62 protein-coding genes, 1 rRNA gene and 1 pseudogene (2 of these 64 cut by a window edge) are annotated in these 57475 nt (G+C 41.3%); 44 read left to right on the top strand and 20 right to left on the bottom strand.

Going from position 1 to position 57475, the window contains the following annotated elements; genetic code table 11:
- From NST57_RS04325 to NST57_RS04340, 4 genes are all read left to right on the top strand, one after another.
- Positions 1 to 4268: the 3' portion of a SpaA isopeptide-forming pilin-related protein gene (locus NST57_RS04325; protein WP_341298130.1), read on the top strand. The gene continues 1885 nt to the left of window position 1, outside the view; only the last 4268 of its 6153 coding nucleotides appear in the window; its start codon lies beyond the left edge, outside the window; the stop codon is at positions 4266 to 4268.
- Positions 4269 to 4289: 21 nt separating this feature from the next.
- Complete coding sequence (locus NST57_RS04330; protein ID WP_142154460.1) at positions 4290 to 4892, top strand: sortase; 603 nt, start codon at positions 4290 to 4292, stop codon at positions 4890 to 4892.
- Positions 4885 to 5211, top strand: coding sequence for a hypothetical protein (locus NST57_RS04335; RefSeq protein WP_341298131.1), 327 nt, complete (start codon positions 4885 to 4887; stop codon positions 5209 to 5211). Before NST57_RS04330 ends, NST57_RS04335 begins: the two co-directional genes overlap by 8 nt.
- Positions 5212 to 5625: 414 nt before the next feature.
- Complete coding sequence (locus NST57_RS04340; protein ID WP_341298132.1) at positions 5626 to 6438, top strand: leucine-rich repeat domain-containing protein; 813 nt, start codon at positions 5626 to 5628, stop codon at positions 6436 to 6438.
- A gap of 40 nt (positions 6439 to 6478) precedes the next feature.
- Here the strand turns inward: NST57_RS04340 and NST57_RS04345 are convergent, their stop codons facing one another.
- The 3 genes from NST57_RS04345 to NST57_RS04355 all read right to left on the bottom strand — a co-directional run bounded on the left by NST57_RS04345 (position 6479) and on the right by NST57_RS04355 (position 7797).
- Positions 6479 to 6793, bottom strand: a complete 315-nt coding sequence (locus tag NST57_RS04345; RefSeq protein WP_142154466.1) for an SMR family transporter — start codon at positions 6791 to 6793, stop codon at positions 6479 to 6481.
- The gene (locus tag NST57_RS04350) at positions 6794 to 7138 is read right to left on the bottom strand and encodes a DMT family transporter (protein ID WP_003217798.1); all 345 of its coding nucleotides are present in this window, start codon (positions 7136 to 7138) and stop codon (positions 6794 to 6796) included.
- Positions 7139 to 7218: 80 nt separating this feature from the next.
- A complete protein-coding gene (locus NST57_RS04355) occupies positions 7219 to 7797 on the bottom strand; it encodes a TetR family transcriptional regulator (RefSeq protein WP_142154468.1) in 579 nt (192 codons plus the stop codon).
- 164 nt (positions 7798 to 7961) lie between these two features.
- Between NST57_RS04355 and NST57_RS04360 the strand changes: the two genes are divergently transcribed.
- From NST57_RS04360 to NST57_RS04390, 7 genes are all read left to right on the top strand, one after another.
- Positions 7962 to 8510, top strand: a complete 549-nt coding sequence (locus NST57_RS04360; protein WP_142154470.1) for a VanZ family protein — start codon at positions 7962 to 7964, stop codon at positions 8508 to 8510.
- Positions 8507 to 8992 (top strand): DUF6884 domain-containing protein, encoded by a 486-nt coding sequence (locus NST57_RS04365; RefSeq protein WP_142154472.1) that lies wholly within the window; start codon positions 8507 to 8509, stop codon positions 8990 to 8992. The genes NST57_RS04360 and NST57_RS04365 overlap by 4 nt, the downstream gene beginning before the upstream one ends.
- 129 nt (positions 8993 to 9121) lie before the next feature.
- Positions 9122 to 9751, top strand: coding sequence for a rhamnogalacturonan acetylesterase (locus tag NST57_RS04370; protein ID WP_008341695.1), 630 nt, complete (start codon positions 9122 to 9124; stop codon positions 9749 to 9751).
- Between the two features lie 318 nt (positions 9752 to 10069).
- Positions 10070 to 11110 (top strand): NAD(P)/FAD-dependent oxidoreductase, encoded by a 1041-nt coding sequence (locus NST57_RS04375; protein ID WP_341298133.1) that lies wholly within the window; start codon positions 10070 to 10072, stop codon positions 11108 to 11110.
- A 78-nt stretch (positions 11111 to 11188) separates the two neighbouring features.
- Positions 11189 to 12793 carry an AraC family transcriptional regulator gene (locus NST57_RS04380; protein WP_341298134.1) on the top strand — a complete coding sequence of 535 codons (1605 nt, stop codon included), beginning with the start codon at positions 11189 to 11191 and terminating at the stop codon, positions 12791 to 12793.
- Between the two features lie 111 nt (positions 12794 to 12904).
- Positions 12905 to 13831, top strand: coding sequence for an ABC transporter substrate-binding protein (locus NST57_RS04385; RefSeq protein WP_341298135.1), 927 nt, complete (start codon positions 12905 to 12907; stop codon positions 13829 to 13831).
- A gap of 12 nt (positions 13832 to 13843) precedes the next feature.
- Entirely contained in the window at positions 13844 to 15559 is a 1716-nt protein-coding gene (locus tag NST57_RS04390; RefSeq protein ID WP_341298136.1) for an ABC transporter ATP-binding protein, read from the top strand.
- A 55-nt stretch (positions 15560 to 15614) separates the two neighbouring features.
- Here NST57_RS04390 and NST57_RS04395 read toward each other — a convergent pair whose 3' ends face one another.
- Positions 15615 to 15941: a YnfA family protein gene (locus NST57_RS04395; protein WP_142154484.1), complete on the bottom strand. Its 327-nt coding sequence runs from the start codon at positions 15939 to 15941 to the stop codon at positions 15615 to 15617.
- Between the two features lie 354 nt (positions 15942 to 16295).
- On the opposite strand from NST57_RS04395, the gene NST57_RS04400 reads away from it, so the two are divergent.
- The 6 genes from NST57_RS04400 (at position 16296) to NST57_RS04425 (ending at position 20154) form a co-directional block, all read left to right on the top strand.
- Positions 16296 to 16865, top strand: coding sequence for an RNA polymerase sigma factor (locus NST57_RS04400; protein WP_046527471.1), 570 nt, complete (start codon positions 16296 to 16298; stop codon positions 16863 to 16865).
- Positions 16862 to 17617, top strand: coding sequence for an anti-sigma factor (locus NST57_RS04405; protein WP_142154486.1), 756 nt, complete (start codon positions 16862 to 16864; stop codon positions 17615 to 17617). Before NST57_RS04400 ends, NST57_RS04405 begins: the two co-directional genes overlap by 4 nt.
- Positions 17618 to 17716: 99 nt before the next feature.
- Entirely contained in the window at positions 17717 to 18214 is a 498-nt protein-coding gene (locus NST57_RS04410) for a hypothetical protein (RefSeq protein ID WP_142154488.1), read from the top strand.
- An 89-nt stretch (positions 18215 to 18303) separates the two neighbouring features.
- Entirely contained in the window at positions 18304 to 19311 is a 1008-nt protein-coding gene (locus NST57_RS04415) for a zinc-binding alcohol dehydrogenase family protein (protein ID WP_142154491.1), read from the top strand.
- Between the two features lie 13 nt (positions 19312 to 19324).
- Positions 19325 to 19855, top strand: a complete 531-nt coding sequence (locus NST57_RS04420) for a YfiT family bacillithiol transferase (protein WP_142154493.1) — start codon at positions 19325 to 19327, stop codon at positions 19853 to 19855.
- 86 nt (positions 19856 to 19941) lie between these two features.
- The gene (locus tag NST57_RS04425) at positions 19942 to 20154 is read left to right on the top strand and encodes a hypothetical protein (protein WP_341298137.1); all 213 of its coding nucleotides are present in this window, start codon (positions 19942 to 19944) and stop codon (positions 20152 to 20154) included.
- A 17-nt stretch (positions 20155 to 20171) separates the two neighbouring features.
- Here the strand turns inward: NST57_RS04425 and NST57_RS04430 are convergent, their stop codons facing one another.
- Entirely contained in the window at positions 20172 to 20651 is a 480-nt protein-coding gene (locus NST57_RS04430) for a MarR family transcriptional regulator (protein WP_142154494.1), read from the bottom strand.
- A gap of 168 nt (positions 20652 to 20819) precedes the next feature.
- Here NST57_RS04430 and mprF point away from each other — a divergent pair, with 168 nt between their 5' ends.
- The 3 genes from mprF to NST57_RS04445 all read left to right on the top strand — a co-directional run bounded on the left by mprF (position 20820) and on the right by NST57_RS04445 (position 24838).
- Positions 20820 to 23390 (top strand): bifunctional lysylphosphatidylglycerol flippase/synthetase MprF, encoded by a 2571-nt coding sequence (mprF, locus tag NST57_RS04435; protein ID WP_142154496.1) that lies wholly within the window; start codon positions 20820 to 20822, stop codon positions 23388 to 23390.
- Between the two features lie 93 nt (positions 23391 to 23483).
- Positions 23484 to 24032 (top strand): thioredoxin family protein, encoded by a 549-nt coding sequence (locus NST57_RS04440; RefSeq protein ID WP_142154498.1) that lies wholly within the window; start codon positions 23484 to 23486, stop codon positions 24030 to 24032.
- Positions 24033 to 24370: 338 nt separating this feature from the next.
- Positions 24371 to 24838, top strand: coding sequence for a thiol-disulfide oxidoreductase DCC family protein (locus tag NST57_RS04445; RefSeq protein ID WP_007496690.1), 468 nt, complete (start codon positions 24371 to 24373; stop codon positions 24836 to 24838).
- Between the two features lie 35 nt (positions 24839 to 24873).
- Here NST57_RS04445 and NST57_RS04450 read toward each other — a convergent pair whose 3' ends face one another.
- Positions 24874 to 26130: a helix-turn-helix domain-containing protein gene (locus NST57_RS04450; RefSeq protein WP_142154500.1), complete on the bottom strand. Its 1257-nt coding sequence runs from the start codon at positions 26128 to 26130 to the stop codon at positions 24874 to 24876.
- Positions 26131 to 26400: 270 nt separating this feature from the next.
- Here NST57_RS04450 and NST57_RS04455 point away from each other — a divergent pair, with 270 nt between their 5' ends.
- On the top strand, positions 26401 to 26988 hold the full coding sequence (locus tag NST57_RS04455; protein ID WP_341298138.1) for a nitroreductase family protein: 588 nt from the start codon (positions 26401 to 26403) through the stop codon (positions 26986 to 26988).
- Between the two features lie 234 nt (positions 26989 to 27222).
- On the opposite strand, the gene NST57_RS04460 is transcribed toward NST57_RS04455, so the two are convergent.
- From NST57_RS04460 to NST57_RS04470, 3 genes are all read right to left on the bottom strand, one after another.
- Positions 27223 to 27378 (bottom strand): YfhD family protein, encoded by a 156-nt coding sequence (locus NST57_RS04460; RefSeq protein WP_008341997.1) that lies wholly within the window; start codon positions 27376 to 27378, stop codon positions 27223 to 27225.
- Between the two features lie 61 nt (positions 27379 to 27439).
- Positions 27440 to 27550 carry a YfhE family protein gene (locus NST57_RS04465; RefSeq protein WP_017358836.1) on the bottom strand — a complete coding sequence of 37 codons (111 nt, stop codon included), beginning with the start codon at positions 27548 to 27550 and terminating at the stop codon, positions 27440 to 27442.
- 52 nt (positions 27551 to 27602) lie between these two features.
- Positions 27603 to 28499 carry a TIGR01777 family oxidoreductase gene (locus NST57_RS04470; RefSeq protein ID WP_341298139.1) on the bottom strand — a complete coding sequence of 299 codons (897 nt, stop codon included), beginning with the start codon at positions 28497 to 28499 and terminating at the stop codon, positions 27603 to 27605.
- Between the two features lie 95 nt (positions 28500 to 28594).
- Here NST57_RS04470 and recX point away from each other — a divergent pair, with 95 nt between their 5' ends.
- Positions 28595 to 29386: a recombination regulator RecX gene (recX, locus tag NST57_RS04475; protein ID WP_142154504.1), complete on the top strand. Its 792-nt coding sequence runs from the start codon at positions 28595 to 28597 to the stop codon at positions 29384 to 29386.
- Positions 29387 to 29389: 3 nt separating this feature from the next.
- Complete coding sequence (locus NST57_RS04480; protein ID WP_142154506.1) at positions 29390 to 29704, top strand: YfhH family protein; 315 nt, start codon at positions 29390 to 29392, stop codon at positions 29702 to 29704.
- A 226-nt stretch (positions 29705 to 29930) separates the two neighbouring features.
- On the opposite strand, the gene NST57_RS04485 is transcribed toward NST57_RS04480, so the two are convergent.
- Together NST57_RS04485 and NST57_RS04490 are read right to left on the bottom strand one after the other, a co-directional pair.
- Positions 29931 to 30104, bottom strand: a complete 174-nt coding sequence (locus NST57_RS04485; RefSeq protein WP_003217811.1) for a YpzG family protein — start codon at positions 30102 to 30104, stop codon at positions 29931 to 29933.
- A gap of 25 nt (positions 30105 to 30129) precedes the next feature.
- The gene (locus NST57_RS04490; protein ID WP_142154508.1) at positions 30130 to 30279 is read right to left on the bottom strand and encodes a small, acid-soluble spore protein K; all 150 of its coding nucleotides are present in this window, start codon (positions 30277 to 30279) and stop codon (positions 30130 to 30132) included.
- 116 nt (positions 30280 to 30395) lie between these two features.
- Between NST57_RS04490 and NST57_RS04495 the strand changes: the two genes are divergently transcribed.
- The 3 genes from NST57_RS04495 (at position 30396) to NST57_RS04505 (ending at position 34635) form a co-directional block, all read left to right on the top strand.
- Positions 30396 to 30668 carry a YfhJ family protein gene (locus NST57_RS04495; protein WP_017358840.1) on the top strand — a complete coding sequence of 91 codons (273 nt, stop codon included), beginning with the start codon at positions 30396 to 30398 and terminating at the stop codon, positions 30666 to 30668.
- A gap of 301 nt (positions 30669 to 30969) precedes the next feature.
- Entirely contained in the window at positions 30970 to 31953 is a 984-nt protein-coding gene (locus NST57_RS04500; protein ID WP_142154510.1) for a glycosyltransferase, read from the top strand.
- An 87-nt stretch (positions 31954 to 32040) separates the two neighbouring features.
- On the top strand, positions 32041 to 34635 hold the full coding sequence (locus tag NST57_RS04505) for a YfhO family protein (RefSeq protein WP_341298140.1): 2595 nt from the start codon (positions 32041 to 32043) through the stop codon (positions 34633 to 34635).
- A 23-nt stretch (positions 34636 to 34658) separates the two neighbouring features.
- Here the strand turns inward: NST57_RS04505 and NST57_RS04510 are convergent, their stop codons facing one another.
- Positions 34659 to 35792, bottom strand: coding sequence for an FAD-dependent oxidoreductase (locus tag NST57_RS04510; protein WP_341298141.1), 1134 nt, complete (start codon positions 35790 to 35792; stop codon positions 34659 to 34661).
- Between the two features lie 206 nt (positions 35793 to 35998).
- On the opposite strand from NST57_RS04510, the gene NST57_RS04515 reads away from it, so the two are divergent.
- A complete protein-coding gene (locus NST57_RS04515; protein WP_073415721.1) occupies positions 35999 to 36466 on the top strand; it encodes a DinB family protein in 468 nt (155 codons plus the stop codon).
- A gap of 4 nt (positions 36467 to 36470) precedes the next feature.
- Here the strand turns inward: NST57_RS04515 and NST57_RS04520 are convergent, their stop codons facing one another.
- The 3 genes from NST57_RS04520 to NST57_RS04530 form a co-directional block, all read right to left on the bottom strand.
- Positions 36471 to 36893 carry a regulatory YrvL family protein gene (locus NST57_RS04520; protein ID WP_341298142.1) on the bottom strand — a complete coding sequence of 141 codons (423 nt, stop codon included), beginning with the start codon at positions 36891 to 36893 and terminating at the stop codon, positions 36471 to 36473.
- Positions 36894 to 36960: 67 nt separating this feature from the next.
- The gene (locus NST57_RS04525) at positions 36961 to 38124 is read right to left on the bottom strand and encodes an oxalate decarboxylase family bicupin (protein WP_341298143.1); all 1164 of its coding nucleotides are present in this window, start codon (positions 38122 to 38124) and stop codon (positions 36961 to 36963) included.
- A gap of 94 nt (positions 38125 to 38218) precedes the next feature.
- Positions 38219 to 38383 carry a YvrJ family protein gene (locus NST57_RS04530; RefSeq protein WP_003217819.1) on the bottom strand — a complete coding sequence of 55 codons (165 nt, stop codon included), beginning with the start codon at positions 38381 to 38383 and terminating at the stop codon, positions 38219 to 38221.
- A gap of 166 nt (positions 38384 to 38549) precedes the next feature.
- Between NST57_RS04530 and NST57_RS04535 the strand changes: the two genes are divergently transcribed.
- Together NST57_RS04535 and rsoA are read left to right on the top strand one after the other, a co-directional pair.
- The gene (locus NST57_RS04535; RefSeq protein WP_341298144.1) at positions 38550 to 39152 is read left to right on the top strand and encodes a sigma-70 family RNA polymerase sigma factor; all 603 of its coding nucleotides are present in this window, start codon (positions 38550 to 38552) and stop codon (positions 39150 to 39152) included.
- Positions 39100 to 39321 carry a sigma-O factor regulator RsoA gene (gene rsoA, locus NST57_RS04540; RefSeq protein ID WP_341298145.1) on the top strand — a complete coding sequence of 74 codons (222 nt, stop codon included), beginning with the start codon at positions 39100 to 39102 and terminating at the stop codon, positions 39319 to 39321. Before NST57_RS04535 ends, rsoA begins: the two co-directional genes overlap by 53 nt.
- Before the next feature lie 27 nt (positions 39322 to 39348).
- Here rsoA and NST57_RS04545 read toward each other — a convergent pair whose 3' ends face one another.
- Complete coding sequence (locus NST57_RS04545; protein ID WP_061418435.1) at positions 39349 to 40329, bottom strand: metal-dependent hydrolase; 981 nt, start codon at positions 40327 to 40329, stop codon at positions 39349 to 39351.
- A gap of 191 nt (positions 40330 to 40520) precedes the next feature.
- Between NST57_RS04545 and mutY the strand changes: the two genes are divergently transcribed.
- Positions 40521 to 41621 (top strand): A/G-specific adenine glycosylase, encoded by a 1101-nt coding sequence (mutY, locus tag NST57_RS04550; RefSeq protein ID WP_039167932.1) that lies wholly within the window; start codon positions 40521 to 40523, stop codon positions 41619 to 41621.
- Here the strand turns inward: mutY and NST57_RS04555 are convergent.
- A complete protein-coding gene (locus NST57_RS04555) occupies positions 41608 to 41832 on the bottom strand; it encodes a hypothetical protein (RefSeq protein WP_008341962.1) in 225 nt (74 codons plus the stop codon). The two genes, mutY and NST57_RS04555, sit on opposite strands and share 14 nt — an antisense overlap.
- Before the next feature lie 81 nt (positions 41833 to 41913).
- Here NST57_RS04555 and fabL point away from each other — a divergent pair, with 81 nt between their 5' ends.
- From fabL to NST57_RS04605, 10 genes and pseudogenes are all read left to right on the top strand, one after another.
- On the top strand, positions 41914 to 42666 hold the full coding sequence (fabL, locus tag NST57_RS04560; RefSeq protein ID WP_007496726.1) for an enoyl-[acyl-carrier-protein] reductase FabL: 753 nt from the start codon (positions 41914 to 41916) through the stop codon (positions 42664 to 42666).
- Positions 42667 to 42741: 75 nt separating this feature from the next.
- Positions 42742 to 42891: pseudogene (locus NST57_RS04565) on the top strand (gamma-type small acid-soluble spore protein); the annotation flags it as partial.
- A 174-nt stretch (positions 42892 to 43065) separates the two neighbouring features.
- Positions 43066 to 43326, top strand: a complete 261-nt coding sequence (locus NST57_RS04570; RefSeq protein ID WP_017366881.1) for a YgaB family protein — start codon at positions 43066 to 43068, stop codon at positions 43324 to 43326.
- Positions 43327 to 43473: 147 nt separating this feature from the next.
- Positions 43474 to 44004 (top strand): nucleoside tri-diphosphate phosphatase, encoded by a 531-nt coding sequence (gene ntdP / locus NST57_RS04575; RefSeq protein WP_008341956.1) that lies wholly within the window; start codon positions 43474 to 43476, stop codon positions 44002 to 44004.
- A 95-nt stretch (positions 44005 to 44099) separates the two neighbouring features.
- Positions 44100 to 45842, top strand: coding sequence for an ABC transporter ATP-binding protein (locus tag NST57_RS04580; RefSeq protein ID WP_341298146.1), 1743 nt, complete (start codon positions 44100 to 44102; stop codon positions 45840 to 45842).
- Positions 45843 to 45954: 112 nt separating this feature from the next.
- Positions 45955 to 46977, top strand: a complete 1023-nt coding sequence (locus NST57_RS04585; RefSeq protein ID WP_019743186.1) for an ABC transporter ATP-binding protein — start codon at positions 45955 to 45957, stop codon at positions 46975 to 46977.
- Positions 46946 to 47923, top strand: coding sequence for an ABC transporter ATP-binding protein (locus tag NST57_RS04590; RefSeq protein ID WP_341298147.1), 978 nt, complete (start codon positions 46946 to 46948; stop codon positions 47921 to 47923). The genes NST57_RS04585 and NST57_RS04590 overlap by 32 nt, the downstream gene beginning before the upstream one ends.
- Positions 47898 to 49484 (top strand): ABC transporter substrate-binding protein, encoded by a 1587-nt coding sequence (locus NST57_RS04595; protein ID WP_341298148.1) that lies wholly within the window; start codon positions 47898 to 47900, stop codon positions 49482 to 49484. Before NST57_RS04590 ends, NST57_RS04595 begins: the two co-directional genes overlap by 26 nt.
- Positions 49485 to 49545: 61 nt before the next feature.
- On the top strand, positions 49546 to 50547 hold the full coding sequence (locus NST57_RS04600; RefSeq protein ID WP_007496737.1) for an ABC transporter permease: 1002 nt from the start codon (positions 49546 to 49548) through the stop codon (positions 50545 to 50547).
- An 18-nt stretch (positions 50548 to 50565) separates the two neighbouring features.
- Positions 50566 to 51462, top strand: a complete 897-nt coding sequence (locus tag NST57_RS04605; protein WP_341298149.1) for an ABC transporter permease — start codon at positions 50566 to 50568, stop codon at positions 51460 to 51462.
- Between the two features lie 221 nt (positions 51463 to 51683).
- Here NST57_RS04605 and NST57_RS04610 read toward each other — a convergent pair whose 3' ends face one another.
- Complete coding sequence (locus NST57_RS04610) at positions 51684 to 52757, bottom strand: FUSC family protein (RefSeq protein ID WP_025206980.1); 1074 nt, start codon at positions 52755 to 52757, stop codon at positions 51684 to 51686.
- 247 nt (positions 52758 to 53004) lie between these two features.
- Positions 53005 to 54300 carry a glutamate-1-semialdehyde 2,1-aminomutase gene (locus NST57_RS04615; RefSeq protein WP_341298150.1) on the bottom strand — a complete coding sequence of 432 codons (1296 nt, stop codon included), beginning with the start codon at positions 54298 to 54300 and terminating at the stop codon, positions 53005 to 53007.
- Positions 54301 to 54429: 129 nt separating this feature from the next.
- On the opposite strand from NST57_RS04615, the gene bcp reads away from it, so the two are divergent.
- Both bcp and perR read left to right on the top strand, forming a co-directional pair.
- Positions 54430 to 54897 (top strand): thioredoxin-dependent thiol peroxidase, encoded by a 468-nt coding sequence (gene bcp / locus NST57_RS04620; protein WP_007496746.1) that lies wholly within the window; start codon positions 54430 to 54432, stop codon positions 54895 to 54897.
- Between the two features lie 159 nt (positions 54898 to 55056).
- Positions 55057 to 55494 carry a peroxide-responsive transcriptional repressor PerR gene (gene perR / locus NST57_RS04625; RefSeq protein ID WP_003217782.1) on the top strand — a complete coding sequence of 146 codons (438 nt, stop codon included), beginning with the start codon at positions 55057 to 55059 and terminating at the stop codon, positions 55492 to 55494.
- A gap of 35 nt (positions 55495 to 55529) precedes the next feature.
- Here perR and NST57_RS04630 read toward each other — a convergent pair whose 3' ends face one another.
- The gene (locus tag NST57_RS04630) at positions 55530 to 55877 is read right to left on the bottom strand and encodes a YgzB family protein (RefSeq protein WP_007496750.1); all 348 of its coding nucleotides are present in this window, start codon (positions 55875 to 55877) and stop codon (positions 55530 to 55532) included.
- Positions 55878 to 56066: 189 nt separating this feature from the next.
- Here NST57_RS04630 and NST57_RS04635 point away from each other — a divergent pair, with 189 nt between their 5' ends.
- Together NST57_RS04635 and NST57_RS04640 are read left to right on the top strand one after the other, a co-directional pair.
- Complete coding sequence (locus tag NST57_RS04635; protein WP_341298151.1) at positions 56067 to 56945, top strand: nucleotidyltransferase-like protein; 879 nt, start codon at positions 56067 to 56069, stop codon at positions 56943 to 56945.
- Between the two features lie 316 nt (positions 56946 to 57261).
- A 16S ribosomal RNA gene (locus tag NST57_RS04640) occupies positions 57262 to 57475 on the top strand; it runs 1335 nt beyond the window's last position.

The following is a 57475-nucleotide window of genomic DNA, read 5'->3' on the forward strand; positions in this document are numbered from 1 at the left end:
AGCAAATCCTAACGAAAAATCATGGAACACCGAATTATAAGAACAAGACCATTCCATGGCGTATCACCTTCAACAAAGATCAACAAACAATGAACAATCTACTATTAAAAGATACGTTCACAAACGAAGGATTGACGCTGCAAAAAGATAGTTTAAAAGTGACGACAGGTAATACAGTGCTTGAAGAAGGCGCAGATTATCAAATCGTTGAACATGCAAATGGATTTGATATTCAATTTACGAAAGAAATCAAGACCGAACATACCATCACATATACAACATCTTTTGATTATGAAAAAAGAGCAGATAAAGATCAAAAGAACCTGCGTAACCATGTAAAACTTGAATGGGTAAATGAAGATGGCGAGGATTTGACGAAGGAAAATCAATCTGTCTTCACGCCTGACACATACACGCAGTCAAATGGGTTCAAGAACGGAACATATGATGCAAAGAAAAAAGAGATCACATGGAATATCGGTGTGAACTATAATTTGAAACATCTAGAAGAGGCGAAAATCGAGGATTTCATTCAAGGAAATCAGCGTTTGCTTAAAGATTCAATTATCGTCTACTCGCTTGATTTACAAGGCGGGGAAAATGGTGCGGAAGAAAAAGAGGTATTAGCGAAAGAACATTATGACATCAAATTCCTTGAAAATGAAAAGGGAGAATCAGGCTTCGAAGTCATTTTCAAACATGCCATTGATTCCCCATACAAAATCACGTATCAAACAAGTGTTGAAGGAATGGATTTAGTACAGAAAACCTACGAAAATAAAGCGACCCTTTATGATGGAAAGACGAAAGAATCAGACGTGAATGCTGTGGTGTCCATTCCAAATGGAGGGAAATACACGAGCAAATCAGGAAATCAACAAGGGAAAGTCATTGATTGGAAACTGAATATCAACTTTGGTCAATCAACAGTCCAAGACGCGACGATTATAGACCATCCGAGCAGTAACCAAGCCATAATAGAAAACTCATTTCATCTCTATTCGACAACAATAGATGAAAAGGGACAGGTGACCAAAAAGGATGAGCTGGAAAAAGGGAAGGATTATGAGCTGGACCTTGAATTCGATCCAGACTCTTTTCAAATCAAATTTAAAGAAGAAATCACGAGACCCTATATTTTAGAATACCAATCTCTCATTTTAGATAAGGTGGGGAGTACACTTCAAAACGAAGTAACGTTTAGAGGTGAAAATGTCAAAGAAATCAAAAAGGAATCCGAAGCCTCAATTGTGGTCAAACGTACCGCTGGTATGGGAGATGGCACAGGATCGATTGGCGCTTTAACCATTCATAAGGTAGATGCGAGTAGTGGAAAAGCGCTAAAAGGAGCAAGCTTTTCTCTGACAGATGCTGCGAGCGGTATCGTCATTGGAACAAAGACAACAGATGAAGAAGGAGCTCTTCGATTTGATCGTCTTCTGTATGGTGACTATATCGTGACAGAAGAGAAAGCACCTGATGGTTATTTGAAAACGAAGGAACCGATCAATGTCACGATTGATGAGCCTTACGAATCAGGAGATCAAACGAAAACAGGAAATAGCATGACGGTGCAAAACCAAGAAATCCGCCAGCATGTGAAGCTCACGAAAAAAGACAAAGAGACGGGTACGGCATTAGAAAATGCAGAATTTGAACTGAAAAATGAATCTGGAGATACCGTCCAAACCCATTTGAAAACGGATGAAAAAGGAGAAATCCTTTTCAAACATCTTGAGCCAGGTTCTTATTACTTTGTTGAGACAAACGCACCGAAAGGCTATCAATTAAATCAGCAAAAATGGCCATTCACCATTAAAGAAAATCAAACAGAAACAACGACTGTAACTGCAGTAAATGACATCATCAAAGGCTCTGCTGAATTGAGCAAAATAGGTGAAGGCGGAGAGAGACTAGAAGGTGCACAGTTCAAGCTCTTAGATCAAGACGGGCATGAGCTAAATGGTGCGCTTGTCACAGGAGAAAATGGCAAGATTACGATAAACGAACTAAGACCGGGTACGTATCAGCTCATCGAAACAAAAGCACCCGATGGTTATGTATTAGATGAAACACCCATCACATTTGAAGTACCACTCGATCCAAAAGAACCAGTCATCATTTCACAAAAGAACCTCTATGAAACAAGTGCATTAGAAGTGATGAAAGAAGGGGAAGATGGTAAGAAGCTTCAAGGTGTTCGTTTTGAAGTGATAGATCAAAATGATGAAGTTGTGCGCAAAGATTTGACAACAGATGAAGATGGAAAGCTGTTGGTCGATGACCTCAAACCGGGCAAATATCAGCTTGTAGAGACAGAGAGTATTGATGGTTATCAAAAGAAAAATAAACCTTATCCGTTTACCATCGAAATCGCACAAAAAAAACCGGCAGAGATCAAAGTGATCAATGATCTCAAAACTGGAGCTGCCCAGCTCACGAAACTCGGTGAAAAGAATGATGTGCTTGAAGGAGCAGAATTCAAGCTTGTAGATGCAAATGGGAAAGAGATAAAAACAGGTCTTATCACAGATGAGAACGGGAAGATCATCGTCAACGATCTGAAACCTGGAACCTATCAGTTTGTTGAAACGAAGGCACCATTCGGTCATGAGCTTGACGAAACACCTGTCACTTTTGCTCTTCCATTTAACCCTGAGAAGCTGGTCAGTGTGACAAAAGAAAATAGCCGCACCACTGGCGGAGTGCTGTTACACAAAAAAGGTGAAGATGGGAAATCATTAGAAGGGGTTGTCTTTGATCTATCTGATGCCAAAGGAAAGATTGTGGCAGGAGGAGAAGGGATTACAACCAATCAGGATGGAAAGATTACCTTCACAGGTTTAAAACCTGGGGAATATCAATTTGTTGAAAGAAAGAGTCTTGAAGGCTATGAATTGAGTGCGAAACCACTTGTCTTTGAAGTTGAATTAGGTCAAAAAGAATTGATTCAAGTGGAGGCAATCAATCAGCTCAAGAAAGGTTCTGTAGAACTCACAAAAATAGGGGAAGAAAAAGAAAGATTGAAAGGCGCAGAATTTACACTTTTCAATGATGATGGTAAAGAATTGATGTCAGGTTTAACAACCAACGAAAAAGGCATCATCACTGTCAACGATTTGAAACCAGGCGCTTACCAATTGGTTGAAACGAAGGCTCCTTTTGGACATCAACTTGATGCAGAACCAGTAGACTTTCAGATTGATTTCAACCCAAATCAACTGGTGAAAGTGACAAAAGAAAATAGTCGGACGACAAGTGCTGTGAAGCTTGAGAAAAAAGGGGAGGATGGTCAGTTGCTCGCTGGCGTGACCTTTGACCTGATTGATGCGCACGATCAGCGTGTGAAGAAAGACTTGAAGACAGACAAAAACGGTCAACTAACAGTCGATCAACTGAAACCAGGCACCTATCGATTTGTCGAAACAGCAAGCATTGCCGGCTATGAATTGGATCAGACACCTGTCTCATTTACGATTCGTTTAGGTCAAGACAAACCAGCAAAAGTAGAAATGATCAACAAACTGACGCCGGGAGCAGTGGAACTGACCAAAGTGGATGCTGAAGGACACACGCTGGAAAACGCAGAGTTTGCTCTTCAGAGTAAAGACGGGAAAACGTTGAAGAAATCACTTGTAACCGACCAAAAAGGAAAGCTCCACATTAACGATCTAAAACCGGGAGAATATCAATTCGTTGAAACGAAAGCGCCTCACGGCTATGAATTAGATGATCAACCGATCCGGTTTACGATTGAGAAAAATCAGCAGAAGACGCTTCAATTAACAGCGAAGAATCACTTGATCTTAGGAAGTCTGCGAATCATAAAGGTAGACCAGCAGACAGATAGAACCTTAAAAGGTGCAGCCTTTGACATTCGTACAAAAGCTGGGAAAACGATAAAATCTGTGACAACAGGAAAAGACGGAGAAGCCATTGTCAAAGGGCTTAAACCTGGTGAATATACACTCACAGAGACGAAAGCTCCAAATGGTTATGTAGCTTTAAAGAAGCCGCTCGCTTTTACAATTCAAATGGGCGAAGTGGAGATCCAGACAATGATTGTGAAAAATGAACCAATGAAGAATGAAGTGGGGCACACGAATCCTCCAGCCTCAGATAAAGGGGATCAACATCCGCCTCATGACTCAAACGGTGAATTGCCAAAGACTGGGGAAGAATGGCTTCGTTATTTGATGTATGCAGGGATTTTACTAGTAGTGTCTGGAACTGTTCTTCTTGTAGTCAGAAGAAGAACCATTCAGTAAAAGGAAGGAACGAGTGTATTGATGAAAAAAAGAACCTTATTAGGCAGCTTTTTGGTGGTCGCGGGACTAATGCTCATCTCCGTTCCTTTTCTATATGAGTGGCGAACGTCTCAAGAGACAGCAGCCATGGAACAGGCATTGAAAATGATTGAAGAAAATGACAGTGATGCCCTTTCTTCTATTCCACATTTAACTGTGTCAGAAGAAGACCTGCGAGATACGATGGAGCTTGAGATCCCGTCAATTGATTTAAACGAAAAAGTGCTTCCTGTTACAACAAAAGAAAATTTAGGTATTGCACTGACTCAAATCAAATCTCATCAAATGCCAGGTGAAGGAAATTTCACGATTGCAGGCCATAGAGGGTATAGAGGCGACCGGCTTTTCCGGCAGCTGCCAGAGGTGCCTAAAGGAGAAAAAGTCGTCTTACATCATCAAGCAGAAACATACGAATACAAAATTGTCAGCTCTGCTACGATTGAACCGACAGATGTGGATGTACTAAAGGATCGCGGGAAAAATGAACTGACATTGATCACTTGTACTCTTGATGGCCAGAAACGCTTTGTCTTAAAAGGAATACGAATCAATGCTTCAAAGGGTGAGCAACCGTCGGATGTATAACACCAACATAATAGATGATGGGTTCGATGGAAAAGCAGCGTTCACGACCGACATGTTACACCAATTGTTATCAGAGCATTATCCCACTTTAAAAAACGAACGTTGGGATGTGGATATAGATACAATTCGGACTTCGCCTATTCTTCATCCTTTATTAAGAAGAAAGCTTCCGGTAGGTATTGAAAAATTCACATGTGTTTTGTTCACGCAGCAGACAGGGTCCTTTGGAGAGCCTTTGATTGTGTACTTTTTATTGGATGAGAAAGGCGAATCGATTTACGCAATGGATCTCTTGCTTGAGCAGCATGATCCACATTAAACGAGAAATAAAAAAGGAAGGGCTTTGATTAACGGGTTCGGTTTTAAGGTGGGAAAATTGTATTAGTCATATAATGAGGACTCTAATTCGTATATGAATTGGAGTTCTTTTATTTGTTTATATGAAAGAGTACGAGCTATCGTCAAGACCTGTGCAGAATATATGGAGTATAGTGAAAGCGAAGTCGTTGATATGTTGTTGCTCCATATTTTAGATGAAAAAGATTTTATAAAATGGATTGAAAACAGACGTAATAACTAGCGGATTGTGGTTAAACGGACAAAGAAGATCATCTAGTTTTTATCCCTTCCCCTATTTCTTCGGCAAAAATATCGGAAAGAATCATGTTTTGACTCCAAACTTCTGATAAAATTCATTTAGATATCCATCATTCGTAGGTGTGGAGGTAAAAGAATGTTAAAAGAAGACCCTGAATATATTTTTCGTCATGATGCACGACCAGAAGTTGTTCATGATGTAGCCGATGTAGATGAAAATTCCACAGAGTTGTTAATCACAGGAAAAACAAAAAATATTGAAAGGTTGAACTCTTTTTCTAACCTGACGAAATTGTGGATTTACAAAGTGGGCCAAAAGGAATTCAATACGATCTTGAGCTTAGTTAATCCCAAAATGCTCTATATGCGTGAACTGAGAGTAGAAGATTTATCAATCATCAGTTCTCTTCAAGATGTTGAGGTATTGGCACTTGAATGGAATACAAAGGCACAAAGTTTATGGGATCTATCAAAAAACACTTTTTTAAAATCTTTATCCTTAACAGATTTTTCAAAGTTGAATGACATAGCCCCTTTGCAAAAAAACACTGGTTTAGAATGGTTACAATTGTCAGGTGGGATTTGGAATACATTAAATTTAAATACTCTTCAACCTTTAAGATACCTTAAGAATTTAAAATATCTGTGCTTATCAAATATAAAAGTGAAGGACGAGTCTTTAGAGCCGATATCGGCATTAGAGGGACTCAAGGAACTTGACATTTCAAACCAATTCCCGACAGAAGAATATGCTAGATTATCCGTGACCCTTCCAAATACGAAGTGTGATCGTTTTGCACCATACATCTTTTTATCAAGTCCTATTGTAGATAAAGATGTGATGGTTATTGGAAAGCGAAAACCGAAATTAAATTCAAAAGTCGATGGGAAAAAGTTGCAAAAATATAAAGAACAATTTAAAGCGTACCAAGAAAAGTATATAAATTAACTTAAAAAGCAATGGGGAATCAATTCCATTGCTTTTTCTATTACGCAAACAACTTCAGCCCAACGACGCCAATCACAATCAGCAGCAAGCTGAGGATACGAATCATGTTTTTCGGCTCTTTAAATAGAATCATATGAAACAAGACAGAGCCCGCCGTTCCAAGTCCAATCCAAACCGTATAGGCAACAGAGACTTGAACGGAAGAGAACGAGGCGTACAAAAACAAAAAGGATAAGGCAAATCCGCCGACAAATAACATGCCTGTCGTGAGTTGCTTTTTCTTACTGAACATATTGAGGCCAATGGTTCCGCCAATTTCGCAGGCAGAGGCTAACAGTACAAAAAACCAGCCCATTTATACCGCTTCTCCTTTCTGCTCATGTGCATCTCCATCAGACACTTTCAGTCCAATAATTCCGAGAATTAAAATGCCCATAAATAAAAGCTTTTCTAATGAAAACGAACCGCCGAACAGCGCATAATCCATCAAAGACGTACCAATCGTTCCAACTCCGGCAAACACGGCGTACACGGTCCCTGTCGGCAGCTTCTCGCAGGCTTTCATTAAAAAATAAAAATCAACCGGGATCAGGCAGATAATGATCGCCCACTCCCACACAGCATCAGCTCTATTTAAACCAAACACCCAAAGTAATTCGAATAAACAAGTGAGTGCAACATACATCCAGCTTTTTTTCATCGTATTTCCTCCTAAACCTTAAAACTGACGATTCGTCATTTTGAAGCCAAAAAAGAGCGTACAGCAAGTGCTGTACTAAGTTAAGGTGTTTCTATGCCGAGTGCGTAAAGAAGGAATTGCTTGACCTCTCGCTTTTGAATCAGAACCTCTTCTGTATCTGTTTCTGTAAATAAGTACATTTGCTCAGCTGATGATTCAAGTAAACCGATAATGAATTTCGCAGCATATTGACAGTTCAAGTTCGCACGTACTCTTTTGTCCTGTTTTGCCTTTTCTAAAAAAGAAGCGACCCATTTGTAAATCGGTTCATAAATATCTTCCCATTCCTTTAGATGCTCGGTGGCAGCTAAACCTGAATACGTTAGGGCAAGAACATCACGGTATTGTCTTGTAAAAGAGAAAATAAATTCAACTAGCGCATCTGCTTGATCAAGTACATCCGCATGCTGAGTGAGTTCCTTTTCAATGGCAGGGACCATCTGTGCGATCAGATGTTCAGCGATGGCAGGCATGACAGACAGCTTTGAAGGAAAATATAAATAAAAAGTCCCTTGCGCAACACCTGCTGTTTTCACAATATCCGATATGGTCGTCTTTTCAATTCCCTTTTCTTTAAAGGCATTAATCGCAGCAAGCATAATTTTTTCTCGTTTTGACAAAGGATCACCGACCTTAAAATGACTGAATGTCAGTCAGTATACCGAGAAAATGACGATTTGTCAATATCGCATGGATTGTGAGAATAAGTGATGAATAGATACAGGAAAGCTTGAATAACCTGTAATATGGTCAAGCATGATGTGAGAAAGGGGCAGCTATTTGTATGACATCCAGTGCTATGTTTTCAATGGCTTATTTTCTTCTGCTCGTCCCGTTCTATCTAAATATGAGATATAGACTGGCAAAAAAACAGCAACGTTTTATCTATTTACGAACAGAAATGGTCCTTGCTTTTCTATTTGTATATACGAATGTTCTCTTTTATTTAACGGTCTTTCCGAATCGCTTTTCGGCACCAAAAGATCAAGTGAGCGTCAATCTGATTCCCTTCCACTCCATTCAACAAAACCTACACGCCTTTCAACACGGCTATCCCAACCTTGTCTTTTTAAATTTGGCAGGAAACATTCTCTTATTTGTGCCGCTTGGTTTTTTTCTATATCAAGCCTTTCGGACATGTCGCTTTCAAAAGGCAGTGCTGGCTGGATTGATCTTGTCAGCGATCATCGAAGTCCTTCAATGGATATTCTCACAATCTGGTATGATTACAAGAAGCAGCGATATAGATGATATGATCTTAAATACACTTGGAACGGCACTAGGCTGTATCGTCTATGTAACGTACCGGCGCAGAAAGGAGAATAAGAGATGAAGCGAATATGTATCATCCCGTGCGGCGCCAAGAAAATATGGGACGTGAATCCAGAGGCAGGAAGCCAGCCAGCGGATCTCGTCTACTTGAGTCCGCTGCATCAGCGAACGAAAATCTATGCTCAAACATTCTTTTCAGACTGGATGATTTTATCCGCAAAGCACGGATTCCTAAAGGCGGGGGACATGATTCATGAAAATTATGATGTGGCATTTGGCAAACCGCACAAGGAACAGGTGACACGAGATGAACTGAGTCATCAATTTGATGAAAAAAATCTCGCCGCATTTGATGAGTTAGTCATACTAGGCGGAAAGAAATATCGGAAAGTAATTGATCCTTTATTACAGCCGCACCAAAAGGCGAATTATCCGCTCGCTCCCTACCAAGGCATTGGCTATATGCTTCAGGCATTAAAGAGAGCGGCTGAGACAAAAATAGAACTTCCGCCGCATATTTCATACACTCATATCTCCTCGTAAGCAGGGTTTTCAGCACAAAAAAGAGAATCATTGAATAAGCGATGTGAATGGTTTCATATCTTTTCAGTAGCCACTAGCGTCTGCATCGCTCTTGAAGAGGTGGCTCAATGAAAAAGGAGGCGTATGAACATGACAACCATCTATTTAGCTGGTGATTCAACCGTTTCATCTTATCCAGATCGTCCTGTTCAAGGAGGATGGGGAGAGTTTTTACACCGTTATACAGCGCATGATGTCAAAGTCGAGAATCGGGCGATCGGTGGAAGAAGTTCAAAGACATTCATTGAAGAAGGACGCCTTGATCAGATATTGTCCGTCATTCAGCCGGGAGACTGGCTTTTCACACAAATGGGACACAATGATGCTTCTAAGGAGAAGCCAGAGCGTCATACAGAGCCTTTTACAACGTATAAAAGTTACTTGTCACAATATATTCATGGAGCAAGGGCAAAAGGGGCAACACCGCTTTTGTTAACCCCTGTCGGACGTTTTCATGAGAAAGACGGAGAATATATCAACGATTTTCCTGATTACTGTGCTGCGATGAAAGAACTAGCCGATGAAGAAGAAGTTCTTCTCGTTGATTTAAATACAGTTAGTCTCCAGTTTTATCAAATTTCCGGCATAGAGAAAACGACGTCTTTCTTCATGCTGTCGACAGGCATTGAGGATCGCACACATTTTACGAAAGAAGGGGCAGATGCGATTGCAAGGCTTGTCTCTCTTGAACTAAAGGACCTCGGTTTAACGATTGTGTAACGTTGACAAAGGGCTAAAATGAACTTGATTTTAGCCCTTTGTCTTCGTTTCAGCGTGATAGAAAATCTTTGCAGCCCTAGGAAGGACGAGTACTGGAGCGGAGCGAATTTGACATTCGTGAGCACCGGAACGCAGAACTGACAAAGAATGCGAGGGTTTGTCTACACGATGACAGGACGAGTAAATGCTCATCCTGTTCTTTTTTTATAGAAAGCTATTGATTCCCTTCGCTAGAGTAGACTACAATAGATACATATGATAATGAGAATCAATATCAATGATAAATAGATCATTCAATGAAAAAACGGAGGGACTCAAATGACAGATCAGCTTGAATTGTATGACGTCACCATTATTGGCGGCGGTCCAGCAGGAATGTACACCGCCTTTTATAGCGGGATGAGGGATTTAAAGACAAAGGTACTGGAGTATAACGAAAGTCTTGGCGGAAAAATCCTTCTATATCCTGAAAAAGTCATTTGGGATGTGGGCGGTTTGCCGCCAACAAGAGGTGAACAGCTGATTCAGCAGCTAGAAACGCAGGCGAAAACATTTGAACCAGAGATTGCGTTGAATCAAAAAATCACGCAATTCGAACGAGATGTGAATGGTCATATCCTGCTGACGGCTGAAAATGGCGACCGTCATTTGACAAAGACCCTCATCTTAGCCATGGGTCACGGAATTCCAGTTCAGCGAAAACTTGAAATCGAGCATGCAGACCGCTATGAGGTAACAAACCTTTATTACACCGTGCAGGAGTTAAAGACGTTTGCAGGGAAGCGGGTGGTCATCTCTGGAGGCGGAGACTCAGCTGTTGATTGGGCCAATGCCCTCGTTCCAATTGCTGAAAGTGTGACCGTTGTGCATCGTCGTGATATGTTTGGCGGACATGAAAAAAACGTCGCCAACATGAAAGTATCTAGTGCTCGCATTCTCACACCGCATGAACTCACAGAGCTTCATGGTCAAGGTGACAAAATTGAAGCCGTCACCATTCAGCACTTAGAGACAGGAGACATCGAACGAATCGAAACCGATGCAGTCATCGTCAATCATGGCATGAAAGGTGATTTAAGTGTTCTATCAGAATGGGGACTCAAGCAAGGTGAGTGGGGACTCATCGAGGTCAATGAAAAGATGGAAACCAATTTACCTGGCGTCTATGCAGTTGGCGACTTATGCAAACATAAAAGTAAAGTGCGTTTAATTGCCGGTACGTTTGTGGATGGAGTCAATGCACTAAATAGCGCAAAGCTATACATCGAACCAGAAGCAGAAAAAGTAGCGTACGTGTCTTCACATAATGAACGCTTTAAAGAGAAAAACAAAGAATTACAAACGGCTGGAGCGCGATAATCACCATTCAGTCAGCCATTGAAGTGCTAAAATGAAGTTTATTTTAGCACTTTTTTTATATGGAAGGAGAAAGAGAAAATGACCGCCTATACTCATACAATTCTTCGCATGAAAGAAAGCAGTAAACGATCTCTTTCTGTGAAACAGACGGACTCATGGCAAACATCTTCACTGATGTTCTTAACAACGGACGGTGCGGTGAGAATTGACATGGAAGGAATTCAATATGAACTAAACGCCAAAGACAGTGTATTGATCCGCTCAGGAATAGATGTCATGGTTCAATCTTTATCCAGCGAGCAAGTGGTGATCTATACCGTCACATTTGACCAATTCACTCTGGCACATGATGCACAAAATGAATTGGTCTATAAGGTGAATCACGATAATCTCCCTGATAACGGGGAAGTGGTGAAAGGCTCTGCCGTCCTTTTTTCTTACATCAAACAAATACAGACGAGCCAAATCATACAAGAACAGGCGAAATGGCTGGAAGAAATCATGTTCATTTTCCGCAAACAATCCAAGCCATACAACGAAAAAGTGCATTATTCGATCAACATGATCTTGCAGTATATGACGGCGCATTATGATCAAAAACTAACAAGAAAAGACTTAGCTCATAAGATGGGATTTCATGAGAGTTACTTTTCTACCTTTTTCAAACAAAGTATGGGGATGAGTGTGACAGAATACATTGCACAAATTCGGATAGACGAAGCCAAAAAACGACTTCTGCAAACAGACGATCAAATTCAAATCATAGCACGGCAAGTCGGGTATGCAGACAGTTTATATTTCAGCAGGAAGTTCCGTCAAAAAACAGGAAGAACGCCCAGTCAGTTTCGAATGAACCGAAGACCAGAGCGGATTGCTGCTTTTCAATTTGTCGGATCATTGGTCGCAATAGGCATTGAGCCTGTTTGTATTGACGAAGAAACCTATCTCCATTCAGACATACTCAAAGAACAACTGGCCGGTTCGCTCGTCATAAATGAACATACGCCTGATGACGTCTTCAAATCACTTCAATTAGATGTCATCATCGTCCCTAACTATTATTATTCAAAACCTGCATTGATCAAGCGGTTGGAGCGGATCGCACCTGTTCTTGTTCTGCCATATGGCGGTCATCATGCTGTACAAGAGGTGCTGTCTATCGGACGCCTTTTAGGAAGAGAAAACGAGGCAAACGATTGGGTGAAACGATTTGAACAGCTTAGTCAAAAGGCAAGAAACACCCTGTCTTCCTTTAGAGAAAAAGGCGAGACCGTTGCGATCTATGAAATGAGAGGACATGACAAAGTGTATATGTGGTCCTATGAGGCAAGAGGGGCATTCTATCTTTACGAAACGCTTGGCTTAAAACCTCCCAAAGCCATTTTAGAAGAAGTTCTTCTTCCTAATCAACATACAGTCATTCCTTTAGAGAGACTTGGAGAATACGAGGCGGATCATATGTTTTTTATTGTCTCTGACCAATATGGATGGTATAAGCAAATGGACATGCGAATGGAAGAAAGTGATGTTCTTCGTCAATTATCGGCTGTGAAAAACGGTACCTTTTATCCAGTAAAACTGGAGGAGTTTCGATTTGATGAAGGAGAGCGTGCACTTCTTTTGATGGACCGGTTTGTCTCTCAATTGACACAGCCAGCCTATCCAACAATTGTCCATATGTAAGTTGCGAGAATCCTCCATAGACCACTACGGGTGAGGTTGATAGAATACATGAGACTAGTAATTGATAACTATTCTCATTTGTAGTGGTAAAAATGAAGGAGGAATATGGAGATGAAAAAGACGTATTGGATATGTGCTGTCATTCTTCTGATGATATTGACGGCCTGCGGTAATAAAGAACAAGCCAAAACATCAGAATCAAAGCAAGAAACGAAAACGGTTGAAACAGTGAAAGGAAAGATAGAGATTCCAGCTGAACCAAAACGAATTCTCGTAGATGGATATTTAGGGAGTGTGATTGCACTTGACGTTCAGCCTGTGGGATCGACCACGCAGGATTTAAAGAACGTACACTTAAAGGACAAGATAAAAGGAATAGAGGACATCAGTGACGAGCGTTCAGCTGAAAAAGCACTTAGCTTAAAGCCTGATCTGATTATCACAGCAGTACAGGATGAAAAAGTCTATGATGTGTACAAAAAAATAGCGCCTACCATCGTGTATCCTTACGGCTCTTTCAAAGATGCACATGAAGAATTGACGACGCTGGCAAAAGTTTTAAATAAAGAAGAGGAAGGAAAAGCATTCCTTACCGCCTTCGATCAACGAATCGAGGCTGCTAGGAAAAAAGTGAAGTCTGCTTTAAAAGAGAATGAAACAGTCTCGATCATGGGCGCTTTTAAAAATGATGTCTATGTATATGGTAACGGAATTTACCGAGGCGGGCAGGCATTATATGAGCAACTACAGGTAAACCCGCCAAAACAGGTCAGAGATACGATTTTAAAAAGTAAGACAGGGTATGAAGTCATTTCTTATGAAACCCTCCCTGAATATGCAGGAGATTACATTTTCATTGATGAAAGCAACGGCGGAACATTTGATAAAAACAATTCTATTTGGAAGAGTCTAGAATCTGTCAAAAAAGAGCAGACCTATCAAATGGATACAGAGTTCTTCTGGCCTTACGATCCGATTGCAGTAGCAAATCAAGCGGAAGAGTTTGCTGACATATTGACAGAAATGTCTGATCGGTAGGAGGTCTGTCAATTGTTAAAGCGTTTCTTCTCATACTACAAACCATATATGGGGCTGTTTATATTAGATTTTTCCTGTGCAGTACTGGCAGCCTTACTCGAATTATCCTTTCCCCTTGCCATCAGTAAAGTGATGGACGATTTGCTGCCAAATGGTGATTGGGATGCCATTTGGTTTTGGGGCATTCTGCTCCTCGGTTTATACGTGATCAGCTCTACGATGCATTATGTCGTCACCTATTTTGGGCACAAATTAGGAATTAATATTGAAACGGATATGAGGAATCAGCTATTTTCTCATGTACAAAGAATGTCCTTTCGCTTCTTTGACAAAAAGAAAACGGGAAAACTCGTGTCCCGAATGACAAATGATTTAATGGATATTGGTGAAATTGCGCATCATGGCCCGGAGGATTTATTTATCGCGATCATGACACTCACGGGTGCCTTTGGCTTGATGCTGTCGATTAATTGGCAGCTGGCAGTTCTCACATTTATTGTCGTTCCATTCTTGATCGGGTTATCCGTCTACTTTACGAAAAAAATGTCTGCTGCTTTTGATAAAATGTTCTCGAGTATTGGTCAATTCCATTCACGTGTGGAAAACAATATTAGTGGCATACGGGTTGTGAAAGCATTCGGAAATGAATCACATGAAATGGACCGATTTATTGAACATAACGAGCAATTTAGAAAGACAAAGCTAACCACATATCAAATGATGGCTGTGCATACCGCTGTCAGTCATTTTCTTATTAAGAGTGTGACAGTGTTTGGCCTTGTATGCGGCGCATGGTTTGTGCTGCAAAAAAATATGACGTATGGGGAATTTGTGTCATTTGTACTGTTAACAGGCATCTTCTTAGGACCCATTCAACAAATCAATGCAGTCATTGAAATGTATCCAAAAGGTGCAGCGGGCTTTAAACGATTTGCATCACTCATCGATCAATCGCCAGATGAAAAGGATGCGGATGATGCCATTGAAGTTGATCAGTTAAAAGGGGATATCGTTTTTGAGCACGTGTCTTTTCAATATGAATCAGACAAACCAGTTCTTCATGACATCAATCTTGAGGTGAAACAAGGAGAGACCATTGCGGTCGTAGGTCCCTCTGGTGCTGGGAAATCGACGCTTTGCAGTTTGCTGCCACGTTTTTACGAATGGCAGGAGGGTACCATTACAATTGATGGCATAGAGACAAGAAAGATGACACTGCCTTCGCTGCGGAGACAAATTGGTGTCGTCCAGCAAGATATTTATTTATTCCATGGGACCATCCGAGAAAACATTTTATACGGAAAACTCGATGCATCTGATGAAGAAGTGTGGCAGGCAGTGGAGAAAGCCCAACTGAAGGATCTTGTAAATAGCTTGCCAAATGGGCTTGATACGATCATCGGTGAACGCGGAATGATGTTATCTGGCGGACAAAAACAGCGTATCTCCATTGCACGTATTTTCCTTAAAAATCCGCCAATTTTTATTTTAGATGAAGCCACATCTTCTCTGGATACGGAGACAGAATCCTTTATTCAGGGCTCACTTGAAGAACTATCCGAAGGACGAACCACGTTTATTATTGCGCATCGCCTAGCAACCATCCAGCATGCTGACCGGATTGTGGTTTTAACAAAAGAGGGCATCAAGGAGCAAGGCAGGCATGAAGACCTGCTGGAAATGGACGGCATGTACCGGCGTTTGTATGAAACACAGTTTAGAATGTAAAAGAGGAAAAGCCGGCATATTGCCGGCTTTTTAGCGTGTGATCATCATCCGACCATTAACTGCGGGGGGCAAATAACATCACACTGACCCCAGCTAAACAGATCAAAGCACCCATCCAGTCATACAGATCAGGAGTTTTTCGATCGACCCACCAGCCCCAAAACACAGCGAGAACGACAAAAACACCGCCATAGGCCGCATAAACCCGCCCAAAGGTCGGGAACTGCTGGAATGTAGGAATGACGCCGTAAGCGACCAAGATGAGGCTTCCGGCGATCCCGTAGCTGACGGGTTTTGCTTCACGCAGCCACAGCCAGACAAGATAACCGCCGCCGATTTCAGCCAAACCAGCTAATAAAAAAAGAACAATCGTTACAATCATTTTCGGACACTCCAGTTCTCTTATTTCGTTCTATTATGACATGATGAAAGGATGCGTTCTACCTGATGTAAATGGAGAGACTAATGAGAGTTTGCTAAAATCAATTGAACAGTGAATGAAACACATGGATTCTTGACTTTCCCTGAAACGGGTGATCCAAATGGTCAATCCATCCGTTGAGTAAGTACATTCTCATGAGGAACACATTTCCTTTTTCAGCGCTCTTTTTTTCTCCTTGAAAAAAGAGTAAAGTACAAAGGAGGCTTATCTCAGCAAATGAAGTGATAAGCAATAGGTGAAGATTTCATGATGAATGCATAATGCTCTTTCTCATGAAAAAGGAAGGAGATGACCATGGACACACTGAAGGATTTTGAGCTGTATCACAAGATCAAACATGATCGACACAAGCCTTCGCTTGAAATATTGTACGATCGCTATGAACGTGTGTTATATTCGTTTATTTATAAAATGACTGGAAACCGTGAGCTGGCGGAGGAAGTGCTTCAAGAAGTCTTTATCAAGCTCTGGCGCGGCATAGGAGAATACAATACAGATAAAGGGAAATTTTCCTCATGGTTATTTATGATGTCACGAAACACGGCAATCGATCTATTAAGGAAACACCGAAATGAAACAGCTCTTGAAGATGAGCATATTGAATACTTGGCAGATCATCAAGAAGATGTGTCAAAAGAAGTAGAATGGAACGAAGAAAAACAAATCATACGTGAAGCAGTATCAACATTGTCGAAAGAACAGCAAACCATCATCGAAGATGTCTATTTTAAAGGAATGACACAAAAGAGCATTGCGGAAAAGCTAGGCATCCCTATTGGAACGGTGAAGGGAAGGGTTCGATTGTCATTGAAGCACTTACGAACGAAACTGTCTCGCGGAGGAAAGGAGGAGGAAGAGGCATGACTCAGTGTAAACATCAAGTCATTGATTACTTCAACGGGCATTTACAAGGAGAAGAAAAGGCGCAGTTTGAAGAGCACATCAAACATTGCTCGGATTGTAAAGAAGAGCTTGAAGAACTGACATCGCTCATGTCTGATATTCCGTTTCTAGCCGAGGACGAAACGCCTCCGGCAGGAATGAAAGACCGCATTTTATCCAGGGTATTTGAAGAAGAGATGCCAGAGACAATCGATGCAAAATCGAACCCGCCTCAAGAGCTCAAAATGGTACGTGATGCAAATGAGATGAAACGGCCGATGAAGAAGAAAAATCAATGGCTTTTGCCTCTCGTTGCCGCACTACTTCTCATTTCTGCAGCTGGAAACGTGTATTTCTTAACAAATGGAACAGAACAAGCAGAACAACCTGTCAAAGTTGTTGCGACAAAATCACTGGCATCTGCCAAATCAACAAAAACAACGGGTGCTTTTTCAGTGATTGAGCATCACGGCAAAAAAGAGCTTGTAGTGAGTGCCGGCGGATTAAAAGGCCAGCTTGATTCATCAGCTGTTTATCAAGTATGGCTCATTAAAGGAGATAAGCCCGTTCCGGCTGGTGCCTTTAAAACAGATAGCAAAGGGGAGGGCACCGTCACCTATGCATTATCTGAAAAAGAAGCAAACGAATCATGGGATACTGTGGCTGTCACCCTTGAACCAAAAAAGGATAACCAGCTTCCGCAAGGTCCTGTCGTACTGAGTGCTGCATTTTAAGCTTGATTCATGAAGGATGCCTTTTTCAGGGCATCCTTTTTTGATAGGCAGAAGGAACCTTATGACAAATGAGACGTACTACATATAGAGGTGAGACACATGCAGCGATACATAGAAAAACAACTATTTCTCTTCTCAGCTAGACACGCATTTACCGCATTTTATTTTTTGGTGATCCCATTTATTATAAAAGACCTTTTTGAATCAACTCCTTTATTGATGGTCATGATCGCTCTTTTTATCACTCATCATCTAGTGACAAGTATCGTATGGTTTTATAAATCGAGAAACATTCGAAAGCGCCAATCGGGCGACCTAACCAAACGGGGACATCTCGTTGTCCAGATCGTGCAGAGGCTCGAACAGCTCATGATGCTCGGTTTTGTAATGTTATTGATCAGTGGATGGATGCAGGGAGACATTGTGACGCTATTATTCACAATTTTTCTGTTCATCGTCGTTTTCTTGCAGCACATTCAGTTTTATTATGTTCAGTACTTTTTTAAATCGAGCGGCTGGTTCACCTATGTCCTCTCTTTACAAAAGGCTCGTCCTTCTTACATCGTGAGGGAACGAAGGGCTTTGAAGAAATCCTAAATGTGCAATCGCTTGCTGACTGATCCATCAGTATCAGAAATGTATGATAAAATGTGGAAAAGAAGCATGGAGAAAGGGAGTGCGAGCGAGTGAAAGCAGTTGGATTATTTGAGTATTTGCCAATTGAGCATAAACAAAGCCTGATCGATCAGGAGGTGGCAAAGCCCAAAGCAGCTGGCAGGGATATTTTGGTGAAAGTAGAGGCTGTGTCGGTGAATCCAGTGGATACAAAGGTGAGATCACCGAAGAATCAGAAGGAAGAAGAACTGAAAATTCTTGGCTACGATGCAAGCGGTACGGTGGTGGAAGTAGGTGAAGCGTGTACGTTGTTTCAGCCGGGTGACCACGTCTATTATGCAGGAGATATCACGCGACAAGGCTCAAATAGTGAATACCAGCTTGTGGATGAGAGAATTGTGGGGAAAAAGCCTGCAAATCTCTCTTTTGCAGAAGCAGCTGCAATGCCACTTACAACGATTACAGCTTACGAAGCGCTATTTGAGCGAATGCATATGAAGCGGGATGCAGAAGGCTCGACCTTGCTGATCATCGGTGGTGCAGGCGGAGTGGGCTCCATCGCCATTCAACTCGCCAAATTAGCAAAGGCAACTGTGATCGCCACTGCATCAAGACCTGAAACAAATGAATGGTGTCTCTCATTGGGTGCTGATCATATCATAGACCATCACCAGCCGCTCTTAGCGCAGCTTCAGGAAAAAGGGATTGGCGAAGTGGATTACATTTTATGCTTAAATGATACAGATGGCCATTTCAAAGGCATGGCAGAAGCGATTAAACCTCAAGGTACGATCTGTACCATTGTTGAAAATCAGCACCATTTAGACATTCAATTACTCAAAAATAAAAGTGCTGCATTTGTATGGGAATTCATGTTCACACGGCCGATGTACAAAACCTCGGATATGATGAAGCAGCACGAGCTTTTAAAAGAAGCGAGTACATTATTTGAAGAGAAGAAGTTAAAACATACATTAACAAAGGTGCTCAGCCCCATCAATGCCACCAATTTGAAGCAGGCACATCAAACACTTGAGCAAGGGAAGATGATAGGTAAATTTGTTCTAGAAGGATTTTAAGGAGGGGCAGCAAATGACGACGTCATTACAATATCCGATTGGCTTATATGAACGGGTGGATCAACAAACGAAAAAGCAGCTGGAGGCATGGATTGATGAGCTGGCACTTATTCCTCAAAAGTATGAAGAGACAGTTGTCCCATTGACAGATGATCAGCTGGATACCCCATACCGGCCAGGTGGATGGACTGTTCGTCAGCTCATTCACCACGTAGCGGACAGCCATCTGAACGCTTACTTGCGATTTAAGCTTGCGCTGACAGAAGAAACACCGCACATACGTCCATATGATCAGGAGGCATTTGCTTCACTTCCTGACAGTAAGGCGCCTATCAGCCTATCACTGCCGTTAATCAGCAGTCTGCATCGCCGATGGGTCACATTACTTCGGGAGATGACAGAGGAAGATTTCAACGCTGCATATTACCATCCAGCCGATCAACAAACGGTGTCCTTATATGATGCAACAGGAATGTACGTCTGGCATTCACAGCATCATCTTGCCCATATCACGGAATTAATCAAAAGAAATCAGTGGAATTAAAGGAGTCAACACACATGTCTAGTAGAAGAATTGTTGGCGCTATGTTTATCTGCATGGCGGCATTGTTTTATATAGCGAAATAAGTTTTGTTTGAGATTCGTTATGGTGGAAATGTAAGCACAGTAAGAACGATCGAGGAGCTGGAACATATACTCCCAGGCGGTACGTGGATCAGCATCATTTTTCTCATTATCGGTTTAGGTTATCTCTTGTGGGATGACAGGGAAGTCATTCGTCAGTTTCTTTTGAACCCAGATAAACAAGTAAAAGAAGAAATAAAAAAGACGGACCTCAAGTGACCGTCTTTTTTCCTTTTTTAGCCACGTTCGGGACGAAGTGCTTTTTCTAAAATAGCTAGACCTTCATTGACTTTTTCTTTTTCCTCGTCATTGAGCCGTTGTAGGGAATTTTTAATTTTTTCGTGCCCTTTTTGATAAATACTTCTGAAAATATTTTTCGCTTCCTCTGTCAGTTCTACCACAATCATTCGGCGGTCATGCTCAGAATGCTTTCGTTCCACAAAGTTCGATTGTTCTAAACGGTCAAGCAGCCCTGTCATATTGGACAGAGAAGCTCCCATCTTTTCAGCAATTTCTGATACCTTAAGAGAACCATGGTTATTGAGCAGCATGAGCACCTTCATTTGAGGCATACTCATATCAAGCTTCATCCACTCAGAAACATCTCCAAGTCCTGCGGCAGTGAGCACTTTCATATACAGCACCCACGTCTTTTTTTCCTCAGGAGATAGGATTTCCTCTTTTAGTACGGTGGTGTCATGAATATTATATTCCACGCTTGTTCACTTCCTTTAAGCGGCTCTTTTCTTTATATTACTGATTTTTACTTCTAATTGAAAGTATCGTGAAGCTTTTGAATGTTAAACTGCATGAATTAAGTGGTATTTGTTGTATAATAATGGTCAGTTGAAATGAATGAAGCAACTTAGAAAGTTGGGAAAAACATGTGGAACAAAAAAACGGGTATGACGATCTTAAAAATGCTGTTTCCGATCGTGATCATCCTTGTCTTAATTTTTGTCGCCAAGCAGGAGTTGAGCGGCCTTTCCATTAAAAAGACGTTTTATATTATTGACAGCTTGAATCGAATGGACTTGTTTATTCTTGTCTTTCTAGGACTTGTTGCTGTTTTATCCATGTCCTTATATGATTTTATTTTAAGAAAAAGCCTTGATATGCCTATCAGCGGCTGGAAAACGATCCGTATTTCTTGGATCGCCAACTCCTTTAACAGTGTACTTGGTTTCGGTGGTTTATCTGGAGCAGGGCTTAGAACGCTTCTATACAAGGAATACATAACAGATACGAAAAAATTGCTGAAAGGCATTGCTCTTTTGACATCCTCCGTTCTGCTGGGCTTATCTATTTTCAGTGATTTGATTTTAGTTAGGGTCCTGCCAGTTGAAAGTATTATTAGTCAGGAGCCGTGGTTATGGGCATTTGTCATTATTTTTGCTTGTATTGTGCCCATTTACATCATCATGGCGTCCATTCGAAAAAGCTCGATTGAGAGCGGTGAAAACGGACTGAAGCATCCGATCTATGCTTATATTGGTGCATCGTTTTTAGAGTGGCTGGCAGCTGGTCTTGTCATGTACATGGCTGTTGTCTCTATGGGGATGAACGTTGATGTCCGTATTGTATTAGGCGTCTTTGCGATTGCGTCAATCGGTGGTTTAATCAGTATGGTTCCGGGCGGGTTTGGTTCGTTTGATCTGATCTTTTTACTCAGTATGCAATACATTGGGTTTGATAAAGAGATGGTGCTGACAGCGCTTGTATTGTACCGCTTCGTGTACTCCATTTTCCCGTTTATTCTTGGACTTTGTCTAGCGGCATACGATTTAACTGGAACAACACTCAGGCGTCTTGAAGGCAATCCGAGAATGGCGCCTGCTATTGAAACAACGAACGTCCTAATTGTTTTGCACCGAGCTTTGCTCATCCGTTTATTGTACGGATCTTTGTCCATTTTAACGTTTGGAAGCGGTTTGCTCATTATGGCTTCCGTTGTGCTTCCTGTTGATCGTTTAGGTGTGATTACAACCATTCCGCACTTTTTGTTATCAGGATTTAATGGTCTTTCTTTAATGTTCGGGATCATTTTAATGATTTTGTCCATTGAAGTGTATAAAAGAACGAAACGGTCTTATCTATTGACAATGATTGCCCTAGCAGGCGGCTTTGTGTTTACTTTGCTAAAAGGGTTTAACTTGAGTCTGATCTTTATATTGCCGGTCATCATGGTGGTGTTTTTCTCGCTTCGAAATCAATTTGTGAAGCAGCAGGCCCCATATTCTTTGAATCAGTTTGTGGCCGCCGCCGCCGGATATTTACTCGTGTTGTTTAATTATAATGTCATTGGGAACTTCATTTGGATGAAAATTGGTCATTTCCTAAGCAAGGACTATTTGGTTCATAATGAACGGCATATCACGATGACCAGTATGATTGCTTTAATTGGCGTACCTCTTTTCTTTTTCATTAGCAAATTGATTTTTAATAAAAAAGCAGTTCCAATCGGTGAAGAAGCTGATGAAGAAAAATTAAAAACATTTCTCGAAGAAAAGGGAGGAAATGCTCTGAGTCATCTAGGTTTTTTGGGAGACAAAAAACTGTTTTTCTCAAGTGATGGAGAGGCGATGCTTCAGTTTGGCCGGATTGGCCGCTGCGTTATTGTGCTTGGAGATCCTTCTGGGCGTAAAGCCTCTTATCCGCTTGTGCTGGAAGAATTTTTGGAGCAGACGGAAAAAGCAGGCTATCGTGTCGCTTTTTATCAAGTAGAACGTGAAGGAATGGCGCTTTATCATGATCTAGGTTTTCACTTCTTTAAGCTTGGGGAAGAAGCCATGGTCGATTTAGACACATTCTCTTTGTCAGGGAAGAAAAAATCAAACTTACGAGCTGTCGCAAATAAATTTGAACGAGAAGGCTATACGTTTGAAATGCTGGAGCCGCCCTTTTCAGAGGAATTGATTTCAACCTTAAAACAAATCTCTGACAGCTGGCTTGGCAAGAAAAAAGAAAAAGGATTTTCATTAGGCTATTTCAATGAAGACTATATTCAAAAAGCACCGATTGCCATTTTAAAGGATGAACAGGGACAGATCATATCTTTTGTGTCCTTAATGCCGATGTACCAAAAAGGAGAGATATCCATCGACCTCATGCGTCATATGCATGATGCACCGAACGGGATGATGGATGCACTCTTTATCCACCTTTTTCAATGGGCGAAAGAAAAAGGCTACACATCCTTTAATATGGGAATGGCACCATTATCGAATGTAGGCACGTTCCATCAGTCCTTTCTGACAGAACGTTTGGCGAGTGTCATCTTCAATAACGTCAGATATATGTATAGTTTCAGCGGTTTACGGTCGTTTAAGCAGAAATATAAACCAGAATGGCGGGGAAAATATTTAGCGTACAAAAAGAATACATCACTGCCTGTCACAATGGTGCTCGTCACTAAGCTGATTGGAATGGACCCAAAACGAAAACGGCGTCCATAAGTCCAAAGAACCTTTACCTTTCACTAGGTGAAGGTTTTTTTAGACAAAAGAGCAGCAAAAGTGGTAAAGTTGAAGGGGAAGGGGGATGTTCACATGACACTAAATGAATGGTTTACAAAGGGATTAACTGAACGTACATATGTACACAACATGGAGAAAAACCGTGAAAACTTACTCACGGTGTACAACCAGTACGCAATTCATCAAAAGGAAAAAGAGCTACTTCAAAAACTTCAAAAGAAAAAGCTCAGAGCGCTTGTGATCACGGCAGATTGGTGCGGTGATGCGATGGTCAATGTACCTATTTTCATGCGTATTGCGAATGAAGCACTGATTGATGCGCGCTATTTCATTCGGGACGAGCACCTAGACCTGATGGATCAGTATTTAACGAACGGGACCGCAAGATCGATTCCGATTATCGTCATCATTGACCAGGACGGGAATGAAGTGGGGAAATGGGGACCTCGCTCAGCAGAAGCTCAGCGCTTTGTCGACGAGAAAAAGCCGGATAAAGATGCACCCGATTTTGAGGAAGCATTTAAAGTGTTTGCGAAAGAAGCCGCACATCACTATACGACAGATCGTTACTTATGGAAAGATATTGAGAAAGAAATAGTAGAAGTTTTGGCAAAAATATAAACCAAAAGACTACTTCGCCGCAATGCGAAGTAGTCTTTTTTTATCTTGTTTTTGCGTTTCACCTACAAAACACCGCATAAAGATGTAGAAAAACCGCAGAATTCTATCAAATACCGCAGAAAACCGCAAAGCATCACGATTTTCCCAACCACTTTTAGTTGAAAAACCTCATATATGCCATGAAATCAGCTATTTTGCCCTTATCTAAAGGCTCATATAACGCACGTCGGATGGCTTTTTCCCAATACAAGAGGCCCAGCAACTATAGTAATCTAGTTGTAATCTCCTTTGAACGAACTAAAAAAAATAAATGAAGGAAAAGGGCTGGCGATCAATTTATGAAAAAAATCATCTATCTCGATCAAGAAAAAAAGAAGCTCGCTGAATCAAAGAAAAGAGAACAGCGTTCCATCAAATCACTCAGACTGCTTGTGTTTTATGACGGACAAAGTCCTTCATGTGCAAAAGCAATTGACCTGTTGAAATCACTCGATTGGAAAAACCGAATTCACTTTGAATCATTTAGACACTCACAGCTGCTGAGACTGAATAAAATTAGTGAAGAGAAGGCAGAGAAACGAATCGTGTCTATTTCCTTAGCGAAAAATCAAAAAAACTCAGGGATTTATACGTGGCTGAGAATGGCTTGTCATATCCCTGCATTATGGGGAACGGTCCCATTCATTGTTCTCAGCATTTGGCTTGGCTTTGGGCAGCATGCTTACGATTATTTTGCGAGAAAACGGTACATTCATTCTGTCGAACAAGTCACCCGTCCCGATACAGATCAACAAAAGACCATCTAATCATAGAAAAAGCATGACCTTCGATCGGCAGAAGGTCATGCTTTTTTGTAATATGGGATATATGATGCTAAGTGATCAAGTAGCTTCGTTGTGTAAGACATATAAGCACGTTTATCAAGCTCAGAAGCCGCATAGGAAAGCAAGGTTCTAAGAGCAAACAAGTACTCATTGTGGAGCTGATTGTGTTCAAAGTAAGGAATCGCTGCTTCTACTAAATAAGTCTTCAAATCATGAGGATTCTCTTCAATCATCAATTTATAGATTTTAATCATATATAAACAGTTTGGTTGAATACGAGGCTGTTTGAGCAGCTCGTGTATGTATGGAAGCGCCTTTTTGCGATCATATTCCGCATACAATGTCGCGATTTCATAAAGCGTTTCACAGTAACGATCTTCTATCTGTTCTTGATTAAAATAATTGAGTGAATCTAGTAAATAAGGCACAGCGGATGAGAAATCGCCTTGGCGTTTTAAGAGAACCCCGTAATAAAAATAAGCTGTCATCTTAATATAAGCATCAGGGTGAAGCGATGTGTGTAAAATCACTTCTTTTAAATATCTTTTAGCTGTTTGAAAGGCCTTTAATTCCAGTGAGATGACCCCATGAATGAGTGTACAATGAATGACCCGCTTGAAATTATTTTTTTGTCTATACAAATCCATTGCTTGATGTGTGGCCTCAAGCGCATCACCGAGATGCCCTATGGCTCCAAGTGCTTTTGCATAGTGATAATACAGGTCGCTCTGTTCAACAGAAGCGTAGGAAAAGCAGCTTTCAAGTCTTTTCAATCCTTCTTCGAGCTGACCGATTTTAATCTGGTGGATACCATCTAGATATTCAAACGTTTCTTTTTCTGTGTCAATAAAGGTTTTTTCAAACTTCTTAAGCACGCGATGCGTTTTTAAGGCAAGCTGCTGTTTTTCTGTTAATAAATAAAATTGAAATAAGGACAAATGATACTGAATCCCTAAATCTAGCGAAAAGAACTGTTCCTCGTGATGAATGATCATTTCTGCATTTTGCTCTGCTTGATCGAGTGCATAGAAATACATGTTCATTTGAAACTCATCGAGCAATGACAGCAGGTGACGCGCCTTTTGCGACAGCGTTTCTTGACTAATTCCAAGCCGTTCAAGCAAAAGATTGATCGTATCTTGATTGGCCTCTTTTGAGCCATTTTCAATTTTACTTAAATGAGAGACAGAACAAATTCCTTCTGCCAACTCCGATTGGGTCATATTTTGTTTATAACGATAGAGCTTGATGATTTGCCCAATATTGATTTTCATTCCATCCAGAAGCCTCCCTTCCAATCATGGGTTGAAAGCTTTTTGAAAAAATAGCCGCATTTGACAAAGTGGAAATACCTGAAATCATTTCATCATCTTGGCTTTTTTCTCAAAATTTGTTTAAAACGTAATATGATTGTAACATTACTTGAAAAAGTCAAACAACTTTTTAGCAGAGAGGTGATGTCCTATTTGCAAACAACACATGATCATGTTTATAATGTGAATGAGAATCAATTTCAATTAAGGTTGATTGAAAGGATGACATATATGCCAGAAACAAAACAACAAACAGAAGCGTTAACGGTTCGAGACGCTGTCAGATATAGACGATCGATTCGAAAATTCAAAGAAACGCCGGTGAGCATTGAACAGCTTCAGCCATTATTAGAGGATGCAGTCTATGCACCCAATCATAAAATAACGGAGCCGTGGCGTTTTTTATATGCAGTGACAGATGAAGCAAAAGAGATATTTGTTGAGCGGTTCGTTGCTTTCTTTAAACGCAACAACCCAGACGCAAAAGAAGAAAAGATCAATCAGTACAGAGATTATTTTTCTAAAGTACCAGCACTTTTACTTGTTGTTCTAAAAGAAGACGAAAATCCAGTTGTGAGAAATGATGATTTTGCCGCTGTGAGTGCGCTCATTCAAAACTTCCAGCTGCTGGCTTGGGATCAAGGAATCGGTATGGTATGGAAGAGCGGCCGTATTTTATACGACAAAGGGTTTCAACAGGATATGGGATTAAAGGAAAACGAACGCTTTGCAGCGATTCTTCACATCGGTTATCCAGAAGAGGTGCCTGAGGAAAAGTCACGTCAGAAGGCATCAAGCCTGCTAACTGAAATCAAATAAAAACAGACCTTATCAAAAGGTCTGCTCAGCGTGTAGACAAACCTTCGCATTCTTTGCCAGTCCTGCGCGCTGGTGCTCACGAATGTCCAATTCGCTCCGCGCCAGTACTCGTTCTTCCTAGACTGCAAAGGTTTTCTATCACGCTAAAAAAGAAGACAAAGGGATAAAATACAGTTCATTTTATCCCTTTGTCAACAATCTAAACAGACCTTATCAAAAGGTCTGTCTTTTTACTTATTGTTTTTTGGCACGCTGATCGGCTGCTTTCATACGTGCCATCGCTTTTACGTCATTCGGATCTGCAAGTTCTTTGGAAAATTCAACATATTCGCCATCCGTCTCTTGTGCCGCAAGCTGGTGGTTGGATTTTTTGTGTTGGTCTTTTTTCAAAGCTTTTCCCTCCTTTACAAGATCACTTTAGTTATGTGCTTGTAAAAGAGGAATATCCGTTTTATTTGTTTCTTTTTTCTGCTGCTCTTTCCGCTTTTTTGAATTCCTGCTGATACAGAACTTCCTGGGTTTTCTTCAGTTTTGAAGTCGGCTGGTGTTCTTTTTTCTTCATCAAAATCGCCCCCTCATCTCATTTTTAATAGGATGGGTGTTTTTGACAAAATTTATTCCTCTGAATGCAAAATCGCTTCTTTTAGCTCAGGGTGTAAAAATTCATAAGAAGACAGCAGTGCCTTTTTCGGCAGGGCGCGCTGGCCTTCTAGAACAAGCAATGACATGTCGCCAAGTGCGGTTTTGATGACAAAGGACGGCACCTTCAGCCAGTGAGGGCGATGAAGGACAGATGCAATGGTTTGCCCCAGCTGCTTCATTTGAACAGGATTTGGAGACGTGACATTGAGTGGACCTGATATGTGTTCATGGTGAATGGCATACGCAATGAGATGTGCTACATCATCCACGTGAACCCATGATACCCATTGCGAGCCAGAGCCAATCGTTCCACCGGCAAACAGCTTGTATGGCAAGGTCATAAGAGGAAGTGTGCCTTTTTCTCCTAACACCACCCCAAAGCGTGTATAAACCGTGCGAATACCAAGCGCCTCAATTTTTTGCCCTTCAGCTTCCCAAAGCTTTGACGTATAACTTAAGAAATCTGTATCGGCTGGAGGGGCCTCCTCCGTAAAATCCTCTGTCTTGGAAGTGCCGTAGATACCGACAGCACTTGCTTGAATGAGCACAGATGGTTTCGATTCCTGCGCTTCTATAATGCGTCTCACTTCTTGTGTGGATTGAATACGGCTGGAGAGAATCCCTTTTTTTGTTTTGTCCGTCCATCGTGTGAAAATGGATTTCCCAGCAAGGTTAATCCATACATCGATGGCAGGCAATTCATGTTCAGGGGCCGCACCATCTGTCAGCCACTGGACGTAATGTAAATGATTTTGTTCGGATTCCTTTGGATTTCTTGTTAAAATATATAGATGATGTCCTTCAGCTGCGAGCACCTTTGTGACGTGCTGGCCGATAAACCCGGTTCCTCCGGTAATGGCGATATTCAATTGACATCTTCTCCTCTCATATACATACCTATATCTTTCACGATTTTGAATCAGAAGAAACATCCTGACTGTTGGAAAAAAGGAGTGATCACAGGATGCCCTATATTACGAAAATCTCTGCTCAGAAAAACAATACAGAACGCGTGAACATCTTTCTTGATGAAAAGTACGCTTTTAGCGTTGATCTAGATGTGCTCGTCCAGCATGATTTGAAAAAGGGAAAAGAGCTGGACGAAGCCGATATCATAGAGATTCAATTCGGTGATGCAGTAAAAAAAGGATTTCAGCAGGCCGTCGATTATTTATCGTACCGGATGAGATCAGTGAAAGAAGTCAGCGATTATTTGACGAAAAAAGACATCCCAGCACCTGCTATTAGTGAAATTATACACAAATTAAAACATTATAAGTATGTAAATGATCTTGAATTTGCAGAAGCGTATGTAAGCACCCACCGAAAAACGAATAGCAAAGGCCCGTCAGTGCTAAAAAAAGAATTAAAGCTGAAAGGCATAGACGATGACACCATCGAACAAGCACTATCGCAATACCCGAATGATTTGCAGCTAGAGGAAGCAGTGAAACAAGTGCTGAAGCTGGTTAAGAAAGAGAAAAACCGGTCCGCAAAAGAAATTGAACAGCGTATCAAATTGCAGCTTCAGCGAAAAGGATTTTCATTTGATATCATTGATAAAGCCCTTCAAGAAGCCTATGATGGACAAGAAGAAGAAAAGGAAGAAGAAGCCCTTCACTATATGCTTGAGAAGGCAAAACGCAAGGTAGGTTATGACGGATCATTTGAGAAAAAAATGAAAGTGAAGCAATTCCTTTACCGAAAAGGATTTGATCTTGATACAATTGATCACGTTTTAGACAAAGGGGAATGACAGATGGAAAAACGCTATAGTGAAATGACAGAATACGAATTAAAGCAGGAGATTGCCGCTCTTTCTGAAAAAGCAAGAAAGGCTGAGCAGCTAGGCATTGTGAATGAATATGCCGTGTTGGAGCGGAAAATTGACATGGCGAAAGCCTATTTATTAGATCCAGCTACTATTCAGACCAAAACGACTTATCAAATCAAAGATACAGACGAGCAGTTTTATGTGGAGTATTTAAATGGGGTTTTTGCTTGGGGCTACAGAGTATCAGCACCAAATAAAGAAGATGCCCTGCCGATTTCAATGCTTACGCAAAAGGACTGATCCCTAGAGATCAGTCCTTCAGCGTGTAGACAAACCCTCGCATTCTTTGTCAGTCCTGCGCTCTGGTACTCACGAATGACAAATTCGCTCCGCAAAAGTAGCTGTCCTTCCTAGACTGCAAAGGTTTTCTATCACGCTGAAAAGAAGACAAAGGGCTAAAATCAAGTTCATTTTAGCCCTTTGTCAACAATCTGAAGGACTGATCGTTAGAGATCAGTCCTTTTTTTTACTTCGAACGTTGTTTACGGACGTTGTTCTGAAGTACGATGTCGTGCTGCGTTTGCTGCGTTTCTCCGTTGACCTGAGAGGCAGAATGTTTAGCATTCGCCCATGGTTGAGGGTAAGCGGTTGTTCTTAATTGAACAAAGTCTTCCATATACGATTTCCCATTTGAACTCATATCTCAAGCACTCCCTTTGGAAAAATTAGCGTTTCCCTGATGCCCTCATACGTTCCTGTGGACGTGTATTCGTCTCACCGTTCGGCCTTTTAGACGCATAAGCATCTGTGGCCGCTGGTTCGCCTTCAAACTTGTGATTCACTTGATTTGGAAAGCCCTTTGCTTTATTACGCATACTGATTCCCTCCAAACAATACAAATCATTTGCGTCTTTTGAAGACGTAAGGGTAGTATATGAAAAAAGAGGTTTTTTTAAAAAGGCACTTTCTGCTAGATGAAGGAGGAACCAGTATGGAACAATATTTTGAGCGATTAACCGAACAACTAATGGAAAAAAACAATATGCTCACATATGAAGAAGCACGTACATGGGTAGAGCTCCTTTGGAGTGATTTTGAAACAACCTATGCAAAGGCTGGCCGCAAATATAAAGGACAGGAAACGACTGAACGGATTGTCCAAGAATGGATCGAAAGCTATGGTGCTCAGCTGCATTTATTTCAAAATAAACAATCGAAGGCAAATGAGCATTTGCAACAAAACAACAAAGGGCTGCTGCATTAAAAGGGTTGCCCTTTTCACTTCCACTCATCTTTTTCAACAAACAGGAAAATATATAAATGACCAAACAATTTTATGAAACAATACCCAGTCTGTGATCAAAATTACAGGCTTTTTACAATGGATAAACTTAAAATTACATTAAATTCATGTTGGTGAAAATCACTGGAAATAAAACTCTGATATAATGTAACGATTAAGGATACATGAAATTTATGGATAATAAAAAAGGGTTTCGTTTTCTGACAAAAAAGGAATAATGAACATAACAGACTATGTGAAAAAAGTGAAGAGAAGGTGCGATATGGAACGGGAACTACTCTCTGTTATAATTCCTTCTTACAATGAAGGTGAAAACATCAGACGAATCTTTGAGGCACTCGAGGAAGAGTTTCGCGATTTTCATTATGACTTTGAAATCATCTTTGTGAATGATGGAAGCAAAGACAATACGCTTCAATACATGAGAGAGCTCTCTCACAAAAGTGCAAAAATCAAATACATTTCCTTTTCTCGTAACTTTGGGAAAGAAGCTGCAATTTTAGCAGGTCTTGAGCATGCAAAAGGGGAAGCTGCGATCATTATGGACGCCGACTTACAGCACCCAACGTATTTGATTCAGGATTTTGTTAGAGGCTACGAAGAAGGTTATCATCAAGTCATTGCCAAACGAAACCGTAAAGGGGACAGCAAGCTTCGTTCTTACCTATCATCGATGTATTATAAAGTGATGAACAAGGTGGTCGAAGTGGACTTGCGTGATGGTGTAGGAGATTTCCGCTTAATTTCTCGTCAAGCGATCGACGCATTGCTTCAGCTGAAAGAGGGAAATCGTTTTTCAAAAGGGCTTTTTTGCTGGATTGGCTTTGAAGAAAAGGTCATCTATTATGAAAATGTGGAAAGACAGCACGGTGATACAAAATGGTCACTGAAGAAATTATTTAACTATGGCATAGATGGCGTTATTTCTTTTAACAACCGCCCGCTGCGTATTTGTTTTTATACGGGTATTTTGATCTTATTTCTCTCTTTGATTTACATCGTGGCGACCTTTATTCAAATCGTCAGAACGGGCATCATGGTACCGGGTTATTTCACTTTAATCTCAGCTGTGCTTTTCCTCGGTGGTGTCCAGCTCTTGAGTCTAGGCGTGATCGGAGAATACATTGGCCGGATTTACTATGAAACGAAAAAGAGGCCGCATTACTTCATTCAAGAATCAAATGTCATGGAACAAGAGACAAGCTCAAAAGAACAAGACCGAGTGTTAACGCAGTTATTTAAATAACGTGGAGTCAAATAACCGGCAAGCACGAATCGCTTGCTGGGTTGTTTTGTTTCAATGAAAAGTGGATCTTTTGTAGAAAGGGTTTAGATGATGAAACGTAGATGGATACTCATTGGAATGTGCCTCATTCTCGCTTTATTAGGACACTCCTTTTTCTTATATGAATATACGCAAGGCCGATATATGACGGGAGATGGGGATGGCATTTCGCAAATGCTCCCATTTAAAAAGCTGCTTTACGATGAATACGTCAAAGGGAACTTCTTTTATTCCTATCAATTCGGTCTAGGCGGCGGTACATATACGCAATTAGGTTATTATTTCACAACATCGATGGTCTTTATGGTCACAGTTGCTGTCGTCTGGCTGTTGAATGCGCTTCACCTTATACAGTCAACAGATATTCACTTTTGGGCAAATGCTGTTATTTGGCTTAGTGTGATCAAGCTGACAGTCATTCTGTTCATCGCATATCGTGTGCTCCTTTCGATTGTGCAGCATAGGCTGGGGGCGCTGACAGGTGCCGGTATTTACGGACTGTCTATTGTGTACTTTCGACATCAAACGTTTTGGGAGTTTTTCACCGACAGCATGATGTGGCTTCCGCTGCTTGTGCTTGGGGTTGAACGTATTTTTAAAACAGGCAAGCCGGCTTGGTTTATTGCGGCTTGCAGTCTCATGCTGATCAACAATTTTTACTTTGCTTACATTCACTTTATCTTTTTAGCCATTTATCTCGTCTTCAGATATATGATCAAGCTTCAAAGCGAGGAGCGAGGCTGGAAGGTGTTCTGGACCCTTGCGATCTCTACGCTTTTATCGTTTGGGATCAGTGCTGCCTTTTTTATTCCGTCTGTTTACGGCTTTCTCAATAATGTAAGACCGCCGTATGAACAGGCAATTCCTTGGTTCGAGCTGCATGATCATCTGCTGTTTACAAGCAGGGTGTATTTATTGCCAGTCATCTTTCTGATTTGTCTGTTTCTCGTTCCGCTTTACCGGAACAGGTGGTTTTTCATGTTCACATCGATCAGTGCTCTGCTGATCATTTTTCACTACAGTCCAAAGATGGCGAGCGTGTTTAATGGTTTTTCAGCACCGCAATACAGGTTTGAATACATTCTTGCTTTTACAGTTGGAGCGGTCGTAGCCATCACCATCAAGCATTTCTCGCAAATTGAGTGGAAGTGGAAAAAACGTGCGGTTTTAGGCGCTTGGATCGTGTTTCTTCTCGCAGTCATCTTATCAGAACGAGCAAAGGGAAATATGGATGTTGTTGTATTTACCGGAATAGGACTGCTTGTGATCAGCTTGTTCTTCCTCTCGATACATGCGGGGAAACGTCTGCACCTTCGTCTCTTTTCAGCTGTGCTCATCGTTGTGAGCTTACTGACAGCAGGCGTGTATCAGCAGGGCTACTTATTTGAAAGAAGCAATATTAAGAGCGTATCAGATACGTATCTGAATAGTGAGGCGTATGCTGGACATGAGCAAATGAAGCTCATTCAGCAGATTCAAAGCCGCTCTTCAAAAGATCCGCTTGCCCGGATTGATTGGATGAATGGTGTGCGCAACAATACCCCGTTATTTGAAGGTTTTCAAGGCATGAGTGCGTATTCAAGTATATTGAATCAGCATCTGCTCCATTTCTACTGGAATGACCTGCAAATTGATATGGGACGGGAAAGTGTCAGCCGTTATGCAACAATGGGGGACAGGGCGAATTTATACAGTCTGACCTACGGGAAGTATTATATGAGAGACAAATCGATGTCTTTCTCACCGCCGGTTTATTTTAAGCCAATATTGGAAAGCGAACATTATGAAGTGTATGAAAATACACGCCCGCTCCCATTTGCAAGAACAACGAGTACCGTCTATTCAGAAAAGTCACTAGAGCATGCGTCAGCACTTGATAAAGAACATGCGATGTTGCAAGGTGTGATCTTAAACAAAAAAGGAAATGCTGAAATTGACCAATCGCCTGATCGAATAAAGGATACAAACATTCATACTGAACAAGCGGTATACGAAAATGGCGTGCTTGATGTATACGGGGAAACGGGCGGGCTGAATATCACCCTTCCAGATGATATCGCTCGCGTGGGGGATGTGTATGTGAGCTTTTATGTGAAGCGGACCGACCGTAACGAAGGATTTCAGTTATCTGTGGATGACTACGTCACATCACGGAAAAGCAATACGTCTATCTACAAAACAGGCGTTAATGACGTGACGATTCGAGTCCCAGCTGAAAAAATCCTTTCCATTCGAGTGCCAAAAGGGACGTATGAGCTGAGTCAATTAAAGCTGTATCATGAGCCATACCGCATCCTTGAGCGAGCATATGAAAAAGAAAAACAGGATGACGGTAGCCAGCAAGTAAAGCTTAAAAATAACCGCTTTACGATTTCTTATGAGAACAAGCGCGGCGATGATTATATGATTCTGCCTGTTCCATATGAAAAAGGCTGGGAGCTCACGGTGAACGGCCATCAAACCGATATTGAACAAGCCAATTATGCGTTTATCGGTTTTCCAATAGAAAAAGGAAAAAACGAGATCGTGCTAACCTACTATCCGCCTTATATCAGAATTCTCGCATTGATTTCACTCGTCAGTTTGATCGGTGCGATCCTCTATGCACGGAGAAAATACAAGAAACACCACTTTTCATCATAAGTGGTGTTTTTTTATCTTTCATCTCATACGTAAGTTTCTTCATCCCATTCAATCGTGTATTCGTTCATTTTTTTATCAATATCGTTTTGAATACTCATGTGCTGAAATAGCGCATTCAATTCTTCTGTCCTCTTTCTTCGATCCTTTTCATAATAATAGAACGCATCTCGATCATCATGATCCCTTAGCATCTTTGCTATGAGCATGGCATCTTCTAGACTATACGATGCTCCTTGACCAACAAAAGGGTTCGCCGTATGTACCGCATCACCTACAAGAACAACACGTCCTTTTGACCACACAGGAAAATCCTTTATTTCATAGATACTTCTTGGAAAGAACATGTTTGTATGATCGATGATGTCAGAAAGATGTTTAGGAATGTTCCAATGTTCCATTTGTTTATATAATAACTGTCGGATGGTTTCTTGATTGGCTTTCTCAAAATGTTTTGTAGGTAACTTCTCAGGACACTGAGAGAAAGCTTGCCATAAAATATTCATTTTATTTGTTGGATGCGCTTTCCCAAAAATGAATTGAAAGTTTCCGTCATTGTAAAAATAACTTGTTGCCTCATCCAATACAAAATCCTTCACAAACGATACTCCTTGTAGTCCCCAAAAACCGCTATAGTCTAATTTAGCATTAAACGCAATAGCCTCTCTTGTTTTAGAAAAAGTTCCATCTGCTCCTATTACGATATCACCTGTTATCACAGTTTCATCTTCAAAAAGAACCTGAACGGAATGAGGATGCTGTGTGATTGAGATTAACTTTTTGTTGTATTTCACTTCTATTCCTTGGCGGTGAACTTCTTTTAAAAGTGATTTGATGATTTGGTCTCTCATGACGTTCAGTAAAGGAGCATCATAATATTTTTCACTATAATTGTGAAAGATCGCTTCTACTTCATTTTCACTGTTTATTTGCTGGATCTTCTTTATCACTGTTGCATTTGCTATCACTTCATTTTTACACCCAATTCCATCCAAAATCTTTACCCCATTCGGAGACAGTAAAAAACCTGCTCCTGTTTCTAATTCTTCATCTGACCTGCTTTCATAAATCGTACTTTCCATTCCAGCCTTTTTTAAAAATAAAGCAGTAGCCAATCCTGCTACACCACTGCCGATAATGATCACATTTTGAGATTTCATCATTTTTCCTCCCTTTTTATAAACAGACCGGTCGGTTTATTTTAGTGCAAAAAAATAAGCTTTTTCATATAGGACAGCGTATCACAATTCCCCCTTTTCATTTGGTAATTAAAGTATATGATAATATGTTATAAATGATTTAGCAAGAATGAAACTAACCAATTTCTGATCAACTTCTTTTAAAAACATGAAGGGGATAACAAAACATGAACAAAGACACCGTGATAAAACACTATGAACACACCCTTGAATGGGTGCAGTCACTAACGGAAGTAACAGAAGAAGAATGGCGTAGCGCCATCGCTGATGGAAAGTGGAGCATTGCTGAGATCATCGCACATTTCGTTCCATGGGATGAATTTATTTTACACGATCGCCTAAAGGAATTTTGGAACAATAAAGCGTTACCTCAGGCACCTGATGTGCATGAAATGAACCGGCAGTCAGCCGAAAGAGCAAGAAAGGAAGAGAGAAGCGAGACGATCGGGCGATTTATTGCTGTTAGAACAAAATTGCTTCAAGAAATGAAGAAAATCGAAGCATCTCGCTGGACTACACCCTTTCTGATCGGTCAAATCAAGCTGACGTTATCAAGTTATTTTCAAGGTTTGATTAAACATGATCTCCATCATATGGAGCAGATCAAACAAGCGCTCTCCACAAAAAGACGATAGCGCCTCACGAAGTTTCCTTATCAAACGAAAACGTCGCATAATCAAACAAAAAATGAAATAGCCAAAGACTAAGCGCAAAGAGAATTTCTTCAGAAGTAGTCAGCAAAATGCCGTCAACTAATTCGTCTGATACATAGACAGCACCCCAAATAAACAAAAGGTGAAATAAAACGGCATAGAAAACGATGGATCGTTTTTTGGACCGACACTTACGAACAAACCGCATGAGCACGTGTTCCAGATGTTCAAAAGAGATCCCGAGTACAACGTAGATGCTCATAAACAGTAGCAATGATAAAATCGATTGATAAAAAGCACCCGTTAAATGAAAGAACAGTACACAAAACAACAAAAATATGTAACAGACAGCTGATAGCGCTATCAGGCATTTCACCCCTTGCCATAAAGCGTGAACAGATTGCTGCATGGATAAACAACACTCCTTTACATGAAGATACCTGCAAAAAGGACAGCCTTTTTGCAGGAAGGTGGAATTAATCCTCTTTTTTAGGTGCAGCGATGACAGGATGTTTTTCAGTATCAAGCAATTTCAAGAATTCTTCACCTTGATCTAAATGATCCAAAACAAGCTGTTTCGGTGTGACCGCAAGCCACTGATTGAGTGAGATATCTGCATAATGATCACTCTTGAAGATTTCTAAGAAATAAAGCGGTTCGTCGCCTGTATTTTCTACATAATGCCCCATCGCAAATGGCACATAGCCAACGTCTCCCGCCTGATAGTTGAAGGTTCTCGCATGTCCATCAGAAGCAAAGACCGTCATTCGTGCCTTTCCAGAAATGAAATATTGCCATTCATCCGTATTTGGATGCCAGTGCAGCTCACGAATGGCGCCTGGATCGACTTTCACAAGAGCGGATGCAATCGTTTTAGACGCTTTAAAATTGGTAGAGTCCGCAATCCACACTTGTCCGCCGCTTGACGTAATCGGCTCTTGTTTTAACAGCTCATATTTAAAGGAATTCGGGACTTCTCCTTGCTCTGTTTTCACCTTGTCACACTCAAGAGAACCAGGAATTCCTTTTTGGAAAATATACTTCTCTTTCTCTGGCAGTTTTTCAAATTGCTCCCTTGTCATTCCAAAGTTTTGGAGCACAACTTCCTCTGGCGTATGGGCAAGCCAATCAGTCACTTGGAACGTACTATTTTCAGAGAAGGAACCATCATCAAACACAAGCAAGAATTCAGCTCCCGGTTCAAGTGCTTGAATAGAATGCGGCAAGCCTGAAGGGAAGTACCATAAATCTCCCTCGGTCACATCCTCTGTAAAATTGCGCCCCTCTGCATCAACCGATGTAATTCGGGCTTCCCCATAAATCATATACGCCCACTCCGCTTCCTTATGCCAGTGCAGCTCGCGAATTGCACCAGGTTTTAGCCGCATGTTCACAGAGGCAAGACTTTTAGAGATTGGCAGTTCACGAACCGTTACCTCGCGGGCATAGCCGCCTTTTTCTAAACGGTTGTGCGTATCAGAAAAAGAATATTTCATGTTGGGAACCGTTCCATGATCGGTTTCTGGTGGCGTGAGCATATCTGGGTTTTGTCTGTCTCGCTCGAGATTACGTGGAATTTTGACCGTTGCTCCTTTTTCTCCTCGAATCGGCTGCGGTACCCCATTTTGCTTTTCACTCATGTTAAAATCCCCTTTCAACATCGTATTGTGTGAGGTGACAAAAGGCCTTTCATTTCGCCCTCGCTTTCATAAGGTGAAACGAATCAAGCAGATGTCAATCTGATTCATCATTTTTTTGAACAGCGACCAATCGTTGGATGAGCTTGCTTAATTCATCAAACTTTCGTTCAAAGCGTGTCAGCAAATAAACCGTCAAAATGGCAGGGAAACCAGCCTGACCAAGCTGCTTCAGCCATTCCTCCGAAAAAAAGGTCTCCATTTGTCTCACCTCCCAGCGGATGCTCGTCTTCTCTATAAGTGGTATGAAAGAAGAAATAGGAAATCAAAAGGGGAGAAAATGAATCATTAGACCCGTTTCACAAAGTTTACTTTTTTTAACTTTTGTCCACTTAATGCAAGTAGAGAGAACAAAGGGGAGGATGCACATGGATTATCGGCTGTTATTGAAAGCAAAATGGAATGAAATCATCGATCACCCACTCATTCAGCAATTTTTAAGCAATCCTAAAAACCAGCAGCTGCTCCGGCAAGTCATGGAAGAGCCAAACGAAGAAAATGCGAAAAAACTAGATTCCGAGTTCAAGCAGTTTTATCAAAAAATCCGCATCATCAAGTATATTTCCACAATGATCCGTATTTTTTCAGTCGACTTTGACAAACGAGTGAAAAAAAAGCAGCAGCGTTTTCCGCTCATACTTGATCATCCTGATACACAAGAAGTGAAAGACCCTGTTCAAACAGATACGTATGAAGCCGTGCTCTTCAACCAGCAAGACTTAGGGGAGCACTTGCAAGATCAAAGATTGTACAAGGCCTACCAGCAGCTCACAGAAAAACAAAAAATGGTTTTAACCCATATTTATGTTGAAGGTCAAACGATGAAGGAAATAGCCGACCGGCTAGGCGAATCAAGACAAAACATCTCAAACATCCACAAAAAAGCACTCAACAAACTAAAAGAAGAAACAGGGGGAGATGTCCGTGCAAGAAGACAAAATCACCAATGGAGAAATGGAAGAACTCATTGAAACCTTCACACCCATGATCAAAAAGAAACTACAAAACACGGCATATCAAGAAAGAGAAGACCTCGAACAAGAACTCTACATCAAACTCATCGAAAAAGTAGACTGGCTGATTTACCAAGAGGGACCTGGCTTTTGGGAGTTTATTGTGGAATATATGACGAAGATGTAAGAGTTGTAAGCACAAAAAAAGACTCGCTCACACAGAGCCGAGTCTTAATTTTTTTTGCAGTTTTTCTTCACTGAAAATCCAGCCGGTATAGGAATTTTTGATTTGATGGTCCATGTCGATATGGCAGATCGCGACAAAAGGATAATGACCTTTGCTGCGGTAGCGCAAATCAATGAACCGTACCTCATAATGATCCTTGTATTTATCTACTTCCCACCGGTAGACAGGGGAGAAGGAGAGAAAGGCTGAAATGTTTTCATCCTGTTTGGCAATTTTCATAATTTCAGTATCCGGGACCGGCACACGGTTAAAGGTGTCTAAAATGATAATCTCACCATTCATACTGCGTCCAACATGGAAAGAGGATTTACATTTCACAGCAATGCGCCATTGTCTGAACTTCATTGTAGGCGAGATAATAATGTCTTCAATCTCATCGAACCGTGCACGCAGCTGACGTTTAATCTGAAGCTGCATGATGACCCTGACGATATAATAACAAAAAATCACGGCATATAGCGAGATGAACGTATAGCCGGGATGCCCGCCAATCGCCCAAACGACAATGGCGACAAGATGGGTAAAAAAGATAAACGGATCAAACGTGTTAATGATCCCAAGTGCTACCCATTTTTTTGAAAATGGACGAATGGCCTGTGTGCCGTATGCATTGAAAATATCGACAAACACATGAAGCACGACGGCTAATAGTGTCCATAACCAAAGGTGAAGTAAATTTGCTCCCGGCACAAATGGGAAAATCACAGCCGGAATTAGCAATGACCAAAACAGTACAGCCGGAATGGAATGAGTAAATCCTCGGTGATTTCTTATATAAACCGCATTATTTTTTAGTTTTAGCACAGTATCAATGTCTGGTGCTTGGGAGCCGGCAATAGTCGCGATCATCACGGCGTGTGCCATGTGTGGATCTGCGCTGACGGCTGGATCTAAAAGCGCAAGTCCCCCAAGAGAAATGCCCATTACTACATGAGTACCAGTGTCCAATTGATTACCTCCTAGTTGTCATGCTTAGGAACAATCATACAAAGTATACGTCTCTCATCAAGACTATGTGCAAAATCACTTTTGCTTTATCTCGATTTAATGTAACATGTTAACGTATCTACAAACAGTATACAACAAATAAGGTTCTTTTCAGAACGTTAGCTCTCGGTTCGATAAGAAGGAGTATAGAGATGAAAGACATTCAAGAAAAGCTGGACCGCAAAGATATTGCGGGTTTTCAGCATGATTTAATCGATTGGTATGAAAAAGAACAACGAACACTTCCATGGCGAGAAAATCAAGATCCATACCGCGTCTGGGTATCAGAAGTGATGCTCCAGCAAACGAGAGTGGATACGGTCATTCCGTACTTCAATCGGTTTATGGAGCAATTCCCGACGGTGAAGGATCTTGCTTTAGCTGATGAAGAAAAGGTCATGAAAGCATGGGAAGGTCTTGGCTACTACTCACGGGTGCGTAATTTACAGGCAGCTGTGAAAGAAGTCTATGAATCCTACGGGGGCGTTGTCCCTGATACGAAAGAACAATTTTCAAAACTGAAAGGTGTAGGCCCGTATACGAGCGGCGCAGTGCTGAGTATCGCCTATAACAAGCCATACCCTGCGGTAGACGGCAACGTGATGAGGGTCATTTCCCGTATCTTGTCCATATGGGATGATATTGCAAAACCAAAAACGAGAAACATTTTCGAATTTGCGGTCGATCAGCTCATTTCCCGGGAAAAGCCATCAGAATTCAATCAAGGGCTAATGGAGCTAGGTGCGCTCATTTGCACCCCAACCTCTCCTGCATGCCTCATTTGTCCTGTAAACATGCATTGCTCGGCACTTGAGGAAGGCGTTCAGCATGAGCTGCCGGTGAAAAGTAAAAAGAAAAAGCCGACTGCGAAATCAATGGCAGCGGTGGTGTTATTTGATGATGCAGGTCACCTCTATATTCATAAGCGTCCAAGTACAGGTCTGCTTGCGAATTTATGGGAGTTCCCAAACATGGAAACAATGAAGGGAAGAAAAACGGAAAAAGAGCAGCTGATTGATTTCTTAAAAGAGGAAGCGGGTGTACAAGCAGAACTTGGTGATTTAGAAGGCACCATTCAACATGTATTTACCCACCTCATCTGGAATATTTCTGTTTTCTTTGGACGTGTGACCTCTGTATCAGATGACACGATGCTGAAAAAAGTCACAACAGAAGAATTTGAGGCATATGCTTTGCCAGTCTCACATCAAAAAATATGGAAGATGGCACTTGAACAGCCTAGTCATATTTAACCGTTGTACCATGGGTATAATCGGCTTCATTTCGGTGCAGACCCCCGCGGTTTTCAATTTCAGAAATGATTTCTCGATACTTAGATTGCCCTTCTTCGTTTAAATAAGGTAAAATTTGTTGGAAAGCATGATGAAAAAAAGCAAGCTCAGTATCTTTCCATTGATCCTTTGACATCATGCCAAGCTGGCTTAAATCGCGTCCGACATACATGAATGTAACCTCCTAATAGGAACTTTCCTATTAGTGTGAAGCGAATGGACGAAAACTATTCAAATCAGGAGATGAACCATAATGAACAAGCGTAAATGTGCACTAATTACAGGCAGCAGTAGAGGTGTTGGGAAAGAAGTAGCCCTTCGCCTGGCTGAAAAAGGATATGACATTGTCATTAACTATGCAAGAAGCAAAAAAGCAGCACTTGAAACAGCTGAAGAAATTGAAGCGATGGGTGTTAAAACATTAGTTGTCAAAGCCAACGTTGGTCAGCCAGAGAAAATCAAAGACATGTTCCAGCAAATTGACGAAACGTTTGGCCGTTTAGACGTATTTGTGAACAATGCGGCATCTGGCGTTCAGCGCCCAATCATGGATCTTGAAGAAAATCATTGGGACTGGACCATGAATATCAATGCGAAGGCCTTGTTATTCTGCGGACAAGAAGCAGCCAAATTAATGGAGAAAAACGGAGGCGGACATATCGTCAGCATTAGCTCACTAGGCTCTATCCGCTACCTTGAAAACTACACGGTGGTCGGTGTATCTAAAGCAGCACTAGAAGCGTTGACACGCTACCTATCCGTTGAGCTGTCACAAAAAAATATCGTCGTAAATGCCGTATCAGGCGGCGCCATTGATACAGATGCACTCAAGCACTTCCCAAATCGTGAAGAGCTATTAGAAGACGCTAAGAAAAATACACCAGCAGGCCGTATGGTGGAAATTAAAGACATGGTCGACAGTGTAGAATTCCTTGTATCAGGCAAAGCAGATATGATTAGAGGACAGACGATTATCGTCGATGGCGGACGTTCTTTGCTTGTTTAAAAAAATCATGAATAAGATGTACACCTTCTGCACAAATTAATGTGCGTGGAGGTGATAATGATGGATAAACAACAAAACAAAACAAACGCACAACAAGTGAAAAAACAAAACCAAGCTGCTGCACAAGGCGGTCAATATGGCACTGAATTTGCTAGCGAGACTGACGCACAGCACGTAAAAAAATACAACCAAAAAGCTGAGCAAAACAAACAACAAAACAGCTAATCACTGAAACAAAGGGAAGCACTTCATCTACGAATGAAGTGCTTTTCTTTTTGCCTCTCCCCACCATCCGACAAAACCTGTAAAACCTCTACATAAACAGTCAAAGGACTTCTTCCTTCTTTCAAGAAATGGTATAGATACAAAAAGTCGATACGAATGAAAGGGAGGAGTTAGATGTCTGATTTCGACCAGCTAGTCAGAGAACAAATGCAGCTTATGGATCAGCTGCTCGATGTACAAGGAGAACTTGATCTGTACTTAGAGACAGAAAAACGATTGCTGCAAGGTGAGAAAAAGGAAGAGCGGCATAAGCTTCATGATCAAATCAAACAAAAACGAGAGGAACTGCAAAAAGTCCAGACACTATTTACAAAACAGACTGAACAAGTCATCAATTCGTATAAACAAATGGAGAAGAGCTCAACCGTCATGTAAAAGAGTGTGCCGTTCAATTGGGTTGAATGGCTTTTTCATTTCATTTTTTAATGATGTAACGGTATAATATAATAGAGACATGTTTAGTTGGGAAATTAGGTCTTTGGACTGTTAGGTTTGTTTGTTATAGAAAGTAGGGGAGAAAATATGGGCTATCCCAAGGAAGGAGAAACCATCCAAATTCAAAGCTATAAACATAATGGCTTGATCCACAGGATTTGGAATGAAACCACCATTCTGAAAGCAACGGAATTGTGTATCATTGGTGCAAACGATCGAACAATGGTGACTGAATCCGATGGCCGAACATGGATGACAAGAGAACCGGCTATTTGCTATTTTCATGCAAAACAATGGTTTAATGTCATTGGGATGCTTCGAGATGATGGGGTGTATTATTACTGCAACATCAGCTCTCCTTTTGCGACAGATGAAGAGGCGATTAAGTATATTGATTACGACTTAGATGTCAAAGTCTTTCCGGACATGACGTATAATATTTTGGATGAAGATGAATATGCAGATCATAAGAGGCAGATGAATTATCCAAAAGAAATCGATAGTATCTTACGAGAGCATCTAAATACATTACTGCATTGGATTCACCAGCGGAAGGGACCGTTTGCTCCAGAATTTGTGGATATGTGGTATGAACGTTTTTTACGTTATACAAAATAAGTAACAGCAGCTAAAACCTGTTTGGCTTTTCAAAGCCAACAGGTTTTTGACTGCGTACGGATAAGAGGCACTGATAGATTGGGAAGGAGATTTACATGGGGGTCATAAAACGTTACATGGCTTTTGTAACACCGTATAAAAGACAGATTGCATTGACAATGGTGATCGGAATGATTAAGTTCTCGATTCCCTTAACATTGCCTCTGCTTTTAAAGTATGTCATTGATGATGTGATTCAAGGCTCTGGATCGGCTGAAGAAAAAACATCCACTCTCTTTATTATTATGGGAATCATGCTTGTATTATTTTTAGTGATGAGACCGCCTGTTGAGTACTACAGACAATACTATGCGCAGTGGACAGGCAGTAAAGTATTATTTGATATTCGGGAAAAACTGTTCTCGCACATTCAAAAGCTAAGCCTTCGCTATTACGCCAACACGAGAACAGGGGAAATTATTTCAAGGGTCATCAACGATGTTGAGCAAACAAAGGAATTTGTCATCACAGGGCTTATGAACATTTGGCTTGATTTGATGACCGTCCTGATTGTGATAGCCATTATGTGTACACTGGATCTTAAACTCACCATTGTGTCTGTCATTATTTTTCCGCTGTATGCGTTAGCAGTGAAGTATTTTTATGGACGGCTTCGCAAGCTGACAAAAGAGCGGTCGCAGGCACTGGCTGAGGTGCAAGGGCACTTGCATGAGCGAGTACAAGGAATGCCTGTCATTCGCAGCTTTGCGATTGAAGAATACGAACAAGAGAATTTTCACGATGAAAATAAAAATTTCTTAAACAAAGCGATCAATCATACGAATTGGAATGCCAAAACATTCGCCGTCGTCAATACGATCACAGACATTGCGCCGCTGCTCATTATTGCTTTTGCTGGCTATACCGTCATTAACGGGTCGCTTTCAATTGGGACAATGATTGCCTTTGTTGGCTACATTGACCGGATGTACAACCCGATTCGCCGTCTCATTAACTCATCGACGACTTTAACTCAGTCAGTAGCATCAATGGATCGTATTTTTGAGTTTATTGATGAACCGTATGAAGTAACAGACAAGCCGAATGCAAAAGAAGCCAATCACTTAAAAGGAGAGGTAGAATTTAAAGATGTGTCGTTCCGTTACGAACATACACAGGAAGAGATTTTACACAATATCTCCTTGAAAGTAGAAAAAGGTCAAACCGTTGCGCTTGTAGGAATGAGCGGCGGAGGGAAGTCGACGCTCGTCAGCCTAATTCCAAGATTTTATGATGTCACAAGCGGATCACTCGAAATTGACGGCATTGATATTAAAGAGTACAAGGCAAGAAGCCTCCGGAATCAAGTCGGGATGGTGCTCCAAGATACATTCTTATTCAGTGACACCATTAAAGAAAATATCGCTGTGGGAGACCCGGAAGCATCCTTTGAGAAAATTGTGTCGGCGGCCAAAGCGGCTAATGCCCATGAGTTCATCATGTCTCTTCCTGAAGGATATGACACAAAGGTAGGAGAACGTGGCGTAAAGCTATCAGGCGGTCAAAAACAACGAATTTCAATTGCGAGGGTATTTCTTAAAAATCCACCGCTGCTTATTTTAGACGAAGCGACGTCTGCACTTGATTTAGAAAGTGAACATTACATTCAAGAAGCGATGCAAAAGCTGGCAAAAGATCGCACAACTTTTATTGTTGCGCACCGTTTATCAACGATTACACATGCGGACCTCATTGTGGTCATGGAACAAGGCGAGATTGTGGAAAAAGGAACACATGAGGAATTAATGAACCGAGACAGCCACTATCGCCATCTATTTACCATTCAAACATTAAATTAGTAGAAGCCTATCCGATTCTAGCGGATAGGCTTTTTTATGCTTGTCAAAAACATGACATATTTCCCAGCTTGTCTCAATACAATTTTAAAAAGTATGACGGGGTGGTGAAGATGTGAAAGAACAAGAAGTATTGCTAGATGTCAAACAGCTGTCCATTGCCTTTCAACAAAAAAAGCAGAGAGTGCCGATCGTCCATGACATCTCATTCTCTATTCAAAAAGGAGAAACCTTAGGTATTGTGGGCGAATCTGGCTGCGGGAAAAGCATCACATCGATGTCTTTAATGGGGCTGAATCACCAAACAGAAACAACAGGTCACATACAATTTGAAGGTCAAAACCTGCTGTCACTTTCGGAGAAACAATGGCGAGAGGTCAGAGGGAATGACATCTCAATGATTTTCCAGGAACCCATGACTTCTCTCAATCCACTCATGACCATCGGCAAGCAAATGACAGAAGCCCTTTTCACACATCAGACTATCAGCCAAAAAGAAGCAAAAGTGAAGGCGGTAGATTTGCTTCAAACGGTAGGCCTGAAACAAGCAGCGTCATTACTCAAAAAATATCCACATGAACTATCGGGCGGCATGCGTCAGCGTGTGATGATTGCGATGGCGATGCTATGTCACCCAAAGCTCATGATTGCAGATGAACCAACGACTGCACTTGATGTCACCATCCAAGCACAAATTCTTCGTTTGCTCAAAAAGTTAAATGAAGAGATGGACACCGCTATTTTATTTATTACTCATGATTTAGGCGTCGTGCGGCAAATATGCCAGCGTGTCATGATTATGTATGCCGGTCGAATCGTAGAAGAAGGAACCGTTGACCGTATTTTCCAAAAACCTCTGCACCCCTACACGAAAGGTCTTTTCGCCTCTGTTCCATCATTTAAAGAGAAAAAAGAAAAACTCATGTCTATTGCGGGTCATGTACCTAAGCCAGGAGCTATTCGGTCCGGCTGTCAATTTGCACCACGCTGTCCATATCAAATGACGCAATGTCTTGAAAAAGACCCATCTTTACAATCCATTTCACACAATCACCGCGTCGCATGTTTTCTAATGGAAGGAGGAGAAGACACTGAATCACCCACTGTTGCAAGTGAATCAACTGACGAAGCGTTATGACACATCGGCATTTTTTTCTAAACACAAACAGACGACTTTGGCTTTAAATCAAGTGTCCTTTCACGTGAAAGAAGGAGAGACGCTCGGCATTGTGGGCGAATCTGGCTGCGGGAAATCAACCCTTGGCAAAAGCTTAATGAGATTAATCGAACCGACTTCTGGCTCAATCCAAATGAAAGGACAAGAAGTGACGCTTCTGAAAGAACGAGACATGCGTTCCTTCAGAAAAGACATTCAAATGATTTTCCAAGATCCATACGCTTCCTTAAATCCACGAATGAAAATCAAAGACATTTTAGAAGAACCGCTCATTGTTCATAAACATGGAACAAAAGCAGAAAGACAAAAGCGGGTAAAAGAGATGCTGCACATTGTTGGGTTTGACCCATCCTATGGAGACCGTTATGCCCACCAATTCAGCGGCGGTCAGAGGCAGCGTATTGGAATTGCTAGGGCGCTAATTACTCATCCAAGTCTTGTGATTGCCGATGAGCCAGTTTCCGCTTTAGATGTATCGGTTCAAGCGCAAATTTTGAATTTAATGCTCGAATTGCAAAAGACGCTTTCTCTGACGTACTTGTTTATTTCTCACGATCTAGGCGTTGTCAAGTATATGAGCGACCGAATTGCAGTGATGTACGCTGGCCGTATTGTAGAAATGGGTCCTGCGGAGGACGTATTTCACAAGCCGCTTCATCCTTATACATCGCTTCTTTTGAAATCCATTCCACATATGGATCACGTGCTGGAAACGCAGGATGTGTCAGCGGAAGAATCCACCCTGGTGTCAGAAGATGGCTGTCCTTTCTATAAAAGATGTCCAAAAAGGTGGGCGCAATGCTTGCAAGCTGTTCCGCCTTTGTATGAGGAGAAAACAGGCCATGCAGCTGCGTGCTATTTATATCAAAAGGAGGAACACAATGAAGAAGACATGGTTATTCAGTAGTTTCATTTTTGTGCTGGCACTTGCGTTATTTTTAGGGGGCTGTGTATCTTCATCAACATCAGAAGAAAAAGCCACAAAAGATACTCTCGTATTCGGCAGAGGAGGGGACTCTACGTCACTTGATCCGATTACAACAACAGAAGGCGAAACCTTCAAGGTCACAGAGAATATGTTTGAAAAGCTTTTGAATTACGGTGAAAAAGACACGACCATCCATCCGGGCCTCGCAACAGAATGGGATGTTGCGAAGGACGGAAAATCGTACACGTTCTACTTAAGAGAAGGTGTGAAATTTCACGATGGCACAGACTTTAATGCAGAAGCAGTGAAATTCAACTTTGACCGCTGGATGAATGGAGATGCCGAAAAATTTCCTTACTACGGCATGTTTGGCGGCTATAAAAAAGATAAAGGGCATGTCATTAAAGACATCATCGTCAAAGGAGAGCATGAAATTGAATTTCAACTCAAACGCCCGCAAGCAACATTTCTGAAAAACATCGCTATGTCACCATTTGGTATCGCTAGTCCTGCAGCAGTTGAAAAAAGCGGTGATTCATTTAGAGAAAACCCAGTGGGCACAGGACCATTTAAGTTTAAAGAATGGAAGCAGAACGATCGTATTGTCTTAGAAAAGAACGAAGATTATTGGCAAAAAGATAAACCAAAACTGAAACAAATCATCTTCCGCTCTATTCCTGAAAACTCTGCTCGTTTAAATGCGCTTAAAACAGGCGAAATCGACTTAATGGATGGCGTCAATCCGTCCGATTTAGATGGCATTAAAACAGACAAAGCGCTCCAGCTGATTGAAAGACCATCCATGAACGTAGGTTATATCGGGCTGACAGTGACTAGAAAGCCGCTTGATAACAAGTTGGTTCGTCAGGCGCTCAATTATGCAGTTGATAAAGAATCAATCATCGAGTCGTTTTATGGAGGGCTTGCTGAGCCAGCAAAAAATCCACTTCCTCCGTCATTAGAAGGCTACAATGACGAGATTGAGCCATATCCATATGATCCGGAAAAAGCAAAAGAACTATTAAAAGAGGCAGGATTCCCTGACGGTTTTCGCATCAAGCTTTGGGCAATGCCTGTGCCGCGTCCATATATGCCAGACGGGATGAAGGTAGCTGAAGTCATTCAGTCAAACTTTGAAAAAGTTGGTGTCAAAGCCGAAATCGTCACATATGATTGGGCGACTTATTTAGATAAAGCAAGTAAAGGCGAAGCAGATGTGTTCTTATTAGGATGGACAGGGGACAATGGCGATCCTGATAATTTCATCTACACACTATTGGATAAAGACAGTATTGGCGGTAACAACTATACATTCTTCCAAAACGATAAAATGCATGACATCCTCATTGAAGCGCAGACCGATACGGATCAAAAGAAGCGAAATGAATTATATCAAGAAGCTCAAGAAATCATTCATGATGAAGCGCCTTGGATTCCATTAGTCCATTCAATTCCAATGCTCGCCGCATCTAAAGATTTAAAAGGCTACCAGCCGCATCCGACTGGTTCCGAAGCATTGACTGACGTATATTTCGAATAAGCAAATAAGGGAGATCGTTCGATCTCCCTTATCCAAACAATGAAAAGGCGGTGAAAGCTGTTTGTTTGCTTATTGTATGAAGCGAGCAGGAATGCTCATTCCAGTACTGATCGGAATGACCTTAGTTGTATTTTCTATTATTCGGTTTATCCCTGGAAATCCGGCGCAGGTCATCTTAGGACAGCGGGCAACGAAAGAAGCAGTAGAGCAATTGACGATTCAGCTTGGTTTAGACCAGCCGTGGTACGTACAATATGGTCACTACATGCTGGGGCTTTTAAAAGGTGATCTAGGGACTTCCATACGAACAGGAGCGGCTATTGCCCAGGAAATGAAGCCTTACTTATTCGCTACATTAGAATTGACTTTCTTCGCTATGTTGCTGGCGATTATTGTCGGTGTGAATGCCGGAATCATTAGTGCGTGGTTTAAACATTCTTTCTTTGATTATGTGGCCATGTTTATTGCTCTCATTGGGGTGTCCATGCCGATTTTCTGGTTAGGCTTAATGGGACAGTGGCTATTCTCGATTGAATTAGGTATTTTGCCGACTACAGGACGAGAAAACGTAAGAAATCCGGTAGAGTCGATCACCTATATTCATACGTTGGACACGCTTTTGCAAGGACGATTTGATCAATTCTTTGACAGCATCAAGCATTTAATTTTACCAAGTACCGCTCTCGCAACGATTCCTGCTGCGATTATTGCAAGGATTACGAGGGCAAGTATGCTGGAAGTTCTTCATTCAGATTTTATTCGAACAGCAAAAGCAAAAGGGGTACGTTCATTTTTCATCATTTATCAGCATGGGCTGAAAAATGCGCTCATTCCGATTTTAACGATTATTGGTCTTCAAACAGGTCTCTTGCTAGGCGGAGCCATTTTAACAGAAACGATCTTTGCTTGGCCGGGAATTGGGCGGTATATTTACGATGCCATTAGCTATCGTGATTATCCTGTCATTCAAACTGGCATTCTTGTTGTTGCGCTCATATTTGTGCTGATCAATTTCATTGTGGATATCTTGTATGCAGTCATTGATCCGAGGATTAAATACTAGAGAAGGGAGAGTGACGACATGGAAGCGCAAAAAGAGCTTCAAGCATCTAAACAAAAGGAAGAACGCTCTCAATCACTGATTCTTGAATCGATGAAACTGTTCTTTCAGCACAAGCTGGCGGTCATTGGCACTGTGATTGTCTTTTTATTTCTGATCCTAGCAATCTTTGCACCACTCATTGCTCCTTATGGAATCAACGAGCAGTCGCTAGGCGAACGATTTAGTGCCCCTTCAGCTGCGCATTGGTTTGGTACGGATGATTTCGGGAGAGACATAATTTCTAGAGTCGTGCATGGAGCTCGAATTTCATTATGGGTGGGTTTCTTCTCCGTTCTCGGGTCGGTTATTTTAGGGACATTGCTTGGATTGATGGCAGGTTACGGCGGTAGATTGCTCGATGCTGTCATCTCAAGACTATTTGATATTTTACTCGCTTTTCCTAGCATTCTATTAGCGATTGCGATCGTTTCCATCTTAGGACCTTCCTTACAAAATGCACTTATTGCCATAGCAATTATTAATGTCCCGACATTTGGCCGGCTGGTTCGTTCAAAGGTGCTGAGCATTAAGCAAGAAGAATATGTTTTAGCAGCAAAGGCAGTTGGGATGTCACACCGCCGCATCGTTCTTCGTCACATTCTACCAAATAGTATGGTGCCGGTTATCGTTCAAGCGACACTTGCGATTGGTACTGCCATTATTGAAGCGGCGGCTTTAGGATTTTTAGGACTAGGTGCGCAAGCGCCAAGTCCAGAGTGGGGGAAAATGCTTGCAGATGCGAGACCTTATCTCGTACAAGCGCCATGGACTTTATTTTTCCCGGGGATTGCGATCATGCTGACAGTTCTTGGCTTTAACTTGATGGGAGATGGATTAAGGGACACCCTTGATCCTAAAATGAAGAAAATAAAATAAGACCGATTCTAAGAATCGGTCTCAGCGTGTAGACAAACCCCGCATTCTTTGTCAGTCCTGCGTGCTGGTGCTCACGAATATGGCATTCGCTCCGGTACTCGTCCTTCCTTGATTTCAAGGGTTTTCAACTACGCTGAAAAGAAGACAAAGGGCTAAAATAAAGATCATTTTAGCCCTTTGTCAAAAATGTAAGCCCGATTCTTAGAATCGGGCTTTTGTATTTAAGCTTCTTTTTCTTCTGTCTCAATCTCACTATCTTTTGGGTGATACGTTTGGAAGCTTGTAATCAAAGTATCTAGATGCTCCAATTCATCACGGTATTCAATAATACTCGACATCACATTCAGCATATTGTAATCCAGCAAGTCGTTTTCTTGATTTTGCTGGTGCTGAATAAATGATTTCGTTAATGCTTCAAGACGAAGAGAGCATTCATTCTGAAAATCATCGTCCTGCGGTTTCATTTTTCCAACAAACTTCATCAAGGTACGTTCATGCCAATAAAGCAAATAATCAATCTCATCTGTTAAGCTCTCTCTGAAATGCTCTGGCATCAAATGAATTTCATTTTCTAACTTATGAAGCTTTTTCAGCAAGTACAGCGCTCGATTAGACGTCATGATTGCCTGTCTGAATAAAACAAGCTTTCTAGATTTGACATAAGTTGTTTTCTTTAAATAGCTTCGTTCTTCTTTGTATAACAAGTAAATGTGATCTAATTTGATCATGCGTTCTTTTATTTGATCGATGTCATCCTTTAAAGTGGAATGATCAGTAGACTGTCTGGAGCTCAGACGGATCCATTTTAAAATCTCCTCCGTATTTTCCATAATGTGATGAACAAGCTTTGTTTCATACTTTGGCGGCAGGAAAATTAAATTCACTAAAAATGAAGAAAGTACGCCTAACACCACAGTTGCTGTTCGAATTAAGGCAAAGGAAAGGAAATGATCCCCTGCACTTTCTAAAATCGCAATGACGGTTACGAGTGCAATCGGAATCGTGTGTTCAATCTTCAGCTTTAAATTAATCGCAATGACCATGACGGCAGTTAAGCCGATGATGACTGGTCCTGTGCCAAAAAGCAGACCGAACGTAATGGCAAGTGCTGCTCCAATAATATTGGCTTGCACTTGATCAACAATCGTTAAAAATGATCGATAAATAGATGGCTGGATAGCAAATACAGCTGCAATTCCCGCGAAGACGGGTGTCGGCAACCCAAGCCATGTTGCCAGGTAAAGCGCGAGTACAATGGCAATACCAGTTTTTAAAATACGGGCTCCAAGTTTCATTGGTTTTGTCCCTGCATTCCTTTCTTTTCGATAATAGATGACCACTTGTCATATATCATAAATATTTTGATGAAACAACTAAGTAATATACAGCGGTCTTCCGAAATATTCAAGTGATTTTTGAAAGTTCATGAAAACATCAAAAGAAGGTATTGAGAAAAAATGTAACAGATTCACTCGCTTTTGACAATCAAGAGCTGGTAAATAAAAAAACAGACGCATGAATTTACGTCTGCTTTTCTCTTCATTATGATTGTTTCAGCTGTTCAAACGCGTGATCTACCGCTTTTAGCGTTTCAGAAATATCATTTTCAGTATGTGCAATGGTTAAGAACCACGCTTCATATTTAGAAGGCGCGAGGTTAATACCTTGTGCGAGCATGAATTTAAAGAAACGGGCGAACATTTCACCATCCGTATTTTCAGCCTGCTCGTAGTTCACAATCGTTTCCTTTGTAAAATAAATGGTGAGAGCACCTTTTAAGCGATTCACTGTAATATCTACTTGATGTTTTTTTGCGTGGGCTAAAATTCCCTCTTCTAACATTGCCCCGAGCTGATCAAGACGTTCGTAGACCCCGTCTTCTTTTAACACTTCCAAGCATGCAATACCAGAAAGGATCGAGGCGGGATTTCCTGCCATCGTACCAGCTTGATAGGCTGGTCCAAGCGGGGCGACTTGCTCCATAATTTCTTTTTTGCCGCCGTAAGCGCCAATTGGAAGACCGCCGCCGATAATTTTACCTAATGCAGTGAGATCAGGTTTTACTTGAAGTAAGTCCTGTGCACCACCATACATAAAGCGGAAAGCTGTAATGACTTCATCATAGATGACTAGGGCCCCTTTTTCATGAGTCAGGTCATTAATCTGCTGCAGGAAACCGTCTTTAGGCTCTACGATGCCAAAGTTCCCGACAATTGGCTCAACAAGAACAGCTGCTACTTCATCACCCCAGCGGTCTAATGCTTCTTGGTAGCTGTCGATATCGTTGAATGGAACGGTAATGACTTCATTGGCAATACTTTTAGGCACGCCCGCTGAATCTGGTGTTCCTAAAGTGGAAGGTCCAGAGCCGGCCGCAACTAGCACAAGATCAGAATGACCGTGGTAACATCCGGCAAACTTAATGATCTTTGTTCTGCCTGTATAAGCGCGGGCGACACGGATTGTCGTCATCACAGCTTCTGTACCTGAATTGACAAAACGAACTTTATCCAAAGCAGGCATCGCTTCCTTCAGCATCTTAGCAAAAGTGACTTCATGCTTCGTTGGTGTTCCGTAAAGGACACCCGTCTCGGCTGCTTTCGTGATGGCTTTTGTAATATGAGGATGAGCATGTCCCGTAATAATTGGACCGTATGCCGCTAAATAGTCGATATAACGGTTTCCGTCAACATCCCAAAAATAAGCGCCTTCGCCTTTTTCCATTGCAACAGGTGACCCGCCGCCCACTGCTTTATATGAACGAGATGGGCTGTTAACCCCTCCAACAATATGCTCCAGCGCCTCTTGATGTAATTTTTCTGATTCGGTGAATTTCATAAATAGCCTCCTATCTCAACGTATCACGTCGTCTATCATTATTTTAACATGCCGATGCAAGCGTCCTTAGTTGAATATCTTCTCGAAATTGGATAGGCTAATGAAAAAAAAGGTTGGAGGGATTGTATCATGACAATCGAAGTGGGGCAGCAAGTACCTGATATTGAATTACTTGGTGATAATGGAGAGAAAGTAAAGCTTTCTGATTTTAAAGGGAAACACATTGTCCTTTATTTTTATCCAAAAGATATGACGCCAGGGTGTACAACGGAAGCTTGTGATTTCCGTGACCGCCATCAAAGCTTTGCGGAATTAGATGCTGTGATCATCGGCGTAAGCCCAGACGGTCAAGACAAGCACCAAAAGTTTAAAGAAAAACATGACTTACCTTTCCTGCTTCTTGTAGATGACGAACAAAAATTGTCTGAAGCTTTCGGTGTATGGAAGCTGAAAAAGAACTTTGGTAAGGAATACATGGGAATTGAACGCTCAACGTTTCTGATTAATAAAGAAGGAAAGCTTGTGAAAGAGTGGCGTAAAGTAAAGGTGAAAGATCATGTGGAAGAAGCGCTTGAGGAACTGAAAGCTCACGCTTAATATGTTGACGAGATGAGATCGGCAGTCGTGCCGGTCTTTTTTGGATAGAAGAATAGGTAAAAAAGAGGATTGTAATTGACAAAGTTTCGGCTCTGGGGGTACACTATTTATAAAGATTATAATATAAGAATATTTTTGAAAAGAGAGGTGCATGATGAAATGGCTGCTCACGAACTAAAAGACGCTTTAGATGCTCTAAAAGAAACCGGTGTTCGAATTACTCCGCAGCGCCATGCCATCTTGGAGTTTCTCGTAAATTCTATGACACACCCAACCGCGGACGATATATATAAGGCACTTGAAGGAAAATTTCCTAATATGAGTGTAGCAACGGTTTACAACAATTTACGAGTCTTCCGGGAATCTGGATTAGTAAAAGAATTAACGTATGGGGATTCCTCAAGCCGATTTGATTTTGCGACATCTGACCATTACCATGCGATTTGTGAAAACTGCGGAAAGATCGTTGACTTTCACTATCCTGGCCTTGATGAAGTAGAACAGCTTGCATCCCATGTGACAGGCTTTACAGTAAGTCATCATCGCTTGGAGATCTATGGCACTTGTCAAGAATGTGCAAAAAAAGAAAATCATTAATGAAAAAGCTGACCAGTTGAACGGTCAGCTTATTTTTATGACTTTTTTCGATTGTAGGATTCATCAAACTCTTTGCCTTCTAATGCTGGATCGAGTGTAAGTGGCTCTCTGCAATGCATGCACATGTCCACCCGCCCAAGCACTTTTGTTTCCTTCTCACAGCCTGGACATACGACACGGACTGCCTTCGTAGAAAGCATACCGATCCAAAAGTAAACGGCTGTACTCAATCCAATCGATAACACGCCGAGTAGCATAAAGAAGGTCGACAGCCAGACCGATTCCTTGAAGAACACACCGATATACATGATCAAAAAACCAACAAAAACCAAACTAAGTGCAAATGTTCTGATTTTATTAATCTTACTGGAGTATTTCGCCATCCCTAGTCCCCCTTATCTCCAATATAGCACATTTTACCTTTCTGTTTGAATTAGTTATAGAGTTTTGTGAATAAATTGCTTATAATGATTCAATGATCTTTTTTCATGTATTGAAGGAATTTTGATTCTATGAGGAGAAATACATAGCATTAGAGAAGAACCTTACACCCGAGTATTGGAGGAATCACTATGGAAAATCTTCTCCGTCCTATTTATCAAGAGAGAGCAAGTCATCCAGATACATTAGCTGTGATTATAGTAGAAAGAAGACATAAAGTATCTTCTGAGACGGATAACTTTGATGCAGCGCTTCTAGTCATCGTAAAGGATGCGGAAGAACCGTTATTTATTAAGCACTATGAATCCGATCACCAAACAGCTTCTTTAAATGTTGTCACAGATGATCAGTTGAAGGAATGGATTACCTTAGGTACCAACAGGCGAATTATTGATTGGATTTTAAACGGAAAAGTCCTGTTTGATCGAAATGAATATATTTTCAACTTGATTGATGAATTGAGTACATTCCCGTTTTCTAACCGCAAGCTCAAAATTGGTTTAGAATATGGCAAGCTCATTCGCAGATATATAGAAGGAAAAGCATTTTTTGAATCAAATCAATTTCTCGATGCATATAATTCCATTGTGCATGCCCTGCATCATCTGGCGCGTATTGAAGTGATTGATAAAGGCTTCCACCCAGAAGTGACCGTTTGGAATCAAGTACGTCATATGGAGCCGGAAGTATATAAACTTTATTCAGAGCTGATTGAAAGCCACGAAAGTCTTCATAAACGGTTAGAACTTTTATTCCTAGCGAATGATTTCTTGATCCATTCAAAAGCAGAAATTGGTGCGGCTCATTTACGTCATGTCATGGAACAGCAGGATATTTGGCTGTTTGGCGAGCTTCTTGCACATCCTGATCTCAAACATTTCACACCTGATCTTAGTGTGATGATTGATTTCTTTGTGGAAAAAGGAATTGTGCTAGTAGAGCCAATTGAGACGAAGGGGCAAAAAATCTATCACCGAGGATATTTTATTAAAAAAGATATTGACGTATGAATATTATGATGGTATATTATTAAACGTCGCTAATGAGCAACCGAGTTGCTTTGAAAGAAAAGCGAACAAAAAGAAATTCACAAAAACACTTGACGCACACGGTGCTCAAATGTTATATTGAGAAAGTCGCTTCTGAGCGATAACGAAGATGATCTTTGAAAACTAAACAAGACAAAACGTACCTGTTAATTCGATTTTTTATAAAAAAATCCTATGATACTTCATAGGTAGTCAGTCAAACTGGCGAGGCAGGAAATGATCACATGCTAAGCTCGCTACATCGTGTAGCAACGCATGTGTGATATGCATCCTGCATACCTCGGAGAGTTTGATCCTGGCTCAGGACGAACGCTGGCGGCGTGCCTAATACATGCAAGTCGAGCGGACAGAAGGGAGCTTGCTCCCGGATGTTAGCGGCGGACGGGTGAGTAACACGTGGGTAACCTGCCTGTAAGACTGGGATAACTCCGGGAAACCGGAGCTAATACCGGATAGTTCCTTGAACCGCATGGTTCAAGGATGAAAGACGG

Origin of the sequence: Bacillus sp. FSL M8-0077 (assembly GCF_038050255.1) — a bacterium.
Classification (GTDB): Bacteria; Bacillota; Bacilli; order Bacillales; family Bacillaceae; genus Bacillus; species Bacillus altitudinis.

Bases quoted from the DNA above. Each gene is read 5' to 3' on its own strand.
- NST57_RS04375 (WP_341298133.1), top strand. From the start codon at position 10,070: ATGACAGATCAGCTTGAATTGTATGACGTCACCATTATTGGCGGCGGT.
- NST57_RS04395 (WP_142154484.1), bottom strand. From the start codon at position 15,941: ATGATTGTAACGATTGTTCTTTTTTTATTAGCTGGTTTGGCTGAAATC.
- NST57_RS04405 (WP_142154486.1), top strand. From the start codon at position 16,862: ATGACTCAGTGTAAACATCAAGTCATTGATTACTTCAACGGGCATTTA.
- NST57_RS04505 (WP_341298140.1), top strand. From the start codon at position 32,041: ATGATGAAACGTAGATGGATACTCATTGGAATGTGCCTCATTCTCGCT.
- NST57_RS04500 (WP_142154510.1), top strand. From the start codon at position 30,970: ATGGAACGGGAACTACTCTCTGTTATAATTCCTTCTTACAATGAAGGT.
- NST57_RS04595 (WP_341298148.1), top strand. From the start codon at position 47,898: ATGAAGAAGACATGGTTATTCAGTAGTTTCATTTTTGTGCTGGCACTT.
- NST57_RS04445 (WP_007496690.1), top strand. From the start codon at position 24,371: ATGAAAAAAATCATCTATCTCGATCAAGAAAAAAAGAAGCTCGCTGAA.
- NST57_RS04340 (WP_341298132.1), top strand. From the start codon at position 5,626: ATGTTAAAAGAAGACCCTGAATATATTTTTCGTCATGATGCACGACCA.
- NST57_RS04400 (WP_046527471.1), top strand. From the start codon at position 16,296: ATGGACACACTGAAGGATTTTGAGCTGTATCACAAGATCAAACATGAT.
- NST57_RS04410 (WP_142154488.1), top strand. From the start codon at position 17,717: ATGCAGCGATACATAGAAAAACAACTATTTCTCTTCTCAGCTAGACAC.
- NST57_RS04615 (WP_341298150.1), bottom strand. From the start codon at position 54,300: ATGAAATTCACCGAATCAGAAAAATTACATCAAGAGGCGCTGGAGCAT.
- fabL (WP_007496726.1), top strand. From the start codon at position 41,914: ATGAACAAGCGTAAATGTGCACTAATTACAGGCAGCAGTAGAGGTGTT.
- NST57_RS04580 (WP_341298146.1), top strand. From the start codon at position 44,100: ATGGGGGTCATAAAACGTTACATGGCTTTTGTAACACCGTATAAAAGA.
- NST57_RS04635 (WP_341298151.1), top strand. From the start codon at position 56,067: ATGGAAAATCTTCTCCGTCCTATTTATCAAGAGAGAGCAAGTCATCCA.
- NST57_RS04360 (WP_142154470.1), top strand. From the start codon at position 7,962: ATGACATCCAGTGCTATGTTTTCAATGGCTTATTTTCTTCTGCTCGTC.
- NST57_RS04450 (WP_142154500.1), bottom strand. From the start codon at position 26,130: ATGAAAATCAATATTGGGCAAATCATCAAGCTCTATCGTTATAAACAA.
- NST57_RS04525 (WP_341298143.1), bottom strand. From the start codon at position 38,124: ATGAGTGAAAAGCAAAATGGGGTACCGCAGCCGATTCGAGGAGAAAAA.
- rsoA (WP_341298145.1), top strand. From the start codon at position 39,100: ATGTCCGTGCAAGAAGACAAAATCACCAATGGAGAAATGGAAGAACTC.
- NST57_RS04370 (WP_008341695.1), top strand. From the start codon at position 9,122: ATGACAACCATCTATTTAGCTGGTGATTCAACCGTTTCATCTTATCCA.
- NST57_RS04350 (WP_003217798.1), bottom strand. From the start codon at position 7,138: ATGAAAAAAAGCTGGATGTATGTTGCACTCACTTGTTTATTCGAATTA.
- NST57_RS04365 (WP_142154472.1), top strand. From the start codon at position 8,507: ATGAAGCGAATATGTATCATCCCGTGCGGCGCCAAGAAAATATGGGAC.
- ntdP (WP_008341956.1), top strand. From the start codon at position 43,474: ATGGGCTATCCCAAGGAAGGAGAAACCATCCAAATTCAAAGCTATAAA.
- NST57_RS04495 (WP_017358840.1), top strand. From the start codon at position 30,396: ATGGAACAATATTTTGAGCGATTAACCGAACAACTAATGGAAAAAAAC.
- perR (WP_003217782.1), top strand. From the start codon at position 55,057: ATGGCTGCTCACGAACTAAAAGACGCTTTAGATGCTCTAAAAGAAACC.
- NST57_RS04380 (WP_341298134.1), top strand. From the start codon at position 11,189: ATGACCGCCTATACTCATACAATTCTTCGCATGAAAGAAAGCAGTAAA.
- NST57_RS04630 (WP_007496750.1), bottom strand. From the start codon at position 55,877: ATGGCGAAATACTCCAGTAAGATTAATAAAATCAGAACATTTGCACTT.
- mutY (WP_039167932.1), top strand. From the start codon at position 40,521: ATGAAAGACATTCAAGAAAAGCTGGACCGCAAAGATATTGCGGGTTTT.
- NST57_RS04465 (WP_017358836.1), bottom strand. From the start codon at position 27,550: ATGAAGAAAAAAGAACACCAGCCGACTTCAAAACTGAAGAAAACCCAG.
- NST57_RS04420 (WP_142154493.1), top strand. From the start codon at position 19,325: ATGACGACGTCATTACAATATCCGATTGGCTTATATGAACGGGTGGAT.
- NST57_RS04515 (WP_073415721.1), top strand. From the start codon at position 35,999: ATGAACAAAGACACCGTGATAAAACACTATGAACACACCCTTGAATGG.
- NST57_RS04610 (WP_025206980.1), bottom strand. From the start codon at position 52,757: ATGAAACTTGGAGCCCGTATTTTAAAAACTGGTATTGCCATTGTACTC.
- NST57_RS04330 (WP_142154460.1), top strand. From the start codon at position 4,290: ATGAAAAAAAGAACCTTATTAGGCAGCTTTTTGGTGGTCGCGGGACTA.
- NST57_RS04605 (WP_341298149.1), top strand. From the start codon at position 50,566: ATGGAAGCGCAAAAAGAGCTTCAAGCATCTAAACAAAAGGAAGAACGC.
- NST57_RS04530 (WP_003217819.1), bottom strand. From the start codon at position 38,383: ATGGAGACCTTTTTTTCGGAGGAATGGCTGAAGCAGCTTGGTCAGGCT.
- bcp (WP_007496746.1), top strand. From the start codon at position 54,430: ATGACAATCGAAGTGGGGCAGCAAGTACCTGATATTGAATTACTTGGT.
- recX (WP_142154504.1), top strand. From the start codon at position 28,595: ATGCCCTATATTACGAAAATCTCTGCTCAGAAAAACAATACAGAACGC.
- NST57_RS04480 (WP_142154506.1), top strand. From the start codon at position 29,390: ATGGAAAAACGCTATAGTGAAATGACAGAATACGAATTAAAGCAGGAG.
- NST57_RS04440 (WP_142154498.1), top strand. From the start codon at position 23,484: ATGACACTAAATGAATGGTTTACAAAGGGATTAACTGAACGTACATAT.
- NST57_RS04385 (WP_341298135.1), top strand. From the start codon at position 12,905: ATGAAAAAGACGTATTGGATATGTGCTGTCATTCTTCTGATGATATTG.
- NST57_RS04520 (WP_341298142.1), bottom strand. From the start codon at position 36,893: ATGCAGCAATCTGTTCACGCTTTATGGCAAGGGGTGAAATGCCTGATA.
- mprF (WP_142154496.1), top strand. From the start codon at position 20,820: ATGTGGAACAAAAAAACGGGTATGACGATCTTAAAAATGCTGTTTCCG.
- NST57_RS04570 (WP_017366881.1), top strand. From the start codon at position 43,066: ATGTCTGATTTCGACCAGCTAGTCAGAGAACAAATGCAGCTTATGGAT.
- NST57_RS04510 (WP_341298141.1), bottom strand. From the start codon at position 35,792: ATGAAATCTCAAAATGTGATCATTATCGGCAGTGGTGTAGCAGGATTG.
- NST57_RS04335 (WP_341298131.1), top strand. From the start codon at position 4,885: ATGTATAACACCAACATAATAGATGATGGGTTCGATGGAAAAGCAGCG.
- NST57_RS04485 (WP_003217811.1), bottom strand. From the start codon at position 30,104: ATGAGTTCAAATGGGAAATCGTATATGGAAGACTTTGTTCAATTAAGA.
- NST57_RS04535 (WP_341298144.1), top strand. From the start codon at position 38,550: ATGGATTATCGGCTGTTATTGAAAGCAAAATGGAATGAAATCATCGAT.
- NST57_RS04490 (WP_142154508.1), bottom strand. From the start codon at position 30,279: ATGCGTAATAAAGCAAAGGGCTTTCCAAATCAAGTGAATCACAAGTTT.
- NST57_RS04345 (WP_142154466.1), bottom strand. From the start codon at position 6,793: ATGGGCTGGTTTTTTGTACTGTTAGCCTCTGCCTGCGAAATTGGCGGA.
- NST57_RS04455 (WP_341298138.1), top strand. From the start codon at position 26,401: ATGCCAGAAACAAAACAACAAACAGAAGCGTTAACGGTTCGAGACGCT.
- NST57_RS04555 (WP_008341962.1), bottom strand. From the start codon at position 41,832: ATGTATGTCGGACGCGATTTAAGCCAGCTTGGCATGATGTCAAAGGAT.